Below are 57,671 nucleotides of genomic sequence, written 5' to 3' on the forward strand. Positions count from 1 at the left end.
GAGACCGTCACCCCTGACTGGGGCGCGCCTGTACGTGCTGGCCGTGATCGAGCACCGCACCCGCCGGATCCGCGTCCCGGGCGCGACCGCCCATCCAACGGCCGCGTGGGTGACGCAGGCCGCAAGAAACCTGGTCATGGACCTGGAGGACGCCGGGTGCCGTGCGCGGTGGCTAATCCGGGACCGAGACGGCAAGGTCCCTGAGCTGGCCGACGCGGTCCTGGCCGACACGGGTATCAAAATCGTGCTCACCGGGGTGCGAAGGCCACCGATGAACTCGATCATGGAACGGTGGGTGCAGACCCGCCGCCGCGAACTGCTGGACCGGACCCTGATCTGGAACCAGCGCCACCTGCCCCACACGCTGCGCGAGTTCGAGACCTTCTACAACGAGCACCGGCCGCACCGCGGCATTTCCAACGCCCCCCCCATGCACTCCGCTGCCTCCACCGATCACCGACCCCGACCAGATCGCCCACCTGAGCATCCGAAGAAGGCAACGTCTCGGTGAATCCTCAACCAGTACCAGCATGCCGCATGACCTGCACGGATGGGGTTTTCGGCATGAGCAGCGCCTCTGTTGCAGCCCGTGAGGGCTACCGTCACGGCGGTCAGCGTTTCCGCGATCGAGATTCGCTGTTTGGCGCGTACCTTGTCCCATCGGTCATCGACATAAGAGCCTATCGGCCATCTGTTGCAATGACTCGTACTGTTCTGATCTGGTCCGCCAGGCGTTCACGGTCGGCAACCTGTCTGCGGTGACCCGGTGGGAACCGCAGCGCGAGTTGCCGGGTGGCGACCGGTTACCTTCGATCCCGAAGTGCGGCGCATGGTACTGGCAGTCCCCACCAGCGGCGACAAGACGCTCCTGGCCCAGTCACTGGCCGTGAAGTCGCGCGGAGGGACCCACAACCATTGGAGCCTGAGAGGACGCAACCTGTTCTTGCGAATTCCTGTCAAGGCCGTATTCTGGGCATATGGATACGTTGATCGGTCCGCTGCCGGTTGGAGGTTCATGAGTCCGCTGCTCGGTGTTCACGGAATCTGGAACCTATCTTATTTTGAGCGATCGAGAAAGGATTTAACGCAGGCGACGGCTGCGATCGCCGCGGACTGGCTGAGGTGGACATCACGGAGCTTGGGCCGGCATCTACCACAGGCTCCGGTCCCTGATCATTTGCCCGTCGCATACTACGCAGACCTCCTGGATGAGGGGGCGGGGATGGCGACTGATCCCTTGCTGCTCAACCCGTTCGCGCAACAGCTGTTCGGGGAGTGGGCGGAAGCGATATTGGTGGAGGAGGCAGAGGGCGAGTCTGGGCCAGTCGGTGACCGGCGACTCGAGCCTGCCGCCATGGGTCGTTCGGCCGTCTGGTTGCGTCAAACGTCTGAGCTGCTAACCGAGCGCTTCGGCGACAGATGCGTTCCCGTCGTCGCTGCCCTCGTCAGCGAGCTATCGGTCTATTTCGACCCTGATAGTGCGCCGGTTCGTCACGCTGTGCGCAGCAGGTTGGCGCGTGCGCTTGAACAGTATCGGCCACGCGTCCTGATCGCGCATTCCCTGGGAAGCGTGGTCGCCTACGAGACGCTCCATGCTCATCCGGACATTGAGATCGAGCTTCTGGTGACGCTCGGCAGTCCTCTGGCCATGCGCAAGGTCGTCTATGACCGGCTCGAGCCCACACCACAATGGGGTATGGGGGCTCGACCGCCCGGCGTACGAGATTGGGCCAATGTCTCTGACCATGGCGATTTTGTGGCAGTCCCGCGTGGTGCTCTCGCCATGCGGTTCGAAGGAGTCGCTCGCGACCTCGAACTCAGCATCCATCTTGTGGATCCCCACCGGGTCAAGGCTTATCTGGGCGCTTCAGAGGTCGCGGAGCTGTTGGCCCCTTTCACCTGAACCTCCCTGGCGTTCGTTAGCGGTGCGTGGGACGGGCTCCCTTTCGGGCGGGCGAAAGGCCACGGTGTGGGCCCCGGCGCTGACGAGCAGGATGTCATGAGGGCCTTGCATAACGGCGGTGACGGGGGCCCCCATGTGCAGGTGGCCGGCCAGTTGGCTGGTGGCCAGGTCCCAGATCTTCACTGAGCCGTCGCGAGCTCCGCTCACCACTGTAGAGCGGCCGTGGAATCGGGCTCCCGTCAACGCGGTAACAGGGGACTCGTGGCGTCCCAGATTCTGGTTCCCGACTCGCACGTGCCCCTGAGCGTCTCCGTACGCCGTGGTCAGCGTGCCGTTGGTGAAGATGGGGGCCGTCGGTTGCCCGCTGGGCTTAGTCACATCGGTCGTGGCTGTGGTCGGTGTTCGGGCTGGCTGCTCGAGGGTTCCTGACGATCCGTCGATCAGATTCCAGAGCAGTTGCCCGGAGAGAGTGCTCAGCACGGCGGCCGGTACTCCGCTGACGTTCTGGGTGTGCAGCCCTGTGACGGGGACGCCGTCGGACGCCAGTGCCGGTAGCATTGTCCGGCCGGTCAGCAGGTCGACACAGTGTGCCCGTCCCCGGCTGTTGGCCACGATGGCCACGATGGTGTCGCCAGTGTCGTGGCAGGCGAGGTGTGTGCGCTCGTCTGCACCGAGGTGGGGTATATCGCCTACGAGTTGCGCCGCCTCGGCTGGCAGGGAGCTGGTCTGTTGACACCGGAATGCGGCCGCGCGGCTCAGGTACCCGGCTCTGGCCGTGCCTCGATCTCCGGTGATGAGGCATTGGAGTCCGGCTGGGGACTGCTGGACGGCGATGTCGGTGAGCCGACCCAGACCGGTGTTGATGGTGTGGAGCGTTTGGTGGGTGTGGGCGTCGAGCACCGCGACGTCGCCGTGTGGGCTGCCCACCAGAATCACTGTCCGGGTTCCGAGGGTGGCGACGGCGAGGCCGTGTGATTGATGTAGTGGCCATGGCAGGGGGAACTCGACCGGGTCGAAGGTGACGAAGTCGAAGACGGTGACAGTGGCGGCGGTATTGGCGGTGCCGGTGTCGCTGTTGACGGTGACCACGGCAGTCCAGCTGGCGGATCCGCCGACAGCGACGGCGTGTGGCTGACTGGTTACTGAAAAGAGATGCCGCCGTGGCTGCTGATGCTCGTGGGGACCCTGATATTGTGACTGGGCGCCCAGGACCCCGCCGTCGGTCAGATAGGCGATGACGGGTGGGCTGGTTCCGCCGGAGGCCAACTGCCGCACTCTTCGCCGTTCGTGATCGTGGAATAGTCGGATAGGTGTTCCGTTGGCAGCTGGGACCGCATAGACGGTGCCGTCGTGATGGCCGGTGAACACCTGGGTGGCGGCATCCGCGGAAGAGATGGCCAGTGCGGTGATGGTCGAGGTGCTGCCGGAGTCCAGCACCCGGGTTCGGCCGTCGTACCGGAGCAGAACCCGGTTTTCTTGATCGACTACGAGGAGGCCTCGCAGGTCGGGCTGGTTCGCCAGGACGAATACCGAGACTCCTTCGACGATCTCGGTCAGTTGAGGCCCGGCCAGTTCCAGCCGTTGGTGGTGCTGGACAGCCGTCATCCAGGTCTGCGCTGTGGTGTCATCTCGCAGGCTCCACAGCGGAAACCAGTCGACTGGATCCTCGTCCGGCAGGTGCGCGATGCGGGCACAGAGATCATGTTGGCCTGCCAGCATCGCTGATAGCGCGTACTGCTGGCGCCGCTGCTGGAATGGACCCTCTGGTGCTGGTACCAGGGCGAGTGCGGCAGCGGCTGAAACGTCGGAAGCCGTTGCGAGCACGTCGGCGTCGGCGTACAGCAGGAAGCCGGGGTCGTTCAGCAACTCTTCTGCCGTTGGTGTGCCCTCCGCGTGGTCGAGTGCGTGCTGCAGCAGATACGGTTCGGCGACATGCCACCGTCGTGCATCCACGGGGCCGAGCGGGGCCAGCAGAGCGGTCATGATTGTTTGCCGGTCAGCTAAGGGCGCGAGGTGCTGGACGAGTTGCTCATCGGTCAGCTGATAGGTCATCAAGCCGGTGCTGTCGGCCGAGCGGCGTAGCAAGTGGCCGTGTGTTCGCAGGATTTCTCGTAGTTGCTGCTGGCTGAGGGGTTCTTTGCCGGGCCGAAGCTGCGCCGCGCTTCGGGTGATGACGGTTGCCGGCATCCCTCCACCGCGGGCATGCGCGATGACCGCGAGAACGACTGAGTCCCACGTGTTCTGGGGTTGCGAGGCGAGTTCGGCATGTACGAGGTCCGCGGACGTTAGGGGTACTCGATCACCGAAGCCCTCGGCTTCCTGGTCGGCAGTGCCCTGGTCGGCTGCGTTCTGGCCGAACTCTTCGACGAAGCGGCGGGTGTGAACCCCTGCGATCAGGAAGGGACTGCTACTGGTGCTGTTGTTGGCCAAGCGGCGCGCCGTTCGGGCCGCGAACAGTGCGCTGCTGTGATCGGTTTCCGCGGTTGCCCTCAGCAGGCGGCTGATGTAGTGCTGGAGATCGTCTTGCAGCGTGTCAGAGTCGACGGCCTCGAGGTCGATCAGCAGGCCGGTGGTTTCGGCGAGTTCGCGGAGCCGGCCTCCGAGGGCGTCGGGGCGGCTGGCCATCAGCAGGTCGAGGGCAGGACGGCCGGTGGGCAGGGTTGTCGTGGCGGTCTCAGTCAGCCACGCGCTGACCTGAGCTTGATCGCGTGCCTTGTCCACCGAGTCGATGATCATGAGGCACGGGCCTGCGGATTGCGCCAGGTCTGCCAGGAGATCTGCAGGTGCTGGCCGAAGCCCAAGCTGCCGACCAGCTGACGCGGTGATCTGGTCGAGGCCGCGTTCGTGGCAGTTCACCATCGCGAGCCGTCGCTGCACTTGTGGAGGCAGATGCTTCGTGTGCTTCCACAGCGGGTTGGTGGCGGTATGCAGCAGCGGGTGGACGGCACAGGTCAGGATGCTGAGCAGCGCCGACTTACCTGCCCCCGGCCCCCCGACGATGACGGCAGGGCCAGGTGCCGCAGTGTTGGGCCAGGTCGCCAAAGCTTTCAGCTCGGTCACCCGGCCGGTGAAGCACCCGGCGAGCTTGTCGCTGCGATCGGCGAAGGCGCCGAAGCAGGCAGCACGGTCGAGCAGATAGGGCAGGTCCAGGCCCTCATCCGCGGACGTCGGCAAGTCCAGCCGATCGGAATCTACGCCATCGGCGATGAGCAGGTCGGGGAGGTCGACGTCGGGATGGGTGAAGAAGTTCAGCCGCGCGTCAAGATCGGTAGCGGAGTCAGCTCTGATCGCGATCACATGCTGCGGCCACTTGCTGATGCGCTTTCGTAGGGAGGCGACTTCGGTCTTCACGGCCTTGGCGAAGGTCGACAGTGGCAAGAGGCGCCCGCACCGGGCGACCTGGAGGCTGCCGAGGGCGATTTGCTCCAGGACGTTGGCGCAGGCCTGGGTGAACACGGCGTCGAAGGCACTCTGCTCGGCCTGGCAGGCGGACAGCACGGAGAACTGCAGCGACTCCTCCGCGTAGTCCCCTATCCAGGAAAGCCGCGCTGCGGTCCCCGATTCGCAGGTGTCCAGCAGGAAGAGTGTCATCGGTCCCTGACGGTTTTGAACCAGATGAAGCCAGCTCCCTACCTCAGCCGCGAGGCTCTGATCGATTCCGAGCGCATGCAGGTGCTGGGAGTCGGTACTCCGGCCGTGGGCCACGATCAGTACCAGCAGCCGTGCTTGAGCGTTCGCGTCGATGATGGCGCGGCGGACATGAGCGTCGATGTCGGCACTGCGAAGCCCCGGCTCGACCACCGTGGTAACCTCGTACTCGTAATGATCTTGCAGGATCCGCGCCAGCCGCTGGACCGGCGGGACGGCGAAGTCCAGATCTCTGGTCGGTGCGGCGTATCCAGAGACGCAGATCAGCAGGGCGCGCTTTTCTGGCAAGGTCAGTCACCTCGATGGAACGGTGAATTACGACCTTAACCGGTGGATGGCAACGGGTCAGGGGGCTACGTCAGTCCCGGGCAGGGTCTCAAGGAGTCTTTCGGCTTCAGCGGCATGGGCTGGAGGTAGTTCCGGCTGGCCTGCCAGTGTCCGCTGCAGGCTTTCGCGTGCCAGGCTCGAGTCCCCGCGCCGCAGCGCGACCCTGGCCAGCCGCAGATGAGTGCGAGGCCGATCGGGTGCCAGGTCGAGGGCGCTTTCCATCTCGCGGTCCGCTTCTTCGACCCGGCCCAGCGCATCCAGCGCCAGAGCTAGAGCCGATCGCGTATCCGGATCGTCGTCTTCAGGATCCAGATCCCCCAGTGCTGCCATGGCACGGCCGAGATCGGCGAGGATCTGTCCTCGTGCACGTCGCGCTGTCGGCCCGCCAGGCTGGTCTGCGACCGCTTCACTCAGGACGGTGATGGCGTCCGCGACATGTCCCTGATACCAGCGGGAGTAGGCAAGTCCCAGGAGAGCCTGCTGGTTACCGGGCAGCACAGTGAGGGCCTCTCGAGCCACGTCCACCGCCGTGCCATAGTCGCCCTGAGCGAACCGGACTTCGATCAGGGCAGCGTAGAGGGGTTTGGCTGCGGCGAGGTCGTCCACTGCTCCGTACAGGGACAGCGCGGTGCGAAGCAGTCTGGCCGCTTCTTCGAGGTCACCTGCCATTCTGGCGTGGTGGCCTTGCTGCGCCAATGCGCTCGCACGGTCCCAGGTGCACTCAGCCTCTGTCGAGGCTTCCGGCGTCGCCGGATCTGTTTCCCGTACGGGATCTGTCTCCCCTGGTCGTGACCATGGATGACTCGCGTCGCACGTCCGGGGCCAGCTGATTGGACCTCCTCGGCCGGCTGTGATGTTGCGGGGAGGCACTAGGGGCGCGGCTGGATGCCAAGGAGCGTACGGGGGGCGGACAGGTCCCCTGCTCTCCGGAGCGGCAGCCAACGTGATCGTCTCCTACGATCGACAGTGTTGCGAGCGCTGAACGACTCAGTGGCGTTTCCCAGTCTCACCGCTGAGAGTGATGGAAACTTAGCGCTGGGTCTATGGCCGAAGGGTCGTCTTTGCAGAACCGTGAGAGTGGGATACACCCAAACACACCAAAGCTGCCCAATGTGACCGACACCGGCCACCATCGGGGGAAATGGGCACTCTCCACACCGGCCGGTTCGTTGCGGAGATCGGGCCCTATCATTTCGGCAGGACGACAAGGGGCGCGTGATGAATAACGATCATAGAACCGAACTCCTGCCTCCGATCTGGGGGCGTAGAGTCCCTCCTCGCCCCCCATACTTCACCGGGCGTGAGAAAGAACTGGAGGCACTGCGTACTCGGCTGCTCGGGAGCGGTACCGCAGGCAGCGCGCCCACATCGACCCCACAGACCTTGTATGGGCTCAGCGGTGTCGGCAAGACGGCGATCGCCGTCGAGTACGCCTACCGCCATCGGGACGAGTACGACATCGTCTGGTGGATCGAAGCTGCCAGACCCGAGTTGATCGCCACCTCGTTCGCCCACCTCGGCAATGACATGCTCGGCATGGACATGGATGTGCCGATAACCGAGCGGGAAAAGGCGCCGTGGGCGGTCCGCCGCCGGCTGTGCGAGGACAGAAATCTGCGCTGGCTGCTGATCTTCGATGACGCCGCCTCCCCGGACGATGTTCAAAGTTACCTGCCCCAACCGGCCCCATCAGGTGGCCACGTCATCATCACCTCACAGGTACGTGACTGGCTGGGCCGCGCCGGTGCCACCGGAACCGAAATCAATGGCTTCGACGCCGTCGAATCGGCCGAATATCTACACAGGAGGGTGCCCCAGCTAGGACCTACCGACGATGCGGCGCAAGCCGCCCGCCGCAAGGCCGACGTGAGCAGACTCGCCCAAACGCTCGGTCACCTGCCGCTGGCCATCGTGCACGCGGGCGCCTATCTGGAACGCACAGGCATGGAGGTGGGCCCCTACCTGAAGGAATTCGACCGCTCACCGCACGCGGCGATGAGCAAGAAGGCCGACATCAGCTACAAGTCCACCACCGTCGCCGCGACGTGGAGCCTGTCGTTGCAGCGGGTGGGCCAGGACGCGCAGCGTCTATTCCGGCTGCTGTCGTTCTTCGCGCCCGGACGGGTGGCGCAGGAACTGCTGCAACAGCGCGCAAGCGTCGACGGGCCAGGCACCCTGGGCGATGCCCTGTCAGACCCTGCCCGCTTCCAGGCCGCACGCGACGAGCTGGTGGGCTTCTCCCTGATTCGATACAATGGTGCGCGAGACGTCCTATCGATGCATCCGGTCGTACAGCGACTCACCCAAGAGCAGACGTTGCTGGACACGCCGCAGGAGGCCGTGGAGTACAGGCGGACGGTGCAGACGCTGCTGGCGGCCAGCGACCCCTGCGCCCCCGACCGGCACGACTACGACCGCGCCTATAATAGGACCCTGCCGCATATCATGCCGTCCGGGGCGCTGAGGTCAGATGCCCCCGAAATGCGAACACTGATCATCAATCAAGTGCGGCGGCTGCACCTGCGAGGCCGGCACACCGAAAGTCTCCGGCTGGGTGAACTCTCACTGAAGGAGTGGGAGGACAGGTTCGGCGAGAACGACCTGCTGGTGCTGAGGCTTGCCACCGAAGTAGCCATCGCCATGCGGCTCGCCGAGCGCCACGAGGACGCCTTTGAGCGCAACAAGCGCACCCTTGCTCTTGCTGATCAACGCATCAACGACCCGGAAACGGCCGACCTGGAGCGGGAGGCCGCGGTGCAAGTCGGGCTTATCTGCGCCAACAGCCAGGGCGCGGACCTGCGGTTCCTGGGCAGGTTCGAGGAGGCCCTAGCCCAAGACATGGCGTTGCTCCCAAAGTTCGAGCAGGTCTTCGCCTCCAGTCAGGCACCGACGCTGAACGTCCACAATAACATTGCGGCCGACTATCGGCGGCTCGGTGATTTCCAGGAAGCGCAGCGCTGGGACGAGGAGACCTACACGCTGCGCAAGAACGACCTAGGTCCAACCAACCCCCGGACGCTTGCCTCCCTGGACGCGCTCGCCCGTGATCTGCGGGAACTCGGCGAATATGACCGGGCTCTGGAGAAGGCCAAGAGCGTATGCCGCGAGTTCGGGCCGCTCCACGACAAGCGTCTCAATCTCGACCTGCTCAACGCGCACCGCGGGCTCGCGGTGGCGTTGCGCAAAGCGGGCAAATACCAAGAAGCCGCCGAACAGGGACGACGTGTCGTGCAGAGCTGCCGCAGCTACCTCCGCGACAATCACCGCTACACACTGATCGCGGCAGCCGACCAGATCGCTAACCTACGGGCGCTAGGCGACCTGCGGGAGGCAGCAGAGCTGGGCGAAGAGACTCTCGCCCAGTGCAAGGACAAAGACAAGCCGGTCTCGAGCATCACCTTCGCGACGCAAGTCAACCTCGCAGTGGTGCTCCGTCAGTTCCGCTCCCCCCTCGATGCCGAAACCTTGGACCGGGAGGCGTTGCAGGGCATCACACAGGTCTACGGCGAAAGGCACCCGTTCACAATCGCCGCCCGCGTCAATCTGGCCAGTGACCTGTTCGTCGCCGGCAAAGTGGCGGAGGCTCAAGCTCTCGACGAGCAGGCATTGGCGCTGGGGAAGGAGATCCGACCGAAACATCCGGCCACACTGGCCACGTCGGCGAATCTGAGCATCGACCTGCGTGGTGCTGGTAAAGGGGATCAGGCCACCCGGCTGCTACATGACACGATCACCCTCTACAACGAGGAACTGGCCTCCGACCATCCTGAGGTCGTTGCTGCGCGCAGCCGCCAGCGCATCAACCTGGACCTCGAACCCTATTGAGATCACGATGGATCCTGGCATCCACCGCCGTGATCAGTTTGGTCAGGTCGGGGCAGTAGACTGACGGATGAGCAAAGGAATCTCCCTTCTGCCGACCGTCGTAACGGTGAGTAAAAAGACCACCACCACACGTGTGGACCAGTGTGCACCGTTGGCAGGTCCGCGCCAGCCCGGCAAGCCCCGCCTGACGTGCCCTCGTCAACGGATGAGTTAGTGCCGCGTCGAAGGAATCCGCGGCCACGTTCAGCCCAAGATCGGCCACACCCGCTGCCACCGCCGAAAGCGAATCCAGCTGACGGATGCCGCCGTCGACGCCGACCACGATCACCGACGACGGCCGGAGCCCGAGCCCCTCAAAACCACCGGGGCCGCCGAGCAGCAGCTGCATCATCTCGGTGAACAGGCGGATAGAGGTTTCTTGCGCGGGTGCGCCGTACCAGCGTTCGAACACCGCCAGAAGCCAATCGGCGTACGGCGTTGAATCATCGGCTGGTCGGAACGGTGGGGGCGAGGACCAGCTGCCATGCGGCAGCAGAAAATCCAGCTGAGGAGGCGAGAACTCCAGCAGGGCCTCGTAGCAGCCAACAGGATCTGCCTGCAGGTCGATGGTGCACAGGATTCCCGCAAAAGCCTCGGGAACGTGCCGCAGCCGCCGCAGCGCGGACACCACGGAGGCATGACTGCTTCGGCCATCGGCGAACCGACGATGCCGGTTGGTGGTGACGGCATCACCGTCCAAGCTCACCGCGATGCGGACCTCGTGTGCGCGCAGCAAAGCCAACGTCGGGTCGTCCAGCAGAACCCCGTTAGTCTGCAAACTGACCAGGACCTGAGCCGGGATCACTGCCCGCGCATGGTCGACTAGAGCAGTTAGCAGGTCAGGGCCGGCAAGCAGCGGCTCACCGCCATGAAGGATAATCCGCACGCTCGGCAGCCGGTGAGCGACAGCATGCTCAGCAATGCGAGCCAGCGTGTCGTCGACAACCTGATCGGGCATGCGGCGCGGTTGTGATCGCCACCCCTGATCGGCCATCGCGTACACATAGCAGTAGTCGCAAGCCAGGTTGCAACGGCTGTGCACCTTCAGGACGAACTGCTGGAATGGGACGATCATGACGGCCGCCAGCGGCTGCGATGTGCAGCGCTCAGCATCGCGGCCCGCCGTAACGCCCGCTCCGGAACAGGCTCACTGAGCCACGCCGCCAGTTGGCCACGCATGAGCGAGACGAACTCAACCCCATCATCAGTCAGCCCCTCTGATGCCAACAGTGTTCCCGTTGTCTGGTGCGCCTCGACGCGGCGACGCGCGAACTCGATGTGCCCATTCAGAGACGGGACGGCGAACCGTTCTCGGCGCCAGAATCGGGCCACGCCCAGGTACGCGTACGCGCCTTGTAACAGCCCGACCAGCGGGCGCGGATCGTCGCGCCATGGCGCGTAATAATGTGCGCGGGCCGCGGCTTCGGGCCGTACCAGGAGCAGCATGTCCAGGACGGCACCAAGCTTGACGTGCTGGAACTCATGGATCAGTGTCTCGGCCGTGGTGACGTCATCGGTTGGAAGCGAGGTCGCGACGGCCCCGAACGCTGCCGGAGAGGTCGCACTCACCACTACGGTGCCTGGTACCCGCCGCAACGGCACAACAGTGCGCAGGCCGACGGTGAGCTCTTCGGCCAGAGGGCGGTGTCGGGTGACCAGAATGCGCCAAGCTCCGGCCAGCCGCTCGTGCCAGCGGTCAAGGTCAGGCTGATCAACCTCATAGCGGTACCGATGCAGAGACGGGTCCACACCGGAGATAGCGACGTCCAACTGCAGGCCTCCAGCAGATATCCGGCATCTGGGCTGAGCCTGATCTGGGAGGTCGGCCCAGTGTGCGAGTCGATCACAGGCGGCATCTGGTCGGCCATCACGCAACGCCCGCAAGCAGTCCACCGCCCAGGCTCCCACCTCCGGGCGGCTGATCAACGCGGCCACGGCCTGCGGGGAACGTTGGTAGAGCGAAGCAAGACGCTGATAAGCGTGGTGCGCAACCGATTCGGCACCGGCATGCTCGACGATCGCGCGGATGAGCAGCATATGCTTGCTGTACTCGGCTTGTGCTAGACAGCCCACCGCGTCAGGGCCGCCGAGCCCATGGGCCAACTCCCGAAAATGATCAATCAGCAATCGATGTTCAGAGGCGAGAGCACCCATCAGCTCAAACTCGCATTGAACGAAGAGAGGGTCTCCTGCTGCAGGTCCAAACGCTGAAGAAGTAGCCGGAGGGCCTCCGCCAGCACCGCCGGGGTTTCCTCGCCGTACTCCAAAGGAACATTGGTAAGGTCCGGCAAGGACGTGTCTTTCGCTTCAGCGCCCTCCACAGAGCCCCCCTCGCGTGCGTCGGAAGCGGCATCGTCTCATGATGTCCGAAATAAGCTCAAGGTAAACTGCAACAGAGTACTCCGCCAAGCCTCGACTCCTTGGTGAGTATCCAGTAAGATGCAGAGTCTTTAAGGTGGATTGTTAATTGCAATTTTTGCCAACCGAAACGTACGTCCCGTGAGGCATTGAACTGAGGCCGAGAGGTGTCACTAACTCAACGTGTCGGGTGGCACAAATGGGATGGAAGCGTATTCTGGCTCAACCGAGGTCGAGGGAGCGCAGCGAGGCGCGAAGTTGGGGCGGGGCGATTCTCTTAGAGCGTGTCTCATGTGGGGTGTTTGGTTAGCTTCTTGTAGCAGGTGATGGTGGCGGCGAGGGCGAGGAAGGCGTTGAACAGGTGGCCGTGGCGTTCGTAGCGGATGGTCAGGCGCCGGTAGCCGAGCAGCCAGGCCAGCGTTCGTTCGATCACCCAGCGGTGGCGGCCCAGTCGCTCGCCGGACTCGATGCCGGGCCGGGCGATCCGCGGCACGATTCCGCGTCGCCGCAGCCAGCTCCGGTGCTCGGCGGAGTGGTACGCCTTGTCGGCACGCATCTTCACCGGCCGTCGCCGACGTGGCCCACGGCGCGATCGGATCGCCGGCAACGCCATCAGCAGCGGTTTGAGGGCCTGGCTGTCGTGGACGTTGGCCGCCGACACCGCGACCACCAACGGCAACCCGGCGGCGTCGGACAGGACGTGGAGTTTGCTGCCCCTCTTGCCCCGATCGACCGGATTGGGGCCGGTCAGCGTGCCCCCGTTACCTTCTTGCTGATCCGGAAACGGGTCCCCGGTCTCTGGGTCTGGCATGACTGCGTGCCCCCAGTCGGTCCATGATCGAAAAGGTGATGTCACCAGATTCGGAGGCATCGGCAGACCGCTGATGAGGGGCATGACCGCGCAGCCCTCGGGCTGGCAGGCTCTTTGTAACGTGGGTGCCGGCACGCTGATGCCGCAGGGGGCCGGGAAGGAGATGCTTCGAACGGAAGGCGACACGTGACCGACCCCCGCAACATCGGCGTCTTTTGTGGCCTGGACGTCGGCAAAGGCGAACATCATGCGACCGGACTGACTCCGGCGGGCAAGAAGGTGTTCGATCAGCGGCTTCCTAACAACGAGCCCAAACTGCGAGAGTTGTTGGAGCGTCTCAGATCTCGATGGGGCACGGTGCTGGTGGTGGTCGACCAGCCCGCATCCATCGGCGCGTTGCCGCTGGCGGTGGCCCGCGACATGGGATGCCAGGTCGCCTACCTGCCTGGACTGGCGATGCGGAGGATCGCCGACCTGTATCCCGGCGAGGCCAAGACCGACGCCCGAGACGCGTTCATCATCGCCGACGCCGCCCGCACCATGCCGCACACCCTTCGCCGGCTGGCGCCCGAGGTCGAAGCCGTTGCCGAGTTGCAAATGCTCGTCGGCTTCGACGATGACCTGGCCCAGGAATCGACTCGACTGGTCAATCGCCTGCGTGGATTGCTCACCCAGATCCACCCTGCCCTGGAACGGGTGCTGGGGCCGCGGCTGGACCGCCCCGCCGCGCGTGTCCTGCTGGAACGCTTCGGCTCTCCGGCGCAACTCAGAGAGGCCGGACGAGACCGACTGGTGCGCGTGCTGCGATCCCGGGCACCACGGATGGCCGAACGCCTGATCGACGACATCCTGACCGCCCTGCAGGAGCAGACCGTCACGGTGCCCGGCACGGACGCGGCCGCACTGATCATCCCGAGCCTGGCGCGGTCGCTGAACTCCGTGGCCGACCAACGCGCCGTCCTGGCAGGACGGATCGAAGAACTCCTGGATGCCCATCCTCTTTCCCAGGTCCTGACCTCGATGCCCGGCATCGGGCTCAGGACGGCCGCCCGCATCCTGATCGACGTCGGAGACTGCAGCCGCTTCCGCAGCGCCGGGCACCTGGCCGCCTACGCCGGCCTGGCCCCCGCCACCCGAACCTCGGGTTCCTCCGTCCGCGGCGAAAGCCCATCCCGGCGCGGCAACCGGCAACTCAAACGCGCCTTCTACCTCGCCGCCTTCGCCTCACTGCGCGACCCAACATGCAGGGCCTACTACGACAAGAAGCGGAGCGAGGGCAAACACCACGTCGCCGCCATCACCTGCCTGGCTCGACGCCGCATCGACGTTCTCTACGCCATGCTCCGCGACGGCACTCTGTATCGCCCGCCAATCCCCGCCCCAGCTTGACGAAGCACATAGGGGCACCTTTTCGCGCGGACAGCCGCGGCGTCCACGATCGCCGACCCCCAGTCCACCTGCCCCCGCGCACCCAGCTCGTCCAGCACCGCGCGGTGCAGCCGCGGCCACAATCCCGCCCGCGTCCAGGCGCTGAACCGGCGATGCGCGGTCGGCACACTGACGCCGAACTCCGCGGGCAGATGCCGCCACGCACACCCGCTGGTCAGCACGTACACGATCGCGGTGAACACCGCCCGATCATCCACCGCCGCCGTCCCACCGCCCTGCCGCCGTGGCCTGAACGCCGGGATCAGCGGCTCGGCAAGCTCCCACAACTCATCCGGCACCAGCCGCAACGCAAGATCCGACAACACGATCCCGCATAACACCCGCCATCCACGTGAGACACGCTCTTAGAGGGAATTTCGTCCCGGTGACTGGCGGTTGACGGCGGTTCTGGAGGGACATTGAGGGCCGATGCGATGGGGTTGGCGAGTCTTGGAGCCTCTTGGGATGCGATGGAGGCGGATGCGGGGTTGGTTTGCCCACATATTTCTGTCTCGTCCCAGAACCTCAGGTGAGGTGGGGTCTGTGCCCTTGCCGGATTCTGCATACGCCTGGGCATCTGGTTCCGCGTGGCGTACAGGCGTGTTCATGAGCACACGCCGTGGTTATCCCAGTGATCTGTCCGATGCCCGATGGGCGTTGATCGAGCCGGTCCTGACCGCCTGGCGCGAACAACGCCTGGCCAGTGCGCTGGCCATCGGCCGTCCACCCGAGCACGACCTGCGTACCCTGATGAACGCGATCTTGTACCTCGACCGGACCGGCATCCCGTGGCGCTACCTGCCGCACGATTTCCCGCCCTACCAGACCGTGTACGCCTACTTCGCCCGCTGGGAGCGCGACGGAGTGTTCGCCCAGCTCACTGGGCTGCTGCGCGACCTGCTCCGCGAGCAAGAGGGCCACCGGGCCGAGCCCAGCGCCTGCATCATCGACTCCCAGAGCGTCAAGACCTCCATCGACGTGCCCCGCGCCAGTCAGGGCACCGATGCAGGCAAGAAGATCGTGGGCCGCAAGCGCAACATCATCACCGACACCCTCGGGCTGCTGCTGACGGTGCTGGTCACCGCGGCCAGCGTGCCGGACGGCACCGCCGGCATGCAGCTGCTGACCGGCGTGGCCGCGACACACCCGACGATCACCAAGGCGTGGACCGACACCGCCTACCGCACCAAGGCCATCGACCATGCCGCCACCCTGGGCATCGACCTGGAGCCCATCCGCCGCGACCCCGCCACCAAAGGATTCGTGCCGCTACCGCGGCGCTGGGTGGTGGAGCGCACGTTCGGCTGGCTGATGTTGCACCGCCGCCTGGCCCGCGACTACGAAACCTTGCCGGCCCGATCCGAAGCCATGATCCACGTCGCAATGATCGACCTGATGAGCCGCCGCCTCACCGGCGAGGCCACTGTCACCTGGCGGGGCACTTGACACCACAGATACAGGACGAAACTCCCTCGTAGATCGCGGGCGAGCTCGCGCACCTTCAGCCACGCCTGCCCATTACCTGGAGCGTCTCCTCAGCGCGCTCATCCGGCTGTGGGAGCGCCCCAGCGCCGCCCGCCGCACACGGGTGCTCGTGCGTCCCGGACCACAGGCGGCCGAGCCGGTGGCCATGATCGGCGGGGACGGGCATGTGCGCGTGGCGGACACCCTCGACGATGAGCCGAGCACCATGCTCAGGCAGCAAACCTCGTCCACGCAGGTCAAGGAACATTTTTGTTCACAGCGGCAGGTCTGCATCCACCGCTCCATCACCGCGGCAAGCGATGCTCGGCCAGCGTGTGCTGAGGGATGAAAATGAGGCACCCGAAAGAGGCCCGTTCGCCGTTGAGGTTGACGAACACCTGCCAACAGTCGCAGTACCGGTTCCCATACGCGGCGGCCTCAGCCCATTGCCGGTCGCGGTGCGCCCGCAGCACGGCGATCAACACCAACGCGCCGGGCGGTCGCTGCCGGCATCGTATCGCGCAGGTGCTCCACGGTAGGGTCTGGGCCAAGCTGCACCGCATCGTCCTGAACGAGCTAGGGGCGGCCGGCCGGTTCGACTGGCGCGGTGCGCGACCGGCTGTCGCCGACACCGACTCGGTCAGCGTCTGGGCGGCCCATGGGGGAGCTGACGAGCCCGAATCCTGTCGACCTGGCAAAAGCCAGTCGAAGATCCATGTGCTGGTCGACCGTGCCGGTCTGCCGACCTTTGTCGGGATCTCGGCGGCCAACACTCATGACAAGCTCGGGCTGGAGCCGCTGGTGCACAGCATCCCGCCGGCCCACTCCTGGCATGGGGCCCCGGCGCCGACGTCGGGCACCGCTGGATAGTCAAGCGCACAATGTCGTGGCCGACGCGGTGATTCCGGGAAGCCCGCGGCGAGTGCCGTAATACGCATCGACGACCACCGCGCTCTCATGCAATTCAGCAGGCGTGACCGCCACTGAAACCCGGCGGTGCGGGGCCCCCAGCAGAGCACCGACTCGCGCCGACCGAGCGTGAAGGCGGCGCCTCGCTAGACCACGCACTCGGAAGTCTGAAGCCCCCTGCAGAACGTCGCTTGCATGCGTCAGTTCCCTGACCAGTGTGCCGCACGGTGGCCAGGCCCCGGATCATAGACTCGCTCCATACCCACGGCCTGCATATGCCGGCGTGAAAGGCGCTGTCGCCGAAAAGCAACGGTCTGTGATGTGAAAGGCTCGGGTCGGCCGGTCGGACGGGGCAACTCGGCTCCGGCTCCGGCTCCGGCTCAAGGCTGTGAGCCGCGCGACGCCTCTGCGAACCGATCGGCCAACTCGCCGAGCATCTGGCGAGCCGCCTCGTACTCCCTGGGGACTCGGAGCAGCGTGCGAAAGTCGGTGACACCGCTCGCGGCGAGCCGGGGGACATCAGCGAACATTGTCGCGTAGTCCACGCCACCTGTCGGTAGGAAGGCATTGACCAGCGGATAAGCAATCCGGACGTGGCTCAAGTCACCGCCCTCGGCACTGACGAGTTCACGCATGTCGCCAACGGCGTCGGTGAATGTGGCAGACGTGGCGCCCCAGGGAATCCAGCCGGCACCGTAGCGCGCCAATCGGCGGGCCACGGCCGGACGGGCGCGTCCGCCGATCCAGATCGGGACCCCCGCGGATCGGGTCGGTTTGGGCCTCATGTGGATGCCCGCAACAGAGAAGCCGTCACCCACGAAACTCGCCTCGTCCGCAGTCCACAACTGTCGGCACGCTTCGAGCGTCTGGTCAAGCAGCCGTCCCCGTCGGCCGAAGTCGACGCCGGCCGCGCGGTACTCGGCCTGCTGCCAGCCGACGCCGACGCCCAGCTCGAAACGCCCGGCGGATAGGACGTCGATGGTCGCGGCCGTCTTGGCCAGTACGACGGCCGGGCGCAGTGGTGCTACGAGGACATTGGTGGCCAGCTTGACCCGGCCGGTGACGGCAGACATGGCCGCGAGCACGGTGAGGGCCTCCAACCAGTCGCCGTCCGGGCCCGTGGGCTGACGACCGCCGGCCACTCCGCCCCGACTCGGATCGGCATAGGAGCCTAGATCACGACCGAACGCGACGTGGTCGCTCACGAAGATCCGTTCGATCCCGGCCGCATCCGCGGCCCGAGCCTGGTCGAGCAGGTGCCGCCAGTCATCCGGCGGGGCCGGAGCAAAGTTGCGGAGCCCGACCGTGAGCTCGAGCTTGCCAGAGTCCACAGGTTCCTGCCCTTTCGTCGGCCGAAGAGCGCGTCGGCAGAGTCGCATGACGGAACCGGCCGAGGACATGGTCCGCGCGGTCGGCCCATCGCCTGCGCTCTGCCCGGTTCTGCCGGGTGCAGATGGATGTCCAAGCGACAGTAGCATCTCGACCATCTAGTTGGTAATGACGGTAGAGATCTCCTGGACGGGTAGGTTGCGTCAGCGACGTCGTACCTCGACACATGAGGGAAGCGTAAGACCTCGAGGCGATTGCCCATCAGCCCCTTTCCTGCTGTAATCAACTTATCGGTTGGTATCTCGGGCCGCTGCGGGCCCGTGGCGAAGGGGTCGGTGTGGACTTCAGCGAGTCGGATGAGCACCTCGCGATCCGTGAGGCGGTGCGCGCGATTGGAGCCGAGTACGGCCACGGGTACTTTGCTCGCTGCACCGTGGAGGGGCGGTTCACGGACGACCTGTGGGAGGCGGTCTTCTCCGCCGGCTTCGGAGGGGTGAACGTGCCCGAACGCTATGGCGGCGGGGGCGGAGGGCTGCAGGAGATGGCCATCGTCATCGAGGAACTCGCCGCTCAGGGCTGCCCGCTGCTCTTCCTCATCGTGGCCGGCATGTGCGCCCCCATCATCAGCGACTTCGGGACCGACGAGCAGAAGAGCGCGTGGCTGCCCGGCCTGGCCTGCGGGCGGACCCGGATGGCCTTCGCGATCACGGAGGCGGACGCCGGCTCGAACACCACCGGCATCGCCACGACCGCCGCCCGGCACGGCGACGAGTGGATCATCAACGGCGCCAAGCAGTTCATCACCGGCATGGACGTGGCCGACGCGGTGCTGGTGGTGGCCCGCACCGGAACCGGTCGGGACGGCCGTGGCCTGCTGAGCCTGTTCATCGTGGACACCGGCGCCCCCGGCCTGGAGTCCAGCCCGATCCCGATGGAGATCAAGGCGCCGGACCGGCAGTTCTCGGTGTTCTTCGACGACGTGGCGGTGCCCGGCGACCGGCTCGTCGGCGGCGTGCCGGATCAGGGGCTGACGCAGGTCTTCTCCGGGTTGAACCCCGAACGGGTCAACGTGGCGGCCCAGGCCACCGGCCTGGCGCGGTACTTCCTGGGCAAGGCCGTCGACTATGCCGGGCAGCGGCAGGTCTGGGGTGTGCCGATCGGAGCCCACCAGGGCCTGGCGCATCCGCTGGCCGAGGTGAAGGTCCAACTCGATCTCGCCCGCCTCATGGCCTCGAAGGCCGCCTGGCTCTTCGACCGCCGATCGCCCGGCGCGGGGGAGGCCGCCGCCGTCGCGAAGCTCGCGGCGGCGGATGCTGCGCTGTTCTCTCTGGACCAGGCCATGCAGGTGCACGGCGGCAACGCGTTCGCCAGCGAGTACGGGCTCGGCGACCTATGGGGCCTGACCCGCCTGATGCGGTCGGCGCCGGTAAGCCGGGAGATGGCGCTGAACTACCTGGCCCAGCACTCACTCGGCCTACCCCGGTCGTACTGACCTCCCCGCACAGGCCGCCCGCCCAATCTTTCGCCGGCCGAGCGGAACGGTCAGGCCACGGCGTTCCCAGTGCGTGGCCGGAAGGAGCACACATGAGCATCTCGATCGCGTCCACCTTGCCCGCGCAGCTCGAGCAACGGATCACTGACGCCCCAGGTCGTGACTTCATCGCGGTGGGCGGCGGCTGGCTCACCGCCGAGCACGTGCGCGACCGGGCGCAGCGCCTGGCGACCGGCCTGTACGCCCTCGGCGTCCGTCCGGGAGACCGGGTGGCCTCCATCATGGCGAACCGGATCGAGGCGGTCGAGCTTCTGTTCGCCTGCGCCGAACTCGGTGCGGTCAGCGTCCCGCTCAATATCTACCTGCGCGGCGAGTTCCTGCGCTACCAGCTCACCGACTGCGATCCGTCGCTGCTCATCGTCGATGCGGCCGCGCAGAAGACGGCCACCGCGATGGTCGGGGAGACGGGCCTTGCCACGCGGTTGGTGGCACTGGACGGCCGGGCTCGCGGTGTCGCCGGCTTCACCGACCTGTTCATCGACCCAGATCCAGTGTGGCCCGCGCCCGAGCCGGACACCCTGATGAGCATTCTGTACACCTCGGGCACGACCGGACTCCCCAAAGGCTGCATGATCACCCACGGCTACATGTTGCACTGGCCCAAGGCGCACCTGATGTTCGAGTGGTTCAAGCCGTCGGACACCTCGATCAGCACGCTGCCCCTCTATCACGGCTTCGGCGCCAGCGGGCTGATGAGCACCCTGGCCGGCGGCGGCCGGATCCGGTTCGAGCCCGAGTTCCGCGCCGGCACGCTCATCGACCGCGCCCGGGAGACCGGCGCGACCCAGCTCTGGGCGGTCGGTGCGATCGGCGCCGCCCTTCTCGCGACGCCGCCCGGACCGGGCGACAAGGATCATTCCCTTGAGCGTTGCGTCTTCATCCCGATGTCCCCGGAGGCCCAGGGCCGGTTCGAGGAACGGTTCGGCGTCCAGGTGCTCGCCGAAGGCTACGGGCAGACAGAAGTACTGCCCGCCACCATGGGCGGGGTCCGGACGGGCCGGGATCTGCCCAGCGCCGGACGTGCGGTGCCGTGGCTGGACGTGGCCGTCGTCGATGACGGTGACGGCGTGCTTCCGGCCGGGAGGCCCGGCGAGATCGTGGTCCGTCCGCTCGAGCCCAACTCGATCTTCGCCGGGTACTGGCGCAAGGAAGCAGCGACACTGGAGTCCTGGCGGAACCTGTGGCATCACACCGGCGACCTCGGCTACTTCGACGCCGACGGAATGCTGTACTTCGTCGACCGCAAGAAGGACGCCCTGCGCCGCCGCGGAGAGAACGTCTCCTCGGTCGAGCTCGAGACGGCCATCCTGAAGCATGCGGACATCGCGCAGGTCGCCGTGCATGCCGTCCCGTCTGAGCTGTCGGAGGACGAGATCAAAGCCTGCCTGGTCCTGGAGCCCGGCGCGCTGCTCGAGCCCGCCGAGCTGTTCCGCTACTTCCGCGACAGCCTCCCGTACTACGCGATCCCGCGGTACGTCGAGCTCATGGACGAGCTGCCCGTGAACGCGGTCGGGCGGGTCCTCAAGCACAAACTCCGCGACAGGTGGGATGCACCGGGAACGATCGATTTCCAGTCGATGGGGCTGGTCATCGATAAGAGCACCCGCCGGTGATCCGGACCGCGCGGTCGAGGCGGGCCGGACCATGACCGGCAAGGTGATGAGCGCGGTAGAGGCGGCCGAGCTGATCGAAGACGGCGACATCGTCGGCGTTCAGGGCGGCCCGACGCAGTGCGCGCCGATGGCGATCGTGCGGGAGATCATCCGCGCCGGACGGAAGAACCTGCACGCGGTGACCTTGAGCGGCGGCATCGCGGTGGACTGGCTCGCCGCCGCGGGCTGCCTGTCCGCCTGCACGTTCGCCGCCGTGACCATGGAGCACTTCGGGCTCTGCCGCGCGTTCCGCCGCCGGGTCGAGGCGGGGAGCCTCGCCGTCGAGGAGCTGTCAGAGACCGCGCTGTTCGCCCGGCTGGGCGCTGCCGCCCGTGGACTGCCTTTCCTGCCGACCCGGACGATGTTCGGCACGGACCTCCTCACCACCGGAAACGGCGCCCTGAAGGTCATGGACGACCCCTTCGGTGGACCGCCCGTCGTCGCATGCCGTGCGCTGCCCCTGGACGCGGCGATCCTGCACGCGCACCGGGCCGACCGTGCGGGGAACGTCGGCATCGACGCCGGCCCGCGCTACCCGACCATGACCACCATGCCCCGGGCTGCCAGGAGGGTCATCGTGAGCGTTGAGCGGATCGTTCCCACCGCCGAGTTGCGCAAGGCACCCGACCGGACGATCCTGCCGGGCTTCGCAGTCGACGCCGTCGTCGAAGCGCCTTACGGCGCGCATCCGACCTCTCTCTTCCCCGTCTACGACTACGACCGCACCTTCATGGCCGCCTGGGTCGGTGCCGCCGCCGACGACGACACCGCCCGCGCCTTCCTGGACGCGAACGTTCACGCGCCGCCGTCGCACGCCGGCTATCTCCGGCTCGTCGGCGGATCCGACCGGCTGGCCGAGCTGGAGATCGGAACCGCTCGTGAGCACTGAGCACGGCGGCGAGCCCACCGCCGACTACACCGTTGACGAGTTGATGGTCGCGCGTATCGCCGAGCGCTTCGAGAACGGTGACCAGACATGCACGGGAATCGCCTCGTTCATTCCTGTGTGCGCCATTCGGTTGGCGCAGTTGACGCACGCGCCGGAACTCGTGTGGATCCCTGGTGGGTCCGGCGTCGATCCGGCCGCCCCCGAATTGTCAGCCTCGACGTTCGAGTGGCCCCTGTGGCGGGACTCGGTCATGTACCTGGATCTCTACACCGAGTTCTGGGATTTCGTGGCCAACGGCCGCTTCTTCCGCACCTTCTGCCTCGGAGCCGCGCAGATCGACGCGTACGGCAACACCAACAACTCGGTGATCGGCGCCTTCGACCACCCCAGGGTCCGGCTGGCCGGGACGGCCGGCCTCGCGGACATGAGCACGTTGGACAAGCGGCTGCTCTACTACATCGCCGACCATGGCCCGCGCTCGCTTGTGGAACGCGTGGACTTCCGGTCCGGGATCGGCTACCTGGACGGGCACGGCGAACGCGCCCGGTCGGGCATCGGCGGCGGCCCGGAGCTGGTCGTGACCAATCTCGCGGTGTTCGACTTCGAGCGAGGCTCCCAGCGCATGCGGCTCAAGTCCGTCCACAAGGGGGTCACGGTGGACCGCGTCCTCGCGGCGACGGGTTTCGAGCCGGTCCTCCCGGCGAGCATCCCTGTCACAGAACCCCCTACCGTCGAACAGGTCGCCTTGCTGCGAACGGTCATCGACCCCGTCGGCTACCGGAAGCGGGGCGTCCGGCAGGTAGGAGCCGGCACGGAAGTCTGACGGGACACCTCACTGCGCGGGCGGCCGCTTCACCCGGGCGGCGAGTCGGTCCAGGGCGGCCCGCGTGTCCGGGTGGTCGAAGAGCATCGTCTGGGCGGAGTGCTCGGCGCGCAACTGATCGACCAGTTCGCCGCGCGTGGACCGGCGCAGCAGCCGCTTGCTCGACTGGACGCCGAGCGGCGGCATCGAGGAGATCCGCTGCGCGAGTTCCATCGCCCGGTCGAGGAGCCGGTCGTCGGGAACCGCCTCGGAGACGAGACCGAGCTCCTTCGCCTCGACGGCCCCGACCAGCCGGCCGGTGAAGAGCAGGTCCGCCGCCGCGACCGTGCCGACCATGCGGGGCAGCAGGTGGCTGATGCCGAGTTCGGCGGTCAGCCCGAGCGGCGCGAACCCGGCGCCCAGCCGGGCGGACTCCCCCGCGATCAGAATGTCGTGCAGCAGTGCGATGCCGAAGCCGCCGCCCACGGCGGCCCCGTTGACCGCGGCGATCGCCGGTTTCTCCAGCTCCAGCATCCGCAGTGTCCAGCGTCCGGCGTTGCCGAGATCGTCCATGCTCCGGCCGTGCGGAGACAGCGGCGGGAGGCCCTTCTCGCCGCCGACCACGTCGCCGGTGAGCAGTTCGCGCGCCGGCGGAAGCCTTCCGGCCTCCAGGTCGGCGGCGTCCGCGCCGGCCGAGAACGAGCCGCAGGTGCCCGTGGTGACGATGACGTGGACGGTGTCGTCGGCGGCCGCCTCGTCGAAAGCCGCCAGGAGATCGCGCAGCATGGTCCCGCCGATGGCGTTGTGCCGGTGCGGCCTGTTGAGGCGCACAAGGAGCACGCCCCCGTGGCGCTCGGTGAGGACGTCCGGCTCGTTGCCCTCGGTCATGCGCTCTCCTCCTCGGCCGCGGCGAGACCTCGTCGCTCGAGATCCCACATCGCTTCGGTGACGCCCTCGTCGCACAGGACGTGTTTCATGACACGGCTCAGCGCGTTGACGGGAAGGTGGTCGCGGAGGTCCACGTAACGGGGGACCGCGAAGTACGCGACCTTGTCCTTCATGAACTCGCGGAACTCCCCGGGCTCCAGGGCCGCCCCGGCCGCGAGCACGATGCTCGCCTTGATGTCGTCGTCGCCGAACGGTCCGGGGACCGGGGACACCGCGACGTCCGCGACCGCGGGGTGCGTCCGGATGAGGTTCTCCAGAGCCAAGGCGGAGACGTTCTCGCCACGCCGCCGCAGCATGTCCTTCTTGCGGTCGACGAACGTGACGAAGCCGTCGGCGTCCAGCCGCCCGAAGTCACCGGTGTGGTGCCACAGGCTGCTCCACGCGGCCAGCGTGATGTCCGGTTTCCTCCAGTACCCGCTGTACATCGCGTTCGGCACCCTGGGCCGGACGACGATCTCACCCGCCTCCCCGAGTGGTACCTCGTTGTCCGCGCCGTCCACGATCGCGACCTCGAGCAGGGGCGAGACCTGGCCGGACGTCCCGCGTGCGCGCATCCCGTCGGGCGCGCTCACGGTGATGGGCACGCACTCGGTCTGCCCGTAGCCCTCGGAGATGACCGGAGTGGCGAATCGCTCCTCGAATCGCCGCTGCTCCTCCTCCCCCATCGGCACCCAGACGGCCAGCCGGAAGGGATGAGCGCCGTCCGCCGCGCTCGGCGGCTGTGCCAGCAGCAGGTTTCCCATCACGCCCACCCCAACCAGCGTGGTCGCACCGTCCGCGGCGGCGTCCTCGATGAAGGTCGAGGCGTGGAACTCGGGCGCGATGCTGATCGACGCGCCGTTCACCAAGGCCGTCATGAAGGCGACCATCTGCCCGCTGGTGTGGAACATCGGAAAACCGGTGTACATCCGATCCCCCGGAACGCACCACCGGCGAAGGCCGTAGGCGCGCCCGACCGACACGTAGTAGCCGCTGGACAGCATGCACCCCTTGGCGGCCGCCGTCGTCCCGGACGTGTACATGATCGACATGAGGTCGCCCGGTTCGGAGACCGACTCGAACGGGCGCCGCTCGCCCTGCAGGTCCGCGTAGGGGATGGTGGAGTCGGAAGGCACGCCGTCCACCACGACACAGTGGACGATCGCGGTGCTCGCCAGGAGATCTCTGGCCGCCGCATACCCCAGGCCGTCGGCGATGAGCACACTCGCCCCGCAGTCGCCGAGTTGGTACTCCAGGAACTCGCCCTTGAGCCAGTAGTTCAGCGGGGCCTGCACCGCGCCCAGCTTCGCCACCGCCAGCAGGATCTCGACAGTCTCGATCCTGTTGGGCAAAAGCGTGGCGACCGTCGTGCCCCGGCCCACCCCCAGGGACGCCAATCCGGCCGCGAGGCGGTCAGTACGGTCGTCGAGCTGGGCGAACGTGAGCCACTCGGAGCCGCACTTGACGAACTCCGCGTCCGGTTCGGAGGCGAGGCGCTCGCGGAAGACCTCGTCCACCGTCGCCCCCACCGCGACGGCGCCTGCCTGAGGCGTCATGACCACTCCTCGCTCATAGTTCTCGTTCGGGTCATCGCGCCGGTCGCGGCCATCGCCGGTGAGTCAGGGGCTCGGGGCCGACGTTCACGCGACGTCGCCGGCCGACCTCAGCCGGGCGATCTCAGCGGCGTCGAAGCCGAGGCCGCCGAGGATCTCGTCGGTATGCTGCCCGGACTCGGGAGGCGGCCCGCCGATCGCGGCCGGCGTCCGCCCGAAGCGCGGGGCCGGGCCGGGCTGGGTGACCCCGAAACTCTCGATGAAGGTGCCGCGTTCCGCGTTGTGCGGGTGCTCCGGCGCTTCCCAGGGCGACAGCACAGGGGCGAAGCAGGCGTCCGCGTCGGCGAGCAGGGCGGTCCACTCGTCGCGGGTGCGGGTGCGGAAGACGGCAGCGAGCCTTTTTCGAAGTACCGGCCAGGACGCCTGGTCGCCTTGGGTCTCCAGGTCGATGTCCAGGCCGAGGCACCTCACCAGGTTGCCGAAGAACTTCGACTCGATCGATCCGACCGACACCCATTTGCCGTCCGAGGTCTCGTACGTCTCGTAGAACGGTGCCCCGGTGTCGAGCAGGTTCCGGCCGCGCTCGGCGCCCCATTGACCCATGGCGCGCATCCCATACATGAAGCTGTTCAGCAGCGCCGCCCCATCGACCATGGCCGCGTCGATCACCTGTCCGCGACCGGAGGACGCGCGCTCGGCGAGCGCCGCGCAGATGCCGACCGCCAGGAGCATGCCGCCCCCGCCGAAGTCGCCGACGTAGTTCAGCGGCGGGACCGGTGCGTCGCCGTCGCGGCCGATCGGCCACAGCACCCCGGCCAGGGAGATGTAGTTGATGTCGTGGCCGGCGTGCGCCGCCCACGGACCGTCCTGGCCCCAGCCGGTCACCCGGCCGTAGATGAGCCGCGGGTTCCGCGCCAGGCAGGCGTCCGGCCCCAGGCCGAGGCGTTCCATGACGCCGGGCCGGTAGCCTTCGATCAGCACGTCGGCCTGCTCCACCATGCGCAGAACCAAGTCCGTGCCGCCTGGCCGCTTCAGGTCCACCGCCACCGAGCGGCGGCCGCGGGAAAGGACGTCGGCGGACGCCTGGCCGCCGGTCCCGTCGCTCACGGCGCCGACGCGGTCGACGCGGATCACCTCGGCCCCGAAGTCGCTCAGCATCATCGCGCAGAACGGGCCCGGGCCCATCGCCTGTATCTCGAGCACCCGGACACCTGCCAGCGGCCCCGTGGCCTGGCCCCTCATCGGCACACTCCCATCTATACTGACCAACCGTTGGGTTGATTAAAGCAAGAGTTTCGGACCGGCGGCAATACGCGCGACCCGATCACTTCCGGCTTTAATCAACCTAATGGTTGGTTTCGTGGAGTTGGCTGCCGCCCACTCGGGGCGGCGCCGGACAGGGGTGCCAATGACCGAGAGCGACAGACCGCAGCCGCACGTCGCGGTTCCCTTGAACGGCTACTGGACGGAATGGAGCGCACGCGCGGCGCGGAACGCCGCCCCCGGCTGGGCCGCCCTGGTGGGGGAAATGGCCGGTCTCCAAGACACCTTCGCGGCCGCCGCGCCGCCTCCGGAGGCCGTGGCGGAGGCGCGGTCGCTGGTCGAGCAGACGCGGGCGGTACTGGCGCGGCATGAGGTCGGTGATGATGACCAGTGGTTCGGACGGTTCCTGCCCGCGCCCGACCGGGGGCAGACCTTCAGCCCCCCGATACGCCTGACCGGCATCACCGAACACGCCCTGGCCGGGAAGACGATGTTCGGGCGATTCCACTCCGGCAACAACTCCGCGGCGCACGGCGGCGGCATCGCCCTGCTGTTCGACGACCTGTTCGGCCGTCTCGTCAGCGTCGGGGACATCCCGCCGGCCCGGACGGCGAGCCTGTCGGTGAACTACCGCAGCGTGACTCCGCTCGACGAGCCTCTCGCGGTCGAGGCGAGCGTCGCGGAGGTCGACGGCCGCAAGCTCTATCTGACAGGGACGCTGCGCCACGGCGACCGGCTTTGCGCCGACGCGACGGCCCTGTTCCTCACCCTCCGCCCCGAGCAGATCCGGCCCGCCGAGGCCGAGGCACCGCCGGGGTGACACCCCCGCCCGAGGCTCGCCATGCCCTCGCCCCGCCCAGCCCGGCGGGGGCCGTCAACGGGCGGGGGCGCTCACGCCCGGCTCCGGCGCCCGCCGGCGGCGGCGCCCGAGCGGCGCGCCGGCTTTGGGGGCGCAGGCGGGGAGGTCTCGGCGAGCGGCACGGCGATGATTCCGTTCATCACGAAGTCGGTCAGCTCCTGAACCAGGGTGACCTGGGCTTTTCCGGTCGCGCCCCGAAACCAGACCGGTACGTACCCCAGGATGCCGACCACGGACGACATGATCATGGCGACGTCGATGGGACGGAACTCCCCGGACCGCACGCCCGCGGTCAACAACTGCTTGGTGAAGTGCTCGTACCGGCGGACACGGCGCCGCAGGTCCGCCGCCTGCTCGGGCGGAAGGTGCTTCTCCACCCAGGGCAGTTCCTGGAAGAAGACCACGACTTCGTCGTGCTTGCTGGACACGTGGTCGACCTGGAGCCGCACCAGCTCGCGCGTCCTCTCGGTGATCGTGCCCTCGGCCGGGACCCGGTCGAGGAACTCGAGCGTCGCGTCGACCTGCTTGGACAGCAACTCGTAGAGGATCGCGCTCTTGCCCGGGTAGTAGTGATAGAGCGTCCCCTTGTTGAGCCCCACCTCGTCGGCGATCAGGTCCATGGTGGCTGAGGCGTAGCTGTACTCGCGGAAGAGCCGCGCCGCGGTGGCGCACACTTCCGATCGGCGGGACGGTCGCGGCAAGGGAGTCCTCCTGGCGAGCCTCCGGCCGTTGTGCGCCGGAGCCTCTCGCTGACTGCTGACGAAGCCGGCGGGAAGGTGCCGCCTTGCCAACCGACTGGTCGATATCTTACACGGCTGGGAGCCGGCTCAGGCGTCTATGACGATGCTGCTCCACGGGTCCACTGTGGCCAGTTGTCCAGGCCGCAGGGCGAGCGTGGTGTCGACGAACTCCACGATCGCCGGACCGGTCACCCGAGCTCCCGGGCGCAGCAGCCCGCCATCGTGGACGGGGGTCGGCCGCGGAACGGTACCGAGTTCGTACCAGACCACCTCCCGCCTGCCCGCGGGCTCGGCATCGTAGGGCTCGCCTCCGCCCGCTGCCGCCAGCCGGTCCGCGCTCACGCGGGCACGGGCGCTCACGCGGATCGCCGTGATCATGAACCCGGCGTCCGGGTAGCCGCTCCCCCGCCCGTAGAGCAGTTCGTACTCGCGCTCGAACGCCGCGACGAGCTCCTGGATCTCCGCGTCACCGTAGACACCCCGCGGAGCCGGGATCCGCAGCTCGTTGACCTGCAGCCGGTAGCGCATCTCCACGAAGCGCTCCAGCGCGACGCCGGTGTGCGGCTGGGACGCCGGGAGCGCCGAGCGGACCTTGTCCTCCAGGTGCTTCCACGCCGTGTTGAGCACCTCGGGGTCGAACGGCGACGGGGCCAGCAGCGGTATCTCCTGCACGATCATGGCGTCGGCGGACGCCACGCCGAAGGCGGACCAGCCGGCGGCCAGGTCGCCGAGAGGCATGACCACCGTCCTGATTCCGAGCTTGCGCGCCACCATCGGGCAGTGGACGGCCCCGGCGCCGCCGTAGGCGTGCATGACACAGGCACGCGGGTCGTAGCCCTGGTGGATGCTGGACAGACGGATGGCGTCCGCCATCTGGTCGTCGACGATCCGCGCGGCGGCGGCGGCCGTCTCGAGCGCGGTGAAGCCCAGCGGCCGGCCGGCGCGTTCGAGCGCCTCCAGCGCCGCGCCCGCGTCCAGTTCGAGCGCGCCGCCGAGGAAGAAGTCGGGGTTCAGGTGGCCGAGCACCAGGTCGGCGTCGGTCACGGTCGCCTGGGTCCCGCCACGCCCGTAGGCGGCCGGGCCGGGGACCGCACCGGCGCTGCGCGGGCCGACGCGCAGGCTGCGCGTGTCCTGGTCGTAGGCGACGATGGACCCGCCGCCCGCGCCCACCGAGCGCACGTCGAGCGTGGGGATGAAGTACTCGTACTGTCCGTACCGCGTGGTGGACCTGGTCACGGGCTCGCCGCGCCGGATCACCCCGACGTCGAACGTCGTGCCTCCCACGTCACCTGTGAGCACGTTGACGGCGGTGCCCTCGTCGGGGGCAACGGCGCGGGCGAGCCGGCCCGCGCCGATCAGCCCGGCCACGGGACCCGATCCGATGGTCAGCAGGGGCATGCGGCGGGCGTGGGCGATGTCGATCAGGCCGCCGGTGCAGGTCATGATCGACAGCCCGCCGGCGAACCCGAGCGCGCGCAGCTCCTCCTCCAGGCGTGCGAGGTAGCCGCTGGTGACCGGGCCGATCAGGGCGTTGATCAGCGTCGCGACCGTGCGCTGGTACTCCCCGACCCGGGCCACCACATCGGACCCGACCGAGACGAAGGCCGTCGGGGCCTCCTCGGCGACGATCCGCGCCAGGGCCCGCTCGTGGACGTTGTCGGCCGTCGACCAGAGCAGGGCGATGGCGAAGGCCTCGACGCCGTCGGAGGCCAGCCGGCGAACGGTCTCGCGCGCGCGGTCCTCGTCCAGTTCCACGACGACCTTGCCGTCGGAGGCGATCCGCTCGTCGATCTCGACGACGAGCGACTTCGGTACGAGTGGCTCCGGCTTCATGTGCGCGGCGAGGTGCGCGATGTCGCGGGGGTCCGATCCGACGAGGCGGTGGCCGGCCTGCATGGTGTAGATACTGTCCCGGTGTCCCGCAGTGGTCAGCAGAGCGACCTTGGCGGTCCGGTTCTCCACGAGCGCGTTCGTCCCGACGGTGCAGCCGTGCAGGACGTCCTGAGCTCGGGCCAGCAGTTCCGCGCGGGTGACGCCGAGGCGTGCGGCGACCGCTCCGATCGACGCGATGAAGCCGTGGTGGAAGTCCGGCGGGGTGGAGGCGACCTTGCCGATGGCGATGCCGCCGTCGCCGTCCACGGCCACGCAGTCGGTGAACGTGCCGCCGATGTCGATGCCGATGGTGTAGGTGCTCATGTGCCGTGCCGTTCGTCGTAGGGGCGAAGGTGCTTCACAGGAACCGGATCTCCTCGAGCATGGGCTCGGACCGGCGGGCGACCTCGCAGGTCATGAGCGTCTGGCAGCCGGGGCAGCAGTAGCGGCGCAGCACCATGTCCTCGTCCAGGAAGTCGCGGGGGTCGCCGCCGCGGGGGATGATCTCGACGCTGGTCTCGCTGATGGACAGGCCGGCCTTGTAGCCCCCGTGGTAGCCGGCGAGGAAGGTGTCGCAGCGGGAGCAGGCGAGGACCCGGCGCCCGCCGTCGTCCCGGGCGGTGACGTACTCGTGGACCTCGCGGGGCGGCTCACCGGTGGCGGGGGCGGACGGCGGTTCGGGGGACGGACCGAAGCGGTCGGCGGCAGGCGGCCAGGTCCGCCGCTCGGCCTTGATCTCCTCCCGCCGCGCGGCCGTGGCGGCCTCGTCGACGGTCCCGTCCTCGCGCACGGCGACGCCGTACACTTCCAGCGCCGCCGCCCGGGACACGTAGTCGTTGACGACGTCGCGGGCCGCGCGAGCCGGTTCCCGTTCGATGGGGTCGCCGTACCCGCCGCCGCCGCACACCACGAGCATCAGGACGTCTCCCGCGGCCAGGGGCGTGCCGTTGGACTTGGCCCGCAGCCGCAGATGCTCGGTGCGCGACAGCTCGTCGACCCCGCGCGGCATGCGACCGGCCCGCCACTGGGCGTCCACGTCCGTGCCGGTGAAGACCTGGTAATGGGCGGTCGGTGAGGGATAGCCGCCGAACAGGCCCATCCCCTGGTTCGTGGAGATGCCCTGGCCGCCGGCGTTGGTGATCGCTTCGATGCCGAGCGAGCGATAGGGGGTGAACGCGACCTCCATGCCGGCTCCCCCACGCCATCGGCCGGCGCCCCCGCTGTCCTCGGCCTCCTTGCGGTAGAGGATCAGCAGCGGATAGAACTGCTCGGTCTCCTCCACGTTGGGCATCCTGATCAAGGGGTCGATCGACAGGCCCGAGGAGTCCACCCCGTCCGCGTGGGTGCGTGCGCCTCCGCCGGCGCCGGCGCCCTCGAGCATCGCGGTGCCGAAGGCGTTCCCGCGGTCGTCCATGCCGGCGAGGACCAGGAGCGGATGGTCCGGCCCGGAGACCACCAGGTCCTGTTTCGTCTCGGGATCGCAGGCCATGATCCGGGCGAAGACGTTCTGCAGGCGTTCGAAGGCGCTGATGATGTTGAGGACGCCGCCGCTGACGGCCGCGGGGTAGTCGCAGCAGGTCAGGGTGCCCGGCAATGGGCGGAAGTCGATCTGGCGGTCGGCGCCGCCGATCGAGAAGGTGTGCTCGTGGAGCAGGGTCAGCCCGGAGATGCCCAGGACGATCCCCATGAAGTTCATGAAGGTGAAGCCGTTGGGGCCGTCGCTCTGCTCCTCGGTGCCCTCGTTGTCGACGATCAGCCGGGAGCCGCGCTTGGTGACGTTGAACTGCACCCGGTGCGTCGTCCGGTCGCCGGGCAGCTTCTCGTCGAAGTAGAGCACTTCGCTGAGCGTGCAGTCGGGGATCCGTTCCAGCTTGCGGGCAAACGCGGCCTGCGCGTTGTCGAGGATCCGGCGCATGGCCGCCTTCACCGTCGCCGCGCCGAACTCCTCGCAGGTCTCCTTGAGCCGGCCGGCCGCGAACCGGCACCCGGCGAGCTGCGCCCGCAGATCCAGTGCGACCATGTCCGGCATCCGGGACTGCCGCCGGTACATCTGCTCCAGGTCGTCGCGGAGTACGCCGCGCTCGATGAGCTTGAACGGCCGGAAGACGATCGGGTCGCTGAAGATGTCCGGCGCGTTCTGCGGCCAGCCGCCCGGCACGATCCCGCCCAGATCGTATTGCTGCGCCGCGTTGGACACCCACGCGAAGAGCTCCCCGTCGATGAACACCGGAGCTGCGATGCACACGTCCATCTGGTGCGACGCGCCGATCCATGGATCGCTCGCCAGGAACACATCGCCGTCGTCGATGCCGGGTGATTCGCTGAACTTCTCCATCAGGTAGCGGACGACCAGCGGGGAGCCGGTGTTGAGATACTGGATGAACGGCGCGCTCATCACGATCTCGCCGTCCTCGGTGAGGACCGACATGTTGAAGTCGAGGCCCTGGAACACCGGCGAGCCGGACATCCGCGTGAGGGTGTCGCCGTGCGCGAGGTTGATGGTCCAGAGCCGGTTGCGCAGTACCTCGAACGTCACCGGGTCGATCTCGTCGTCCGCGGCCGTGGCGAACTTGAGCCCGGGCGACACGCGGGTCTTCCAATCCGCCGCCGGGCGGTAGCTGTGGACCAGTCCGTCCCAGACGATGTCGTCGTAGGCCGCGTCGTCCGGGCTCGTCACTTCGAGGGTCATCGCGCTCACGCTCCCGCGAGAATATTGACCGAATAGTTGGTTGGTATCGGAATGCCGCCGCGCCCCGCCGCCGGGTGCGTCGCGCGACCGCTACGGGTTCGGATCCGCCAGTTCCTCGCGCAGCCGGCGCTTGAGGCTCTTGCCGGTCGCGTTGCGCGGCAGCGGCGTGTCGCGGACGATGACCACGGCCGGCACCTTGAAGGCGGCGAGGCATTCGCGGGCGTGCTCGCGCACCTCGTCGGCGGTCAGTGCGGCGCCCGCGACGGGCACGACGACGGCGGCCACGATCTCCCCGAGGTCGCGGTCGGGCAGGCCGACGACCGCCGCCTCCTCCACCGCCGGATGCTCCTGAAGGACGGCCTCGACCTCGGTCGAGTAGACGTTCTCGCCACCGCGGATGATCACGTCCTTGGCCCGGTCCAGCACCGTCAGGTAACCGGCTTCGTCAAGGGCGCCGATGTCCCCGGTGCGGAACCAGCCCTCGGAGAACGCGGCCGCCGTCTCCGAGGGGTTGTTCCAGTAACCGGCGACCACCTGCGGGCCGTGGACCCAGATCTCGCCCGCCACGCCGGGCGGCCGGTCGGCGCCGTCCTCCCCCACGATGCGGACGGTGGTGCCCGGAGTGGGCGGACCAACACTGTCCGGCCGCTCCAGGAACGACCTGCCGTTGTGCTGGCAGGCCGACGAGGTCGTCTCGGTGAGCCCGTACCCGTGGTTGACCGAGATGCGGGACCCGAACCGTCCTGCGACCGGTCCAGCCAGGTCCGCGGAGCCCGGCGCGCCGCCGATCCCGATGGCCGCGACCGCGGACAGGTCGTACTTCTCGCTTCCGGGGACCTCCAGCATCCGGCGGAGCATCGTCGGGACCACGGCCAGGTTCGTGACGCGCTCCAGCGCACAGATCTCCAGGGCCGTGGCGGTGTCCCACCTGTACAGCAGGACCTGCTTCAGCCCGCCGGCGCCCGCCGAGTACATCGACGACAGGCCGCCGATGTGGAAGAACGGGAACGGGTTGAGCAAGGCGGGCTGCGTGCCCGACCGGGGCGGACGGGTCCCGGTCAGCCGGGCGACCTCGCTCTGGAACCCGGCCGCCATCAGCAGGGAGCAGTGGTTGCGCGCCGTTCCGACCGCGCCCTTGGGGCGGCCTGTGGTGCCGGAGGTATAGAGGATCGTTGCGGGGTCGTCCGGCGCGATCTCGCATTCCGGGAGATCACCCTCGTAGCGGTAGTCGGGAACGATCTCGAACCACGGAACGGCTCCCGCCAACTCCGCTTCCACGGCACGAGTCACGACGACCGGAAGGCTCTCCGCGGAGTACCCGGCCTCGCGCAGCCGCCGCCAGCGTTCGCCGTCCAGGACGGCCAGCGCCGGATCCGCGTCGCCGAGCGCCCAGGAAAGCTCACCCCCCGTCCACCAGGCGTTGAGCGGGACGGCGACCGCGCCGAGGACCTGGCAGGCCCAGAAGGCGATGACGAATTCCGGCAGATTTCGCATCGCCAGAACGACGCGGTCCCCTTTGCTGACGCCGAAGCCAGCGCGCAGCGTCGCGGCCAAGCGGGCGACGGCGGCACTCTGCTCGGCGAAGGTGAGACGTTCGGATTCGTACACGATGGCGTCCCGGTCGGCGTACTGACCCATCGACTCGAAGACGGCTCGCATGTTCGGCGGGGCGTTGAGGTAGCAGCGCACCGCCCGCCCGGCGACGACGACCTCGCTCAGTTCGTACGGGGCGCCCGGTGCCATGAGCGCAGCCCGCGCAGCGTCGACGGTGAGTTCCCTCATGCCCGCCCCTTAGTCCCGGTCGGCATCTGATTCGCGTAGTCCAGCCAAGCCATGGCGGCGGTGACGAACTTGGATGTGTCGTAGTCCTCGCCCATCGCGCCGGATTCGTACCGCGTCCAGCTGCGCAGTCCTGTCGCGGCCAGCCGCCAGCACGCGAAGGCCTGATAGAACTCGATGCCGTCCAGGCCGGTCCCGGACAGTCGCGAGTAATGATCGAGAGCCTCGTCGACGGGGATCGCTCCGCGAGCGGCGGTGGGCATCCGGGTGCCGAGCATCGCCTCGGCGGGCGGGTCCCAGAAGGCCGCCATCATGCCGACGTCGGCCAGCGGGTCCCCGAGGGTGACCAGCTCCCAGTCGAGGATGGCGCGAATCGTTCCGTCGTCGCCGGTGATGGCATTGCCGAGCCGGTAGTCCCCGTGGACGACGCCACCGGCGCGGTCCGGTGGCATCCGGCGCAGCAACCGGTCGCGAGTCTCCTGGAAAAGCTCGACGACACCCGTGCCGTCCCGGAAGGGCAGGTCGTCGACCACGCCGCTCCAGCGCCGGAACTGCCGGTGCAGGTAGCCGGTGCGCGGGCCGAGGTCGCCGAGGCCCACGGCGTCCGGGTCGACGGTGTGGAGGGCGGCGAGCGCGGCGACGACGCCCCGCGAGGCGGCCGTGAGCGCCTCCGGCGTCACGCGGGCGCCGGCCTCGTCCGCGTCCGCGAGGACGAGGCCCGGGACGAAGTCGGTGACATGGCACGACAGCCCGAGCGGGTCGTCGTCGGTGCCGACGGCCCGCAGCCGCGGCACGGGGACCGGGGTGTTCGCCAGGGCCGCGATCGCGCGAGCCTCGCGCGCCGTGTCGTGCGCCCGGCCCCGGTGGGTGCCGGGCGGGCGGTGCCTGAGCACCCAGCCGTGCCCCGCCTGGTCGTCGAACCGCCAGGTGAGCATCGAGAAACCGCCGGCGATTCGGGTGAACTCGAAGGGCGGGACCGCTTCGGGAAGCGCGTCCGCCAGCCAGCGGGCGAGCGCAGGCGGGACCTGTTCCTCGAGCGAGCGAACGCCTGTCATCAAGAGGCGCTCCGTCCGGGCGTCCGCCAGACGTCCGGAACGTCCACGGACGTGTTCATCTCCTCTTTGACCTGGGTGCGGCGGCACTTCCCGGCCGCGGTCATGGGCAGGCCGCCGACGAACCGCCACACCCGCGGGATCTTGAAGTGCGCGATCCGCCCGGACAGGAACGCCTCGAGCTCCTGCGGGTCGATCGGGTCGCCCCGTGGCACGACGCTGGCGCCGACGAGTTCACCCCAGTCCGGGTCGGCCACCCCCACGACCGCGCAGGCCGCCACCTCGGGGTGCTCGGACAGCGCGGCCTCCACCTCGGCCGGGTAGATGTTCTCCCCGCCGCGGATGATGACCTCCCGGCTCCGGCCGCGGATCACGATGTTGCCGTCGGCGTCCATGGAGCCGAGGTCGCCGGTGCGCAGGAACCCGTCGCCGGGCAGGACCTCCGCGGTCCGTTCCGGCTTGCGGAAGTAGCCCTCCATCACCATCGGCGACCGCACCAGGATCTCGCCGGTCTCTCCCGGCGCGACGGCGCGGCCGGTGGCCCGGTCGACGATGCGGACCTCGGTCGCCTCGACCGGTCGCCCGGCGGTGGTGGCCAGCGACTCGGGATCGTCGGACGGGGTGCTGCACGTGATGATCGGGCATTCGGACTGGCCGTAGGTGGTCAGCACGGTGGCACCGAGCTCGTCCTGGATGCGCCGGACGAGCCGCGGGCTGATGTCGGCGCCACCGAGCGCGACGGTCTTGACCGTGCGGGCGGCGGCGCGGAGGCCGGGACGGTCCAAGACCCGCTCGATCATGATGGGTACACCGCCGAGGTGGGTGACCCCGGCGAGGGACAGCAGGCGGACGGTCTCACCGGGATCGAACCGGTCGACGACGATGAAGGCGCCGCCGCTGGTGAGCGCGCCGAGGACGACATAGAGCGACCCACCGATGTGGTGGTACGGCACACTGTTGAGGCACACTCCGCCGCTGGCGAGGTCGCGCCGTTCGCGCAGCTGAGCACTGTTGAGCACGGAGCGATGGCTGAGAAGCGCGCCCTTGGCCCTGCCGGTCGTGCCCGAGGTGAACTGCATGAGGAACGGCGCACCGGCCGGGACATCCCTCCTGGAGGGCGGCGCGTCGGCCTGGCCGGACAGGTCCCTCAGCAGACGCACGCACGCGCCGCCGGCCAGCAGCTGGGCGCGTTCCTCCAGCGGAACGCCTCGGCCGTCCTCCCCGGTGAACAGCACCGACGGCTCGGCAAGCTCGATCGCCGCAGCGGCCTCGCCATTGGTCCACGCGGTGTTCAGCGGCGCCAGCACCAGACCGCGGAGTGCGCAGGCGTACTCCAGCAGAACCCACTCGACACAGTTGCGGCCCCAGACGGCGACTCGGTCCCCTGGCTCCAGATCGCGGAGCCCGTACGCCACCGCGTTGGCGCGCGCCTCGAGCTGTCCGTAGGTCAGCCGACGTAGGGCGCCCCCCGCCTCCCACAGCACCGCCGGCCGGTCCCCGTTGACGAGCGCCTGCTGCCTCAGGCCATCTCCGACCGACGCCTCCAACAGTGCGTCGCCGCCGACGGCGGGCCCTTCCCCTGCGCTCATCCCGCTCCCCTTCTCCACACCTTTATCAACTTTATAGTTGGTTATTCTGCGCTGACCTCGGCTGTTGGTCAACGCCCCCCGCCGGTCCTAGTCGGAGCAAGGTGGCGCGAGCCAGCCCCGGGTCCGGACCGATGACCGAGATCACCGGCCGCGTGACGCCGGCACGGACGTATTCGGCGAGGCCGGCCCGGAGCTGCGCCTCGTCTCCGGTCAGAAAGAGCTCGTCCACTAGCGAGTCGGGGACGGCGGCCAGGGCGCCCTTGCGGTCACCGGCCCGCCAGGCCCGCGCCATGGGCTCCAGGACGTCCCCCCGGCCGAGCCAAGCATGGTAAGCCGCGTAAACGCCCGAGTTGAGGTAGCCGGTGATATGCCTTCGGGCGTACGCGCGGGCGGACGCGCGGTCCGCGGCCGCGACAGCGAACAGCCGGGCGACGATCTCCGCATCCGGATTGCCCTCCAGCACGAAGGGCGCCACCTTCCGGACGTCGTCCGGGCTGAGCCAGTTGAGGACCGCACCGTCGGCCTCCGCTCCGGCCAGGCGCAGCATCTTCTCCCGGAGGGCGGCGACCAGGACGCGCGGCCGGTGCGGCGGCGTCCGCGCCAACCGGAAGCCCTCGATGTCGAAACTGTCGGAGCGGAAGGTGACGCGGCCGCCCTCGAACGCCTCGCGCAGGAACCGCACCGTGTCCCTGACCCGGGTGTACGGCCGGCGGAACGGGACGCCGTGCCATCCGGCGACCACGGCCTCGCTCGATGCGCCAATGCCGACATGGACCGGCTCGGTGCTGGACTCGGCCAGGCTGAGCGACTGCATCGCCAGCAGGCCCGGCGAGCGTGTGAAGACGGAGGCCACCGCGGTCCCGAGGCGCAGCCACTTCCTGCCCACCGCCGCCGCGAGCAGCGGGGCGAAAGCGTCGGAACCGGTCAGCTCACTCGTCCACAGCTCCCGGTACCCGGCCGCGGTGAACTCCTCCACCATCTCACCCACCTGGTCCAGCCGCTCGTCGGCGCCGGTCATGCTCACGGCGAGCCGCGGCGTCACGACGGCACCGTCCCCGGCGTCCGCGGCTCGTCGCCGCCCAGGTAGGCCGCCCGGACGGCCGGATGCCGCTCGATCTCCTGGGCTGTGCCGACCGCGAGCGTCCGGCCCAGGTTCATCACCTGGATGCGGTCGCAGACCGTCATCACCATCTCCATGTGGTGCTCGACGAGAACGACGGCCATGCCCCACTCGCGGGCGAGCCTGCGCAGCAGGACGATGAGCTCCTGGACCTCCCCCGGCCCGAGGCCCGCGGCCGGCTCGTCGAGAAGCAGGACCGAGGGTGCCCCGGCCACGGCTCGGGCGATCCCGACGAGGCGGCGCCGGCCGAAGGAGATCTCGCCCGGCATGTCGGCGGAGCACCGCTCGAGCCCGAAGAGGCCGACCGCCGCCCGGCCGGTCGCCGACAACTCGCTGCGGGCCGGCCGGACCAGGTCCATGAGCAGGCCGCCCAGCCGGCCGCCCTCGTGCCCGACCATGACGTTCTCCCCGATCGTCAGGTCGTCGAACAGCTCGATGCCCTGGAACGAGCGGGCGAGCCCGGTCCCCGCGCGCCGGTGCGGCGGCCGGTCCGAGATGACCTCGTCTCCGAGGAACACCCGGCCGCGGGCCGGGACCAGGCCGGAGATGGCGTCGATCGCCGTGGTCTTGCCCGCGCCGTTCGGACCGATGAGCCCGAGGATCTCCCCGGGCCGCACGGTCAGCGACAGCTCCTCGACGGCCCGGACCTCGCCGAACCGGACGCCGAGATCCTCGACCCGCAGTTCGAGGGGGCGTACGCGGGCGACCGCCTTCTCCGGCTCCCCTGCCTCGTGCGGGACAGCGCGGCGGCGACGCGGCCGTATCGCGGCCGGGAACCGCTCGGCGAGCAGGAGGCCGGTCCGCCGCCAGGCCGCGAACGTCTCGGGGACGATCCCGCTCGGCTGGATGACCAGGGTCAGCATGAGGGCCAAGCCGCTGATCAATGGCAGGTAGTCGGCGATGCCGGTGAAGCCGAGCCAGGTGGACACGATGCCCCCGGTGGCGATCACGCCGCCGACGACGGCGCCGCCGCCGTAGCCGACGCCGCCCAGCACGACGGTGCCGACCAGCAGGATGGAACTGAATGCGCTGAAGCCGGTGAAGGTGGCGACACCGGTCTGGAACGAGGCCAGGACGCCGTAGAGCCCGGCGATGAAGGCGGCGAGTGAGAAGGCGACCAGCTTGGCCGACCGGACGCTGATGCCGATGGAGGCGGCGGCGCGCTCGTTGCCCCGGACGGCCAGGAGCCGGCGGCCGAAGGCCCCCTTGCGGATGTGGACCATCAGCAGCCCGACCAGCAGGAGGATCACCAGCACCAGGTCGGCGTACCGGACGGGGTGCAGCGCCGTGTCCACCGACCAGCCGAAGACCGACAGCGGCCCGGTCGTCAGCCCGGTGAAGCCGCCGGTCCAGTCCGTGTTGTTGAACGCGACGTCGTTGACGACGACCCCGAGGGCCAGGGTGATGGCGGCCAGGCTGGCGCCCCGCGTGCGCAGGGCGGGTATGGCCACCAGGAGCCCGGCCGGGACGGCCGTGAACGCTCCGACGAGCAGGCTGGGAACGAGCGGCCAGCCCCAGGAGTGGGCGGCGTTGGCCGCCAGCAGCGCGCCTATGCCGCTGAGCGCGTACGGCGCCAGGGTCAGCTGGCCCGCGTACCCGGTGACCAGGACGATCGACAGCCCGACGATGGCGACCATGCTCGTCGTGGTGATCGGGCCGACCCAGGACGCCGGTCCGAGGTGGGCGGCCAGGAACAGCGCCGCGACGGCCCCCAGTACTCCGGTGCGTCCGAAGGCGGCCCGGCCGACCTTCGGCAGGGCTTCCTGGATCTCGGCGCGCACCGGCAGGCTCCGGCCGCGCGCCACGAACAGGGCGGCGATGCCGAGGAAGGGGACCGCCTGCGCCCAGCCCGGAGTGGAGATGTAGTTGCTGACGACGGACTCCGCGGCCCCGAGCACAAGGCCGGCGGCAAGGGCACCGGGGAAGGAGGAGAACCCGCCGGCGATGGCCGCCGCGACCGCCGGCACCACGAGCATGGGCAGCGTCTCGGTCTGCAGACCGGTCAACGGCACGATGAGGCAACCGCAGAGCCCGGCCAGCCCGCTGCCGGCCGCCCAGTTCGCGGCTGCGACGAGACGGGGCGAGCCGCCGAGCGCCGCGACCGCGTCGGGGTCGTGCCACACCCCTGCGGTCAACCTGCCGAACTGGGTGAACCGGTAGGCGTACCAGGCGATGGCCGTCACCACGATGGCGATCGCCACGAGGATGAGGCGGTCCACGCCGACCGCCGCACCGCTCCACAGGTGGACGGCGGAGCTGGGCAGGTAGCTGTGCACGAGCCGACTGTCGGTGCCGTAGTGCAGGGCCACCGCCGACTGCAGGGTGATGAACAGGCCCAGTGTGGCCGCCACCCGCGCCAGGGTCGACGCCCGGCGCATGGGCGCCATCACGAGGAAGTGGAAGAGCACGCCGAAAAGGGCGGCGAGCGCGGTCACGATGGCGACGGACGCGGCGGCCGGGATGGAGAAACGGGTGTGCAGGTCGACGAACACGTACGCGGCGGCCATCGCAATGGCGCCCTGTGCGAAGTTGAGCACGCCGGAGCTGCGGTAGACCGCGACGATTCCCTGGGCGAGCAATCCGTAGATCGCGCCGCCGCCCAGGCCGATGATCGCGTAGAGCAGGACGTTCATGGCAGCCTCGCGCTGTCGTCGGTGGCGATCGTCAGCCGTTCGATCTCCTCTGTCCGGTTCCGGTGATCGGCCGAGCGGCCCGCCAGGGCGACGGCGCCCTGCCGCAGGACCAGGAACCGGTCGGACAACTCCAGCGCCCGATGGAGCATCTGCTCGACGAGCAACACGGCCGTTCCGGCTTCCGTGGCTTGGCGAAGCAGTGCCGAGACCGTTTCCGCCGCCAGCGGCGCCAGCCCCTGGCAGAACTCGTCGACGACCAGGAGGCGAGGGCGCCTGGCGAGCGCCCGGCTGACGCTCAGGAGTTGCTGCTCCCCGCCGGACAGCAGTCCCGCCCGGCGGCTCAGCAGCTTCTCCAACGGGGGCGCGAGGGCCACGACGGCGGCGGTGTCCACCTTGGCCAGCCGGAGGTTGTCGCGGACGGTGAGGGCGGGGATCAGCGACCGGTTCTCGGCGATGTAGCCCAGTCCCGCGCGGGCGCGGGCGTGCAGTGCCGCTCGCGTCACCTCGCCGAACAGCCGGACCTCGCCGCCCAGCGGGCGCTGGAGTCCGACGACCGTGCGCAGCACCGTGGTCTTGCCGGAGCCGTTGGCCCCGAGAAGGGCCGTGATCTTTCCCTTCTGGACGGCCAGGTCGATGCCCTGGACGACCTGAAGGTCTTGGTAGCCGACCGCCAGACCCGCCGTCTGGAGGACGACCTCGGCGGGCGACGGGTCGTCTCCGCCGGCCGGTTCGTTGCACGCCGTCGCCACGGCCCGGCCCCTATGCCCCGCCGTAGACGCTGACGAACGACCTGGTCACGGGGGTCCGCTTCCCGTTCGTCACCACGTAGTCGATGACGTACGGATCGGCGATCCGCGGGTACTGGGGCAGGACCCCAGGCTTGGCGAAGCTGATCGATCCGCCGGTGAGTCCGTGAGTGTCGATGGCCGGCGCCGTGTTGAGCCGGCGGACCAGCGTGGCGCTGGTCAGCGAGGACTGGCCCTTGAGCAGCTGGGCGATCGAGTACGTGCCGAGCCAGGCACCGGCGGAGATGCCGTCCCGCCTGGCCTTCGGGTCCTGCGCCCGCATCTGCGTGTAGAACATCGACGCCTTCGGATCGCTGGGGTCGGCGATGTCGCTCGGCGTGTAGGTGTTGTCGGCCAGCGCGCCGAGGCTCTGGATGTCGGTGTCGAGCAGCGTCGGGTATCCGGCGGCGAAGGGCTTGGAGAACCCGGCCTGCCGGACCGCCTTCAAGATGCGCGCACCGTCCCCGGCGTTGCAGGCGCAGGCGATCGCGTCGGGCTTCTTGCCGGTGGCCTGGGCGGCGGCGGGCGACGGGTCGGAGTTGCCGATCTTGGAGACGATCTGGCCGGTCACCGTGCCCCCGGCGGACGCCACTCCCGCGGAGATGAGGCCGGCGACGAAGGCCGACTGCGGGTTCTCGTGCTTGACGATGGCGACCTGCTTGCCGCCCTTCTGCACGGCCAGCCGTCCGGCCTGGTAGAAGCCGGTCACGGTGCCGCCGGTCATCGGGTAGGACATCGCGTTGGTGGCCTGGTCGGCCGAGATCACGTCCAGGCCGACCCAGGGGATGCCCGCGGCCTTGAGGGTGGGCCAGAGCTGGGCGGTGAACAGGTCGATGCCGCCCACCATGGCGACCACGCGCTGCTGTGCCGCCTTCCGCACGCAGGCGAGCGCGGTGGATGGGTTCAGCTGGTCGTTGCACTGGACGACCTTGATCGGGTGGCCGTCGACACCGCCCGCCTTGTTGATGGCCTGTGCCGCCGCCAGCGCGCCGGTCGCGGCCTGCGGGTAGGACAGGTTCGGGCTCGACAGTGTGCCGGACACCATGATCGTCACAGGGGAGTCCGCCGCCACGGAGCCGGACCCGGATTCGGAGTTGCCGCAGGCGGTGGCGAGGCCCGCGATCAGTGCGCAGGCCAGGAATGGGGTGGTCGTTCGTCTCACGGGTGTTCCTCTCACCGTCGGGACATGACCCAACTGACCGGTCAGGTAAGACTCGATGACGCGGCGATCATGATCCGCTCCCCCCTCATCGATCTGCGATCACCTTGGCGTCGCCGACTGACCAGTTGGCTGGGGAAGCTAGCAATGCCGCAGGCAGACGTCAATGCTGGACCCGAAAAACCGGCGCGAACTGCCGTGAGCCCGTGGAGTGCACCCCGGGACCATCGCCCGACTTCTTGCTTTAATCGACCAATCAGTTGAGAATAGAGGCCCCGAGATCGCCCGACTCTGACACGGTGGTGAGGATGATGACGGGTGCCACGTGCATCGGCGTCGACGTTGGCGGAACGTTCACCGATGTAGTGCTCTCCGACGGCGCGCACGTGTGGCGGGCCAAGGCGGCGACCACGCCGGGCGACCTGGGCCGCGGGGTGCTGGACGCCTGCGGGCTCGTCGCGGCGGCCGCCGGCACGACGCTGCAGGCCCTGCTCCCGAACGTCGCCCGGTTCGGACTGGGCACCACCGCGGTCACCAACGCCATCGCCTCGCGCACCGGCCGGCGGGTCGGCCTGGTGACCACGGCCGGGTTCGAGGATCTCGTCCCCATCGCCAAGGCGCTGCGCGTGCCGACGGGCGACGGCTGGCTGATGCCGCCCGCCGGTCTCATCGATCCCGAGCGCATCGTGGGCGTCACCGAGCGGATCGACCGCACCGGCACGGTGATCACCGGCCTGGCCGCAGCCGAGGTCGAGGACGCCGGCCGGCGTCTCGTGCACGACCACGGCGCCGAGGCGCTGGTCGTCTCGTTCCTGTGGTCGTGCGCGAACGACGAGCACGAACGGGCCGCGACCGAACTGCTCAGGGGCGCGTTCCCCGGCGTCGAGGTGTTCTCCGGCGCCGAACTGCTGCCGGTGGTCCGTGAGTTCGAGCGGACGCAGTTCGCGCTGCTCAACGCCTACACCTCCGGAGCCCTGGCCGGGGTCGAGACGCTCGTCGAGGACCTCATGGCACTCGGCCTGCCGAATCCGCCGCTGCTGGTCCACTCCGGCGGTGGGTCCATCTCGGTCGCTGAGGGCCACGGCGCTCCCGCCACGCTGGCCGAGTCCGGGCCCGCCGCCGGGGTCGTCGCGGGACTGGCCTTCTGCGCCGCCACCGGCGTCACCGACGCGGTGACCGCGGATCTGGGGGGCACGTCATTCGACGTGTCCTTCATCTCGGCGGGCGAACCGACGCGGCGCAACCGCGGCGAGCTGATGGGCGTCTGGACCGCGCTGCCGATGATCGACATCGACTCCGTCGGCGCGGGCGGCGGATCCATCGGCTGGCCGGACGCGCTCGGGATCCTCCGGGTCGGCCCGCGATCGGCGGGCGCGCAGCCCGGCCCGGCGTGCTACGGGCGGGGCGGCACCGACCCCACGGTCACCGACGCCCTTGTCGTCCTCGGCTACATCGACCCCGACATGTTTCTCGGCGGCGACATGGTCCTTGACGGCGACGCCGCGCTGAGGGCCTGCGCCCAGCTCGGCGCGCAGCTCGGAATGGACGCCCTCCAGACGGCGTGGGGCGTCTGGGAGGTGGCCAAGGCGACCATGGTCAGAGCACTGCGCGCCCGGTTCGCCGAGCGCGGATGCGACCCGCGCGGGTTCTCCCTCATCAGCATGGGCGGCTGCGGCGCCCTCGTCAGCGCTCCGCTGGCCCACGAGCTCGGGTTGCGGAGCGTGCTCATCCCCGATCTCGCGTCCGTGATGTCGGCCTTCGGTGCGGCCACCTCCGATGTGCGACGCGAGCGGAGCCGGTCCGTCACCGCGGTCGTCCCGGCCGCGTCCGGACCGCTGGCCGAGGTCGCCGACCGGCTCACCGCCGAGGTCCGCGCGGACCTGGCCGCCGACGGCATCGGCGCCGGCGCCATGGCCGTCGAACTCGTCGCCGACATGCGCTTCAGCCGGCAGAAGCACGAGCTGCAGATCCCCTGGACCGGCGGCTTCGACGCCGCGCACCAGGCCGAGCATCTCGAACGGTTCCGTGCCGAGTACCAATCCAGGTACGGCAGGGGCGCCATCGTGTCCGGGGCGCCCGTGGAGATCGTGACGCTGCACGCCGTGGGCACGGGCCGGACCGTCCGCGCGGCTCTCACCGCGGACACCGCCCAGGCGGCGGGTGCCGCGCCGATCAGCAGGTACCGGCCCGTCCACGTCTCCCAGCAGCGGCCTGCGTTGCGCGTGCCGGTCGTGAACAGCGCGGACCTGCGCCCTGGACATCAGCTGGCCGGACCCGCGCTCGTCGACGCGCCGGACACCACGGTGTGGGTCCCCGAGGGTCAGATCGCCTCGGTCGACTCGCTGCGCACGCTGCATCTAGTGACGGCGCCGTGACGGACGAGACGGATCGGGTGGCCGGCACCACCGACGCCGGCCCGCTGGTGATGGTGGACCGCCCGGCCGCCGGTGTGGTGGTGCTGACGCTCAACCGTCCGGCCAAGAACAACGCGCTGTCGGCCGCTCTGCTTACCGACCTGGCCGCGCTGCTACGAACGTGGTTCGACGACCCCGCGACCCGTGCCATCGTGCTCACCGGAACCGATCCGGCCTTCTGCGCCGGTGTCGACCTCGACGGCATAGCGGCGGGAGACGACTTCCCGTTGGACGCGATCCGGCGTCTGCGGACGGCGCCCGTCCCGGTCATCGCCGCGGTGAACGGCGCGGCGGTCACCGGCGGTCTCGAACTGGCGCTGGCGTGCGACTTCCGGATCGGCAGCGAGCGGGCGCGCTTCGCCGACACCCACGCACGGCTGGGCTTCACGCCCGCCTGGGGCATGACGGCCCGGCTGCCGCAGGCCGTGGGCCAGGCATGGGCGCGCCAGATATCCCTCACGGGATCGTTCGTCGACGCCGAGACGGCTCTGCGCATCGGGTTGCTCAACGAAGTGGTCCGCCACGATCGGCTCATCGACCGCGCCGTCGAACTCGCCGGCCTGATCGCGCGGACCGATCCGGAGACGGCGCACCACATCCGCGATCTTTACGCGATCGCGCGCGACGGTTCCGGCGGAGAGGCCCTCGAAGCCGAGGCCCGGACGTCCCACGTCACCTGGGACGGGCCCCGGGCGTGACACGAGAGCACCGAAAGGGAACCCATGTCCATGTTCGTCGAGTCGATCGCTCCCGTCCACGAGTACCGGCACGCGCCGGACGAGACGCCCGCCTACAACGAGTCCACCTACTACAACTTCGCCTCGCCGGACTCCGGCGTCGTCGGCTGGCTGCGCATCGCCGTGCAGCCGAACCGGTCGGCCGGGCAGGCGACGGCGCTGCTCTTCCTGCCGGAGGGCGAGACGCTGATGACGTTCAGGCGGGTGGGCGAGACCGAAGGGGACGCGCTCGCGGTGGGCCCGGTCGAGATCGAGATCCAGGAGCCGCACCGCAGCCAGCGGCTGACCTTCGAGGACTCGGTGTCGGTCTTCTCCGACCCGCGGGCGCTGGCGGACCCGGGGCGTGCGTTCCGCGGGGCGCCGGTCGCGGACGTGCGCCTCGACCTGGCGGTCACCGGCAACGGCGACTCCTTCGGGGCCAGCGGGGACGATCCGGCCAACGTGCTCGAAGAGAGCATGGCCCTGGGCCACTACGAGCAGTTCATCCGGTTGGACGGCGTCCTCCGCGTCAACGACCGGGAGTACCAGATCAAGGGCGGCGGGCTGCGCGACCATTCCTGGGGACCGCGTGACTGGGCCGGGCCGCTGTACTACCGGTGGATCTCCGCTTCGTTCGACGACGGGCTCGCCGTCATGGGGTTGCAGGTCGCCCAGCCCGACGGGGGCATGACGCTGCGCGCCGCGGTCGCCTCGGGAGGGGTGGCGTACGAGGCGCAGCTCGGCGAGGTGACGATGGAGTGGACCGACGACGGCTTCTGCCGCCGCCTGTCCTGCCCGGTCAAGAGCCCGTTGGGAGACCTGCAGCTCACCGCCACCGCCCGCAGGCCCGAGCAGTTCGTACCGCTGCGGCACCACCGGCCGGAGGAGGGAACCTCGGAGGGGGTGACCCGGATCGGGTACTCGCCGTACGACTTCCAGCTCGGTGACGGGCACTGCGGCCTGGGCATCGTCGAGGTCCTCGATCGGCTGGTCGGCGGCCGTCCGATCTCGATGACCCGATAGCCGGCTCGGCTCCGTACAGCCGCGACCGCCCGGCAGAACCGGGCGGTCGCGGCTGTGTGCCGGGTGGCGGGCGGCCTACGCTGGGACGGTCGCGCCGGTCCACCGGGAGGGCAGGCTAACGACGCTGCACGGAGCGGTCTCCGGGACGACCTCGGCCATCAGCGCCCGGCCGCTGGCGGGGTCCAGATACGTCCGCTCGACAAGCCCGTCCACCACCTTCGTCTCGATGACGGGGCAACCGTCGGTCCAGGCTCCGGGGGCATGCGCGAGGACCGCACCGCTTTGGCTCACCACCGCGCTCATCCCTCGCTGCTCGATCCCGGGGAAGAGCGGCACCGGCGCCAGGTCGAGGTCGCCGGGGCGAGCCGGGCCGGTCACCGGGGACACGGCCGGTGCCGCGGCGGCAAGGCGCTCGAGCCGGATCCGTGTCCGGCGCTCCTTCGTCGCGGCCAGGTCGACGCCGCCGCCGACGATCACCCCGTACACGCGACCGGCCTCCTGCTCCGTCAGGCGGCGCTGCCGCACGTCGCGGGCCACGGCCTCGGGATCGCGGTCGAGGGGATCCCCCCAGCCGCCGCCGGACGGCAGGCCGAACTCGATGCTCTCGCCGGCGGCGATCGTGACGTTGCTGCTCTTCGGCGGGAGTTCCTCCGCCGAACCGTCGGCCCGGTGACGGATCACCGTGTTCACCGCGCCGGGCCCGCCGCCGGCCCAGCCGTTGAGCGGCAGGCGTTCCCTGATGCCGATCAGCTGGCCGACGATGGCCTCCGTGCCGTGCGGGCGGAACCGCATGTGACACCCTCCGCCGCCGCGGTGCGCGCCGGCGCCGAACATGCCCTTGCGAATCTTCTTGAAGTCGACGAGGACAGGGTAGAAGGCCTCGAGCATCTCCACATCGATCGCCTCCATGATCGGCTTGCGCGTCACCATGAAGGTCCACATGTCGGTCCCGTCGCGGTCGATGCTCCCCGCGGCGCCGCCCATCGCGCCGTCCAGCATCATCCACCCGTCGGGTTGGCCGTCCGGCGTCGTGTAGGCCCACGTCTGGATGCCCATCGCGGTGTGCGCCACCGGCCCGGTCTGCAGCCGGCGGACCTCCGAGGCCGGGGACGCCGCGATCGCGAGCATCACGCATGCCTCCGCGGTCATGCTGGCGTTCATGGCGACGTCGCAGTGCGCGGACGCGACCGGCGCCGGCGGCGAGCTGTTGACGATCGTGCCCGGCGGGCAGATGACCGTGATGGGGTCGAACATGCCTTCGTTCAGCGGGATGTCCCAGGTCAACGCGTCGGACGGGTCGGCCACCACGCCGGCGACGACGATGTGCGGCCTCGTGTTGAAGTAGTGCGTGGCCTGCGGCGGCGCACCGGTGAAATCGAACGTCATCGCATCGCCCGCGATGGTCAGCTCGCAGGGGACCTCGTACAGTTCCTCGCCCCATTCGGTCCAGGTGGTGGTGCGATAGACGCCGTCGGCGAGCTGGGAGATCCGGCGGCGCATCTCGCGCTCGGCGAGCCGCCGCAGCTGGTCCGTTCCGTCGACGAAGCCCTGGGCGCCGATCGTCGCGGCGATCTCGATGAGCTTGTTCCCGGCCACTTCGCAGCCCGCCACCAGACTGCGGACGTCCATCTCGACGACGTCGGGGATGCGGACGTTGGTGCGCAGCACCTGCCAGATGTCGCGCTGCTCGACGCCCGCCTGGAACAGCCGGACCGGCGGCAGCCGCAGCGATTCCTGGAAGCAGTCGGTCGCCTCCGGCGTCCACGACCCGAAGACCATGCCGCCCATGTCCATCACATGCCCGGAGTTGACCACCCAGGCCACGAGCCGCCCGTCCACGAAGACGGGCATCTGCACGAGGACGTCCTGGGCGTGCAGGCCACCGCCGTTGTAGGGGTCGTTGGCGAAGAAGACGTCCCCTTCCGCGATCGTGTCGCCGTGCGTCTCGAGGGTCACTTGCACCGCGTACCGGCAGACACCGAAATGGTGCGTCACCGCGCCGCCCGCCACCATGAGCGCCCCGGTGGCGTCGAGCAGCGTGCAGGAGTAGTCCCGGCACTCGGTGATCACCGTGCTGATCGCCGTCCGCTCGATCGCGATCGCCCCTTCCTCGGCCACCGCCTGCAGGCGGGACCGCAGGATCTCGAGACCGACCGCATCGAGGGGATCCCTTCCGACTGCGCCTTCCTGGGCCACGAAACACCTCCGCGAGCAGCCTGGTAATGCGAGGAGCTTAGGACCGCCCGTCGTTGTAGTCAACCAAACGGATGGTTATAGTGAACGGATGAACGACTCGATCAGGGCCTGCCACGACCTTGTCTTCATGTGCGCGGACACCGGCGCCGTCGTCGCCGTGACCTATCGCGGCGACGAGCGTCCCGTACTGGAGCGGGCCGTCGTCTTCCCTGCGTCCGGCCGGGCGCTCTGGGTCGATCCCACGCTCGGCGGCGGATCCCCGACCGCACTCGCCGTCCGGAGCCGCGGCTCCGGCGGCCGGTACGGCCTTCGGCTGTCGGCGCGGGCGGTACCGGTGGCCGCACCCGACCGCCCGATCGACGATGAGACCGCCACGGGACCGTCGGTACCGGTCTGCATCGACATCGCCTTCGAGCAGGCTTCCCGGCACCTGATGCTGGAATCGGGAACGGAGCCGGGAGAACGCGTGGCCCTGGCCCGCGGGACCGGCTCGGTCGCCGTGGGCAGTGTGATCCATCGTGTCGAAGGGTCCGCCTGGTCGGCCGACGGCCCGGGTGCGCCCGCGGACTGCCGGGCGCGTGCGGTCTTCCAGGACGGGTCGGCGCTCTTCGTGACCGCGGCCGCCTCCGGGCCCGCGGCGGCGCTCGTCCACAACAGCCGCATCCGGGCGGTGACGGTTCACGACTTCGCGGTGCAGGGCGCGGGGTCCGAGCGGCTCGGGCGGACGGTCTCCTGGGCGGCCGGCGGCTCGTCTCCCGCCGGCGCCGCGGCCGAGATCCGGGACCCGGAGCAGCGGGTAACCGCCCTGCGGAAGGATCCGAGCGGCCGGGGCCTGCCGGTGTGGAGCTGCGCGCCCTTCGTCTTCGTCCGATCGGGCATCACCGGCCTCGGCCTCGTCGAGCGGCGAACGCACCTCACCGTCGCCGCACCGGCGACCGAACCCGCTCTCGAACTACCCGATCCGTTCTGACGCCCCGGGCCGGCGGGCGGTGCCTCATCGTCCGCCGGCCCGGGCCGCGCCATCGCGCGACGGTCAGACGCGCTCGATGACCGTGGCCGTGGCCATGCCGCCGCCGGTGCACATCGTGACGACGCCGGTCGACAGGTCGCGGCGCTCCAGCTCGTCCAGCAGGGTCGCGAGCAGGATCGGGCCGCTCGCGCCGATCGGATGTCCCAGGGCGATGGCCCCTCCGTTGACGTTCACCTTCGACGCGTCCACGCCGGTCTCGCGCAGGAAGCGCAGGACGACGGACGCGAACGCCTCGTTGACCTCGAAGAGGTCGATGTCCGCCATGGTCATCCCGGCCCGTGCGAGGCACCTGGACGTCGCCGGGGCGGGGGCGGTCAGCATGATCACCGGTTCCGCGCCCACGCTCGCCGTGGAGAGCACGCGGGCGCGGGGGCGCCAGCCGCGCTCACGTGCCGTCTCCTCGCTGGCCAGGAGGACCGCTGCGGCGCCATCGGCAAGGCCGGAGGAGTTCCCCGCATGATGGACGTGATCGACCACCGCCAGCTCGGGGTACACCTCGCGGCACATCTCGTCGAAGGAACGGTCGTAACCCTCCAGGACCGCGCTGCCCATGCGCGCGAAGGACGGCTGGAGCCCGGCCAGCCTCTCCGCGCTGGTGGCCCGCGGGAGTTCCTCGTGGCCCAGGACGACGGAGCCGTCCTCGGCCAGCACCGGCGCCATCGATCCGCCGAACCGGCCGTCCGCGATGGCCGCGGCGGCCCGGCGCTGCGACTCCAGCGCGTACGCGTCGACGTCGGAGCGGCTGAGTCCGTCGAGGCTTGCGATCAGATCAGCGGAGATGCCCTGGGGAACCAGCGGATGGCGGGAGCGCAGCTTCTCGTTCCCGCCGTCCAGCGTGAGGGCTCCGCCGGCCGGATAGCGGGACATCATCTCGACGCCGGAGGCCACCACGGTCTCCGCCTGGCCGGCGGCGATCATCATCGCGGCCGTGTTCACCGCCTGCTGGCCGGAACCGCAGAACCGGTTCATCGTCAGGCCGGGCACGTGCTGCGGCCAGCCCGCGGCCAGCACCGACAGCCGGGCGATGCAGTCGGCGTGGTCTCCAACGGCGTTGGCGCAGCCGGTGAGCACGTCCTCGACATCGGCCGGGTCCAGCCCGGTCCGCTTCTCGAGTTCACCGAGCACCCCGGCGAGCAGTTCCTGCGGATGGATCCCGGACAACGCGCCGCCGGGCTTGCCCTTGCCCCGGGGCGTGCGGACGACGTCGACGATCACGGCACTCTGCATGAAATCGACACTATCAAGCCAACTAATTGGTTGGCTATAGTGTGCTCACCACATCCAGAGGAGGTTCGGTGACCGAGGAACTGCGTTACGACGACCGAGTGGCGATCGTGACCGGAGCCGGAGCCGGGTTGGGGCGCGCCCATGCGCGGCTGCTCGCCTCGCGCGGCGCCGCGGTCGTCGTCAACGACATCGACCGCCCGGGCGAGGACGGGCGCACGCCCGCGGCGGTCGTGTGCGAGCAGATCAGCGAAGAGGGAGGCACCGCGATCGCCTTCGACGCCTCCATCGCCGAGGCGGGTGCCGGCGCGGAAGCGGTGGAGACCGCCCTCAAAGCGTTCGGGCGGGTGGACATCGTCGTCAACAATGCCGGAATCGTCAGGGACCGGTCGTTCGCCAAGATGTCGGAGGAGGAACTGCGGGCCGTCCTGGACGTGCACCTGCTCGGCTCTTTCAGGCTCACCCAGGCGGCATGGCCCCACCTGGCAGAACGACAGTACGGGCGCGTGGTCATGACGACGTCCGTCGCCGGCCTGTTCGGCAACTTCGGCCAGGCGAACTACTCCTCCGCGAAGGCCGGCCTCGTCGGCCTCGGCCGGACGCTCGCCATCGAGGGCGCGCGGAAGAACATCGAGGTCAACATCGTCTCCCCGGGCGCCGCCACCGACATGACCTCCGCGACACTGCCGGCGGAGTTGCACGCGGCGATGTCCCCCGACCGTGTGGCGCAGCTGGTCGGCTACCTCTGCCACGAGTCCTGCGCGGTCACGGGCGAGATCTTCTTCGCAGCCGCCGGGAACTACGCTCGCGATCTGATCATCCAGACCGCCGGATACAAGAATCCCGGAGCCACCGTCGAGGACATCGCCGCGAACCTCGGCCGGATCATGGACACCTCCGAGTGGACGATTCCCACCGATGCGCTGGCAACGCCCGACATCTGATCCGGACCTCGCCCCCGGACGGAACGGGCCGGGAAGGCAGCACCTTCCTTCCCGGCCCCCGGACCCTCACGGCCGCGTCACGGCCTGAGGGCTTCCGGTCACCGTGGCAGGCCCAGGCCCCGGGTGGCGATGATGTCGAGTTGGATCTCGTTGGTGCCGCCGCCGAACCGCCACACCGGCGACGACTGCAGCCCGTGCTCCAGGTGGCCGTGTGCAGGGGCGTACTCCGATCCCGTGGCGATCGCGCCCTCCTCGCCGATCAGGTCCAGGCCGGTGTCGCAGATCCGCTGGCGCAACTCCCCCCACCAGATCTTGTTCATCGAGGCCTCGGCGTAAGGCACCTTCCCTGCGGCGAGCATGCGCGCGCCGCGCAGCGCGAACAGGCGGCAGATCTCGACATCGACGGCGTGCTCGCCCATCACGGCCTGAAGCATGTGGGCTTCGGCGTCATCGCCGTCCAGGAGCCCGTTGGCGGAGGCCCACTCTTCAAGCTGCCGCAACTCCCACCTGGCTTCGTTGTGGTAGAACATCCGCTCGAAATTCAACGCGGCCGTGACGGCCTCCCAGCCGCCGTTCTCCTCACCGATCATCGCTGACGCCGGAACGCGCACGTCGTCGAGGAAGAGGGCGTTGGTGCGCTCCCCGCCTTGGGTGATGATCGGCGTAACGCTGATCCCCGGGGTGTCCATCGGGACGACGAACAGGCTGACCCCCTTGTGCCTGCTCTCCTGCGCGCCGGTGCGCACCGCCAGCCAGAGGTGGGTCGCCACCGACGCGCCCGTGGTCCAGATCTTCTGCCCGTTGACCACGTAGTGGTCCCCGTCGCGGACCGCCCGCGAGCGCAACGCCGCCAGGTCGCTGCCCGCGTCCGGCTCGCTGTAACCGATGGCGAACTCGAGCTCACCGGCCCGGATGCGCGGCAGCAGCTCCGTCTTCTGCCCGTCGGTGCCCATCAGCATCAGCGTCGGGCCGATTGAGTTGAGCGTCAGCAGCCCGTTCGGCAACCGGCGGTCATAGAGCTCCTCCGCGAAGAGCCACTGCTCGATCGCAGTCCGGCCCTGACCGCCGTACTCGCGCGGCCAGGAGATCCCGAGCCAGCCGTCCGCGCCCAGCCGCTTGAGGAAGCGCCTGCCGTGCTCGCGCGGCTGCATGGGGTCCTCGGTGTTCTCCGCGCGAGCCGCCTCGATCAGCTCGGGCTCGAGTCCGTCGAGGTAGGCGCGCAACTCCGCGAGGAACTCGAGCTGCCGCGTGCCGATCGCCGTCTTCATCGATTGTCCTCCCGGGCCGCCGGCGTGACGGCCGTCCATGCGCCGGCGGCTCCGCGCCGAGCCGTGGCGCCACTGTGCCTGGTATCGATTGTAACCAACCAATAAGTTGGTCAGCTAGGCGGGCCACGCGCTCGAACCACCCCCGAGCGCCGATGCCTGCCATCGCCTCAGACCACCCACATATCCGGGCTCCGGCAGGGTTTCCACCCTGGTCAATACACTTCTTATATCAACCATATGGTTGATTTGCGATCCAGCTGGCTTCTACGATGCCCGCATGAGCATCAAGTTCGAGAGCGCGGACGGGATCGCCCGCGTCACCCTGGCGGCGCACGAACGCCGCAACGCCCTCACGCCGGAGGAGTTCGCCGAACTGCGCGACGTCCTCGCCTCCATCGCGGCGTCCTCGGGCGAGCGGGCGGTCGTGCTGACCGGCGAGGGCACCGCCTTCTGCGCCGGTGCCTTCCTCCCGTCCGACGGCCCGCAGGTTCCGCCCATCGTCCTCATGCGGCGGATCAACGAGACCGCTCGCGCGCTCCACCGGATGCCGCAGCCGTGCATAGCCGCCGTCAACGGCCACGCGGTCGGTGCCGGCATGAGCCTGGCCCTCGGATGCGACCTCGTCGTCGCTTCGACCGCCGCGAAGTTCGGCCAGGTCTTCGTCAAGCGCGGCCTGTCCCCCGACTTCGGCAGCTCGTGGCTCCTGCCGCGAATCGTGGGCTTGCACACGGCCAAGAGGCTGGCGCTGCTCGGCGACATCATCGACGCGCACGAGGCCGCGCGCCTCGGAATCGCCGCGGAGGTGGTCGCTCCCGAAGAGCTCGGCGCGGCCGCCACGCGCCTCGCGCGGCGGCTCGCGGACGGCCCGCCCATCGCGATGGCCCTGACGAAGGACCTGCTCAACCAGTCCTCCACGGTCGGCTTCGACGACGCACTGCCGCGCGAGGCGAGCGCGGCGGCGGCCTACATGGCCGCCGAGGACACCGCCGAGGCATTCGCGGCTCTGCGGGAGAAGCGCGCGCCCGTCTTCAAGGGCCGCTGACGGCGGTCCCCGCTCCGGGGCGGCGCGGCGGCCGGCCGCCGCCGCGCCCTCGCGCGGGACGCGCCCTCACGCCGGCTCGGGCTCGCGCGCCGGCTCCGCCGCGTTCTCGTAGAACTGGCGCGACCAGCGGCGGAACCGTGCGTAGTGCTCCTCCTCGCCTCCGGCGAAGGGCGGGTGCTCGACGTACCGCTGGTTCTCCCAGATCGCGAAGTCCTGGCGTATCTGGCCCTTCTGGAACTCCAGCATGCGGGCCGCCGTGCCGGTCGGTTCCGGATCGTCGCTGCCCGGCTCCCGGGTGCAGGTGATCGTGTCGAAGAGCTGCGAGTGCTCCCGGTCGACCGGCGTTGCGGCGGTGAGCTGCGACGTCACGAAGCCGTTGAGCACGAACCGGGCGTTCGACAGGCCGAGGCCCCACGCCTCGGTCTCGATCTCGCCGGTGACCGGGCCGTCGGGAGTCAGCCAGGTCGACTTCTTGCCGTGCCCGAACACGAACCCGATGCGGGTGTGCAGGAAGTGGCCGTCCTCCTTCCACAGCAGCGGCTTGCCCGGCTGGCCGGCACCGTGGACCCACATGAAGTGGTAGTAGTCCGGGGTGTTCTCGACCGGGGACTGCGGGATGATCTTCCTGATGCCGATGTGGTCGGCGCCCTGCGGGTAGATCGGGTAGCAGCCGGCGGTGTCCTTGAACTCCCGGATACCGGGCCACTCCCACCACGGGTCGCGGCCGAACGAGTCGTACCAGACGAGGATGAGACCGTCGATCTCCCGCGTCTGCCACGCGCCGAGCTTGACGCGGCGCGCCTCGCCCGGCGCGTAGGGAATCTCCGCCAGGGAGCCCTCATGCGTCCACAACCAGCCATGGAAGGGGCACTCGATGCACTCACCCTTCACCTTGCCGCCGTACCCCAGGTGCGCTCCGAGGTGGGCGCAGTAGGCGTCGAGCAGTGCCACCTCGCCTTCCTGCGTACGGAACAGCACGAGCTCCCGGTCGAAGTACTTCACCGGGCGAACATCGCCCGCGGCGAGCTCGGCCGAGTACCCGATCTGGTACCAGCCGGTCGGGAAGACGTCGTACGGCCAGTCTTTCATCTACGCTCTCCGATCATTCGTACTCAACCGTCTGGTTGGTAATGTAGGCAACCCTGGGAACCGAGTCAACCTCTTCCGAAGAATGGCCGCTCACCTGCTGCTTATGAGTCCAGGGCCGCTCATCCTGAGCACTCCTGACCGCTCGGCAGGTATTCACCTAGAAGGATGGTTATTCGAATCACAGGGGGAGAGCGCGGTCGCCCTCGGAGCCCGGCGGCGGGCCGGCCATCCTGAGCGGCGCCACCGGGCGCCGGGCGGGCGGCGGCCGTTTGGTCAGAGCGTCTCGCCGCCGTCGATGCCGACGGTCTCGCCGGTGATGAAGCCGCCGGCGTCGCCGGCAAGGAACGCCACGAGCGCGGCGAGCTCCTCCAGCGCGCCGGCACGGCCGACGGGCACCCGGCGGAGCATCGCCTTCAGTGTCTCCTGATCCTCGAACTGGGGCTTGCTCATCGCCGTCTCGAAGTGGCCGGCCGCCACCGCGTTCACCGTGACCCCGTAGCGGCCCCACTCGCGCGCCAGTGAGCGGGTCAACTGCACGAGACCGCCTTTGGCCGTGTCATAGGCGATGGTGTACGGAACAGTGCGCCGCACGACGTTGGAGGCGATGTTCACAACGCGCCCATGGCGGCGCTCGAGCATCCCGGGACCGAAGGCGCGCAGCAACCGGATGGCGCCTCCGAGATGGACACCGAGGATGTCGTCCCATTCCTGGTCGGTGATCGGCTGCTCCCAGCCGGGCGGCGGGGCCTGCTTGCCGGGCAGCGGAACGAAGGGCTTATAGAGCACGGTCCCGGCGTTGTTGACGATGACGCCGACCGCTCCGAGCCGCCCCTCGATCTCTTCGCGGGCCTCCTGAACGTCCTGCGTCGAGGTGACGTCGGTCCGCAGCGCGAGCGCCCGTACACCGCACGACCGCACCTCGTCCGCGACGGCCTCCACTTCGTCGAGCGAGCGGGCGAGAACCGCCACGTCAGCGCCGTCCGCGGCCAGCCGAAGCGCGATGGCACGGCCGAGCCCGCGGCCGCCGCCGGTGACCACGGCGACCCTGTTGCGCTCACGCCCCATCGCTCCTCCTCGTACACGGTCCGGCGGGCCGGTGCGGCGCGGTCACCACAGGCTGCCCTCGTGGCGCACCACCAGGGCCCGGTGGATCTCCCTGAGCCGGGCGGCCGGCTTCCCGGAGCGCAGCTGCATGGCCTTCGCGCGCCGGAAGTGGTGGTGGAGCACATGCTCGATCGTGGTGCCGACACCGCCGTGGACTTGCGCGGCGGTCAGCACGGCGCTCGTGTAGGAGCGGCCGGCGGCGAACAGGGCCACGGCCCCGATCGCGGTCGTGTCCTCCCCCATGTCCGCGCGGGCCAGTGCTTCGTTGCACGCCAGCCGCGCGGCGTCGGCCGCGATGGCGATCCGCGCCACGTGGTGGCGCACCGCCTGGAACGCGCCGATCACCTGGCCGAACTGGGCGCGTTCGAGGGAGTAGGACACCGTGCGCTCCAGCACCGCTTCGCAACCGCCCACCATCGAACTCGCCCGCAGGAGGTTCGCGCGGGCGAGGGCGTTCTCGGCCGCGGCCGACGGTACCTCGATGAACCGGGCGGAGCCGGGCGCGAACTCGAAGCCGTCCAGGTCGAGGCGGGCCATGCGCTCGTTGTCGATGCTCGGCACGGAGGTGCTCCGGCCGTCCAGGCAGCCGCGGTCCACGACGGCGCACAACCACGTGCCCGCCTCCAGGAGGGGCATGAGAAGGACGACGTCCTCGCTCTGGTCGA

At 69.2% G+C, this 57,671-nt stretch carries 42 protein-coding genes (1 of these 42 running past the window's edge); 16 read left to right on the forward strand and 26 right to left on the reverse strand.

Translation table 11 applies throughout. The features are described 5' to 3' along the window. Positions 1 to 511 (forward strand): integrase core domain-containing protein (locus ABD296_RS23920; RefSeq protein WP_344271064.1); only part of this gene is annotated, 511 nt, incomplete at its 5' end. A 711-nt stretch (positions 512 to 1,222) separates the two neighbouring features. Then, positions 1,223 to 1,903 carry an alpha/beta hydrolase family protein gene (locus ABD296_RS23925; RefSeq protein WP_344271067.1) on the forward strand — a complete coding sequence of 227 codons (681 nt, stop codon included), beginning with the start codon at positions 1,223 to 1,225 and terminating at the stop codon, positions 1,901 to 1,903. Here ABD296_RS23925 and ABD296_RS23930 read toward each other — a convergent pair. Further along, on the reverse strand, positions 1,868 to 5,839 hold the full coding sequence (locus ABD296_RS23930; RefSeq protein ID WP_344271070.1) for a caspase family protein: 3,972 nt from the start codon (positions 5,837 to 5,839) through the stop codon (positions 1,868 to 1,870). The genes ABD296_RS23925 and ABD296_RS23930 overlap by 36 nt on opposite strands. Before the next feature lie 57 nt (positions 5,840 to 5,896). After that, positions 5,897 to 6,547, reverse strand: a complete 651-nt coding sequence (locus tag ABD296_RS23935; protein WP_344271073.1) for a tetratricopeptide repeat protein — start codon at positions 6,545 to 6,547, stop codon at positions 5,897 to 5,899. A gap of 549 nt (positions 6,548 to 7,096) precedes the next feature. On the opposite strand from ABD296_RS23935, the gene fxsT reads away from it, so the two are divergent. Beyond that, on the forward strand, positions 7,097 to 9,703 hold the full coding sequence (gene fxsT / locus ABD296_RS23940; protein ID WP_344271077.1) for an FxSxx-COOH system tetratricopeptide repeat protein: 2,607 nt from the start codon (positions 7,097 to 7,099) through the stop codon (positions 9,701 to 9,703). On the opposite strand, the gene ABD296_RS23945 is transcribed toward fxsT, so the two are convergent. From ABD296_RS23945 to ABD296_RS23955, 3 genes are all read right to left on the reverse strand, one after another. Continuing rightward, positions 9,678 to 10,817, reverse strand: coding sequence for an FxsB family cyclophane-forming radical SAM/SPASM peptide maturase (locus ABD296_RS23945; protein ID WP_344271080.1), 1,140 nt, complete (start codon positions 10,815 to 10,817; stop codon positions 9,678 to 9,680). The two genes, fxsT and ABD296_RS23945, sit on opposite strands and share 26 nt — an antisense overlap. After that, on the reverse strand, positions 10,814 to 11,896 hold the full coding sequence (locus ABD296_RS23950) for an aKG-HExxH-type peptide beta-hydroxylase (RefSeq protein WP_344271083.1): 1,083 nt from the start codon (positions 11,894 to 11,896) through the stop codon (positions 10,814 to 10,816). Before ABD296_RS23950 ends, ABD296_RS23945 begins: the two co-directional genes overlap by 4 nt. 493 nt (positions 11,897 to 12,389) lie before the next feature. Continuing rightward, positions 12,390 to 12,911, reverse strand: coding sequence for an IS5 family transposase (locus ABD296_RS23955; RefSeq protein WP_344271217.1), 522 nt, complete (start codon positions 12,909 to 12,911; stop codon positions 12,390 to 12,392). A 186-nt stretch (positions 12,912 to 13,097) separates the two neighbouring features. Here ABD296_RS23955 and ABD296_RS23960 point away from each other — a divergent pair, with 186 nt between their 5' ends. Then, positions 13,098 to 14,300 carry an IS110 family RNA-guided transposase gene (locus ABD296_RS23960; RefSeq protein ID WP_344271086.1) on the forward strand — a complete coding sequence of 401 codons (1,203 nt, stop codon included), beginning with the start codon at positions 13,098 to 13,100 and terminating at the stop codon, positions 14,298 to 14,300. Here ABD296_RS23960 and ABD296_RS50645 read toward each other — a convergent pair. Next, a complete protein-coding gene (locus ABD296_RS50645) occupies positions 14,243 to 14,680 on the reverse strand; it encodes a transposase (RefSeq protein ID WP_407061506.1) in 438 nt (145 codons plus the stop codon). The genes ABD296_RS23960 and ABD296_RS50645 overlap by 58 nt on opposite strands. A gap of 265 nt (positions 14,681 to 14,945) precedes the next feature. On the opposite strand from ABD296_RS50645, the gene ABD296_RS23965 reads away from it, so the two are divergent. Further along, positions 14,946 to 15,785, forward strand: coding sequence for an IS5 family transposase (locus tag ABD296_RS23965; RefSeq protein WP_344271089.1), 840 nt, complete (start codon positions 14,946 to 14,948; stop codon positions 15,783 to 15,785). Between the two features lie 1,307 nt (positions 15,786 to 17,092). Here ABD296_RS23965 and ABD296_RS23975 read toward each other — a convergent pair. Beyond that, positions 17,093 to 18,043 carry a TIGR03619 family F420-dependent LLM class oxidoreductase gene (locus tag ABD296_RS23975; RefSeq protein WP_344271092.1) on the reverse strand — a complete coding sequence of 317 codons (951 nt, stop codon included), beginning with the start codon at positions 18,041 to 18,043 and terminating at the stop codon, positions 17,093 to 17,095. Positions 18,044 to 18,378: 335 nt separating this feature from the next. Between ABD296_RS23975 and ABD296_RS23980 the strand changes: the two genes are divergently transcribed. The 4 genes from ABD296_RS23980 to ABD296_RS23995 all read left to right on the forward strand — a co-directional run bounded on the left by ABD296_RS23980 (position 18,379) and on the right by ABD296_RS23995 (position 22,957). After that, positions 18,379 to 19,533: an acyl-CoA dehydrogenase family protein gene (locus ABD296_RS23980; RefSeq protein WP_344271095.1), complete on the forward strand. Its 1,155-nt coding sequence runs from the start codon at positions 18,379 to 18,381 to the stop codon at positions 19,531 to 19,533. 92 nt (positions 19,534 to 19,625) lie between these two features. Beyond that, the gene (locus ABD296_RS23985) at positions 19,626 to 21,206 is read left to right on the forward strand and encodes an AMP-binding protein (protein WP_344271098.1); all 1,581 of its coding nucleotides are present in this window, start codon (positions 19,626 to 19,628) and stop codon (positions 21,204 to 21,206) included. Next, on the forward strand, positions 21,142 to 22,134 hold the full coding sequence (locus ABD296_RS23990) for a CoA transferase subunit A (protein WP_344271101.1): 993 nt from the start codon (positions 21,142 to 21,144) through the stop codon (positions 22,132 to 22,134). The genes ABD296_RS23985 and ABD296_RS23990 overlap by 65 nt, the downstream gene beginning before the upstream one ends. After that, positions 22,124 to 22,957: a CoA-transferase subunit beta gene (locus ABD296_RS23995; RefSeq protein WP_344271104.1), complete on the forward strand. Its 834-nt coding sequence runs from the start codon at positions 22,124 to 22,126 to the stop codon at positions 22,955 to 22,957. The genes ABD296_RS23990 and ABD296_RS23995 overlap by 11 nt, the downstream gene beginning before the upstream one ends. Positions 22,958 to 22,966: 9 nt before the next feature. On the opposite strand, the gene ABD296_RS24000 is transcribed toward ABD296_RS23995, so the two are convergent. From ABD296_RS24000 to ABD296_RS24010, 3 genes are all read right to left on the reverse strand, one after another. Beyond that, positions 22,967 to 23,824: an enoyl-CoA hydratase/isomerase family protein gene (locus ABD296_RS24000; RefSeq protein ID WP_344271106.1), complete on the reverse strand. Its 858-nt coding sequence runs from the start codon at positions 23,822 to 23,824 to the stop codon at positions 22,967 to 22,969. Further along, positions 23,821 to 25,419: an AMP-binding protein gene (locus ABD296_RS24005; RefSeq protein ID WP_344271108.1), complete on the reverse strand. Its 1,599-nt coding sequence runs from the start codon at positions 25,417 to 25,419 to the stop codon at positions 23,821 to 23,823. Before ABD296_RS24005 ends, ABD296_RS24000 begins: the two co-directional genes overlap by 4 nt. 84 nt (positions 25,420 to 25,503) lie before the next feature. After that, complete coding sequence (locus ABD296_RS24010) at positions 25,504 to 26,658, reverse strand: CaiB/BaiF CoA transferase family protein (RefSeq protein ID WP_344271110.1); 1,155 nt, start codon at positions 26,656 to 26,658, stop codon at positions 25,504 to 25,506. Between the two features lie 166 nt (positions 26,659 to 26,824). Between ABD296_RS24010 and ABD296_RS24015 the strand changes: the two genes are divergently transcribed. Next, the gene (locus ABD296_RS24015) at positions 26,825 to 27,499 is read left to right on the forward strand and encodes a PaaI family thioesterase (RefSeq protein ID WP_344271113.1); all 675 of its coding nucleotides are present in this window, start codon (positions 26,825 to 26,827) and stop codon (positions 27,497 to 27,499) included. Positions 27,500 to 27,570: 71 nt separating this feature from the next. Here the strand turns inward: ABD296_RS24015 and ABD296_RS24020 are convergent, their stop codons facing one another. From ABD296_RS24020 to ABD296_RS24065, 10 genes are all read right to left on the reverse strand, one after another. Next, positions 27,571 to 28,239: a TetR/AcrR family transcriptional regulator gene (locus tag ABD296_RS24020; protein WP_344271115.1), complete on the reverse strand. Its 669-nt coding sequence runs from the start codon at positions 28,237 to 28,239 to the stop codon at positions 27,571 to 27,573. 126 nt (positions 28,240 to 28,365) lie between these two features. Then, positions 28,366 to 30,474, reverse strand: coding sequence for a hydantoinase/oxoprolinase family protein (locus ABD296_RS24025; protein ID WP_344271117.1), 2,109 nt, complete (start codon positions 30,472 to 30,474; stop codon positions 28,366 to 28,368). A gap of 34 nt (positions 30,475 to 30,508) precedes the next feature. After that, positions 30,509 to 32,839: a hydantoinase B/oxoprolinase family protein gene (locus ABD296_RS24030; RefSeq protein ID WP_344271120.1), complete on the reverse strand. Its 2,331-nt coding sequence runs from the start codon at positions 32,837 to 32,839 to the stop codon at positions 30,509 to 30,511. A gap of 90 nt (positions 32,840 to 32,929) precedes the next feature. After that, positions 32,930 to 34,621 carry a class I adenylate-forming enzyme family protein gene (locus tag ABD296_RS24035; protein ID WP_344271123.1) on the reverse strand — a complete coding sequence of 564 codons (1,692 nt, stop codon included), beginning with the start codon at positions 34,619 to 34,621 and terminating at the stop codon, positions 32,930 to 32,932. Then, positions 34,618 to 35,673, reverse strand: a complete 1,056-nt coding sequence (locus ABD296_RS24040) for a phosphotransferase family protein (RefSeq protein ID WP_344271126.1) — start codon at positions 35,671 to 35,673, stop codon at positions 34,618 to 34,620. Before ABD296_RS24040 ends, ABD296_RS24035 begins: the two co-directional genes overlap by 4 nt. After that, positions 35,673 to 37,259 carry a class I adenylate-forming enzyme family protein gene (locus ABD296_RS24045; RefSeq protein ID WP_344271129.1) on the reverse strand — a complete coding sequence of 529 codons (1,587 nt, stop codon included), beginning with the start codon at positions 37,257 to 37,259 and terminating at the stop codon, positions 35,673 to 35,675. Before ABD296_RS24045 ends, ABD296_RS24040 begins: the two co-directional genes overlap by 1 nt. A gap of 31 nt (positions 37,260 to 37,290) precedes the next feature. Beyond that, positions 37,291 to 38,301 (reverse strand): LLM class F420-dependent oxidoreductase, encoded by a 1,011-nt coding sequence (locus tag ABD296_RS24050; RefSeq protein WP_344271132.1) that lies wholly within the window; start codon positions 38,299 to 38,301, stop codon positions 37,291 to 37,293. Then, positions 38,298 to 41,012: a branched-chain amino acid ABC transporter permease/ATP-binding protein gene (locus tag ABD296_RS24055; RefSeq protein WP_344271134.1), complete on the reverse strand. Its 2,715-nt coding sequence runs from the start codon at positions 41,010 to 41,012 to the stop codon at positions 38,298 to 38,300. The genes ABD296_RS24050 and ABD296_RS24055 overlap by 4 nt, the downstream gene beginning before the upstream one ends. After that, the gene (locus ABD296_RS24060) at positions 41,009 to 41,761 is read right to left on the reverse strand and encodes an ATP-binding cassette domain-containing protein (protein ID WP_344271137.1); all 753 of its coding nucleotides are present in this window, start codon (positions 41,759 to 41,761) and stop codon (positions 41,009 to 41,011) included. Before ABD296_RS24060 ends, ABD296_RS24055 begins: the two co-directional genes overlap by 4 nt. 10 nt (positions 41,762 to 41,771) lie before the next feature. Further along, entirely contained in the window at positions 41,772 to 42,959 is a 1,188-nt protein-coding gene (locus ABD296_RS24065; RefSeq protein WP_344271139.1) for an ABC transporter substrate-binding protein, read from the reverse strand. A gap of 305 nt (positions 42,960 to 43,264) precedes the next feature. Between ABD296_RS24065 and ABD296_RS24070 the strand changes: the two genes are divergently transcribed. Genes ABD296_RS24070 through ABD296_RS24080 form a run of 3 tightly spaced genes read left to right on the forward strand, consistent with a single transcriptional unit; the run spans position 43,265 to position 47,109 of the window. Then, positions 43,265 to 45,331 (forward strand): hydantoinase/oxoprolinase family protein, encoded by a 2,067-nt coding sequence (locus ABD296_RS24070; protein ID WP_344271142.1) that lies wholly within the window; start codon positions 43,265 to 43,267, stop codon positions 45,329 to 45,331. Beyond that, positions 45,328 to 46,068 carry an enoyl-CoA hydratase gene (locus ABD296_RS24075; RefSeq protein ID WP_344271144.1) on the forward strand — a complete coding sequence of 247 codons (741 nt, stop codon included), beginning with the start codon at positions 45,328 to 45,330 and terminating at the stop codon, positions 46,066 to 46,068. The genes ABD296_RS24070 and ABD296_RS24075 overlap by 4 nt, the downstream gene beginning before the upstream one ends. Before the next feature lie 24 nt (positions 46,069 to 46,092). Further along, a complete protein-coding gene (locus ABD296_RS24080) occupies positions 46,093 to 47,109 on the forward strand; it encodes a DUF7065 domain-containing protein (RefSeq protein WP_344271147.1) in 1,017 nt (338 codons plus the stop codon). A gap of 75 nt (positions 47,110 to 47,184) precedes the next feature. On the opposite strand, the gene ABD296_RS24085 is transcribed toward ABD296_RS24080, so the two are convergent. Next, positions 47,185 to 49,305, reverse strand: coding sequence for a hydantoinase B/oxoprolinase family protein (locus ABD296_RS24085; RefSeq protein ID WP_344271150.1), 2,121 nt, complete (start codon positions 49,303 to 49,305; stop codon positions 47,185 to 47,187). A gap of 88 nt (positions 49,306 to 49,393) precedes the next feature. Here ABD296_RS24085 and ABD296_RS24090 point away from each other — a divergent pair, with 88 nt between their 5' ends. Beyond that, a complete protein-coding gene (locus ABD296_RS24090) occupies positions 49,394 to 50,275 on the forward strand; it encodes a hypothetical protein (RefSeq protein ID WP_344271152.1) in 882 nt (293 codons plus the stop codon). Between the two features lie 63 nt (positions 50,276 to 50,338). Here ABD296_RS24090 and ABD296_RS24095 read toward each other — a convergent pair whose 3' ends face one another. Beyond that, positions 50,339 to 51,562: an acetyl-CoA C-acyltransferase gene (locus tag ABD296_RS24095; RefSeq protein WP_344271155.1), complete on the reverse strand. Its 1,224-nt coding sequence runs from the start codon at positions 51,560 to 51,562 to the stop codon at positions 50,339 to 50,341. A 68-nt stretch (positions 51,563 to 51,630) separates the two neighbouring features. Between ABD296_RS24095 and ABD296_RS24100 the strand changes: the two genes are divergently transcribed. Further along, on the forward strand, positions 51,631 to 52,503 hold the full coding sequence (locus ABD296_RS24100; protein ID WP_344271157.1) for an SDR family NAD(P)-dependent oxidoreductase: 873 nt from the start codon (positions 51,631 to 51,633) through the stop codon (positions 52,501 to 52,503). 98 nt (positions 52,504 to 52,601) lie between these two features. Here ABD296_RS24100 and ABD296_RS24105 read toward each other — a convergent pair whose 3' ends face one another. Further along, positions 52,602 to 53,771, reverse strand: coding sequence for an acyl-CoA dehydrogenase family protein (locus tag ABD296_RS24105; protein WP_344271160.1), 1,170 nt, complete (start codon positions 53,769 to 53,771; stop codon positions 52,602 to 52,604). A gap of 277 nt (positions 53,772 to 54,048) precedes the next feature. Here ABD296_RS24105 and ABD296_RS24110 point away from each other — a divergent pair, with 277 nt between their 5' ends. Then, entirely contained in the window at positions 54,049 to 54,813 is a 765-nt protein-coding gene (locus ABD296_RS24110; protein WP_344271163.1) for an enoyl-CoA hydratase/isomerase family protein, read from the forward strand. A gap of 66 nt (positions 54,814 to 54,879) precedes the next feature. Here ABD296_RS24110 and ABD296_RS24115 read toward each other — a convergent pair whose 3' ends face one another. The 3 genes from ABD296_RS24115 to ABD296_RS24125 all read right to left on the reverse strand — a co-directional run. Beyond that, positions 54,880 to 55,902: a Rieske 2Fe-2S domain-containing protein gene (locus tag ABD296_RS24115; protein ID WP_344271166.1), complete on the reverse strand. Its 1,023-nt coding sequence runs from the start codon at positions 55,900 to 55,902 to the stop codon at positions 54,880 to 54,882. 273 nt (positions 55,903 to 56,175) lie between these two features. Further along, positions 56,176 to 56,940, reverse strand: a complete 765-nt coding sequence (locus ABD296_RS24120) for an SDR family NAD(P)-dependent oxidoreductase (protein ID WP_344271170.1) — start codon at positions 56,938 to 56,940, stop codon at positions 56,176 to 56,178. A 69-nt stretch (positions 56,941 to 57,009) separates the two neighbouring features. Continuing rightward, a protein-coding gene (locus tag ABD296_RS24125) for an acyl-CoA dehydrogenase family protein (protein WP_344271173.1) crosses the window boundary here: on the reverse strand, positions 57,010 to 57,671 show its 3' portion. It continues 463 nt past the right edge of the window; 662 of the gene's 1,125 nt are visible here — the last part of the coding sequence; its start codon lies off the right edge, out of view — the gene reads right to left on this strand; it ends in the stop codon at positions 57,010 to 57,012.

Origin of the sequence: Actinomadura napierensis (assembly GCF_039529375.1) — a bacterium.
GTDB lineage: Bacteria > Actinomycetota > Actinomycetes > Streptosporangiales > Streptosporangiaceae > Spirillospora > Spirillospora napierensis.

Excerpts from the sequence above, each read along its gene's own strand:
- ABD296_RS23925 (WP_344271067.1), top strand. The coding sequence starts at position 1,223 with ATGGCGACTGATCCCTTGCTGCTCAACCCGTTCGCGCAACAGCTGTTC.
- ABD296_RS23935 (WP_344271073.1), bottom strand. The coding sequence starts at position 6,547 with ATGGCAGGTGACCTCGAAGAAGCGGCCAGACTGCTTCGCACCGCGCTG.
- fxsT (WP_344271077.1), top strand. The coding sequence starts at position 7,097 with ATGAATAACGATCATAGAACCGAACTCCTGCCTCCGATCTGGGGGCGT.
- ABD296_RS23945 (WP_344271080.1), bottom strand. The coding sequence starts at position 10,817 with ATGATCGTCCCATTCCAGCAGTTCGTCCTGAAGGTGCACAGCCGTTGC.
- ABD296_RS23950 (WP_344271083.1), bottom strand. The coding sequence starts at position 11,896 with ATGGGTGCTCTCGCCTCTGAACATCGATTGCTGATTGATCATTTTCGG.
- ABD296_RS23955 (WP_344271217.1), bottom strand. The coding sequence starts at position 12,911 with ATGCCAGACCCAGAGACCGGGGACCCGTTTCCGGATCAGCAAGAAGGT.
- ABD296_RS23965 (WP_344271089.1), top strand. The coding sequence starts at position 14,946 with ATGAGCACACGCCGTGGTTATCCCAGTGATCTGTCCGATGCCCGATGG.
- ABD296_RS23985 (WP_344271098.1), top strand. The coding sequence starts at position 19,626 with ATGAGCATCTCGATCGCGTCCACCTTGCCCGCGCAGCTCGAGCAACGG.
- ABD296_RS23990 (WP_344271101.1), top strand. The coding sequence starts at position 21,142 with ATGCACCGGGAACGATCGATTTCCAGTCGATGGGGCTGGTCATCGATA.
- ABD296_RS24000 (WP_344271106.1), bottom strand. The coding sequence starts at position 23,824 with ATGACCGAGGGCAACGAGCCGGACGTCCTCACCGAGCGCCACGGGGGC.
- ABD296_RS24005 (WP_344271108.1), bottom strand. The coding sequence starts at position 25,419 with ATGACGCCTCAGGCAGGCGCCGTCGCGGTGGGGGCGACGGTGGACGAG.
- ABD296_RS24010 (WP_344271110.1), bottom strand. The coding sequence starts at position 26,658 with ATGAGGGGCCAGGCCACGGGGCCGCTGGCAGGTGTCCGGGTGCTCGAG.
- ABD296_RS24015 (WP_344271113.1), top strand. The coding sequence starts at position 26,825 with ATGACCGAGAGCGACAGACCGCAGCCGCACGTCGCGGTTCCCTTGAAC.
- ABD296_RS24025 (WP_344271117.1), bottom strand. The coding sequence starts at position 30,474 with ATGAGCACCTACACCATCGGCATCGACATCGGCGGCACGTTCACCGAC.
- ABD296_RS24030 (WP_344271120.1), bottom strand. The coding sequence starts at position 32,839 with ATGACCCTCGAAGTGACGAGCCCGGACGACGCGGCCTACGACGACATC.
- ABD296_RS24035 (WP_344271123.1), bottom strand. The coding sequence starts at position 34,621 with ATGAGGGAACTCACCGTCGACGCTGCGCGGGCTGCGCTCATGGCACCG.
- ABD296_RS24040 (WP_344271126.1), bottom strand. The coding sequence starts at position 35,673 with ATGACAGGCGTTCGCTCGCTCGAGGAACAGGTCCCGCCTGCGCTCGCC.
- ABD296_RS24045 (WP_344271129.1), bottom strand. The coding sequence starts at position 37,259 with ATGAGCGCAGGGGAAGGGCCCGCCGTCGGCGGCGACGCACTGTTGGAG.
- ABD296_RS24055 (WP_344271134.1), bottom strand. The coding sequence starts at position 41,012 with ATGAACGTCCTGCTCTACGCGATCATCGGCCTGGGCGGCGGCGCGATC.
- ABD296_RS24070 (WP_344271142.1), top strand. The coding sequence starts at position 43,265 with ATGATGACGGGTGCCACGTGCATCGGCGTCGACGTTGGCGGAACGTTC.
- ABD296_RS24080 (WP_344271147.1), top strand. The coding sequence starts at position 46,093 with ATGTCCATGTTCGTCGAGTCGATCGCTCCCGTCCACGAGTACCGGCAC.
- ABD296_RS24090 (WP_344271152.1), top strand. The coding sequence starts at position 49,394 with ATGAACGACTCGATCAGGGCCTGCCACGACCTTGTCTTCATGTGCGCG.
- ABD296_RS24095 (WP_344271155.1), bottom strand. The coding sequence starts at position 51,562 with ATGCAGAGTGCCGTGATCGTCGACGTCGTCCGCACGCCCCGGGGCAAG.
- ABD296_RS24105 (WP_344271160.1), bottom strand. The coding sequence starts at position 53,771 with ATGAAGACGGCGATCGGCACGCGGCAGCTCGAGTTCCTCGCGGAGTTG.
- ABD296_RS24110 (WP_344271163.1), top strand. The coding sequence starts at position 54,049 with ATGAGCATCAAGTTCGAGAGCGCGGACGGGATCGCCCGCGTCACCCTG.
- ABD296_RS24115 (WP_344271166.1), bottom strand. The coding sequence starts at position 55,902 with ATGAAAGACTGGCCGTACGACGTCTTCCCGACCGGCTGGTACCAGATC.